Below are 57671 nucleotides of genomic sequence, written 5' to 3'. Positions count from 1 at the left end.
CATTTCAATTTGGTGACTTAAAACTGTTTCAAGAATCTATTAACACTATAAATAAAGATTTAGAACAGGATAAGAAAGCTCAAGTAACCTTCACACAAGAAAGCAATCCTTGGGGAGAATTACTTTTTAGCTTACTTCCATTTATACTATTAATAGGTGTATGGATTTTTATCATGCGTCGTATGTCTTCTGGAGGTGGTGGAGGTGCTGGTGGACAGATTTTTAATATTGGAAAATCTAAAGCTAAGCTATTTGACGAAAACTCTGAAGTTAAAACAACCTTTAAAGATGTTGCAGGATTAGAAGGTGCTAAAGAAGAAGTTCAAGAAATTGTAGACTTCCTTAAAAATCCTTCAAAATACACAAACTTAGGTGGTAAAATACCTAAAGGAGCCTTATTAGTAGGGCCTCCAGGAACAGGTAAAACGTTATTAGCTAAAGCAGTTGCAGGAGAAGCTAAAGTACCTTTCTTCTCATTATCTGGATCTGACTTTGTCGAAATGTTTGTTGGTGTTGGTGCTTCTAGAGTTAGAGACCTTTTTAAACAAGCTAAAGAAAAATCTCCAGCTATAATTTTTATTGACGAGATTGATGCTATTGGTAGAGCTAGAGGTAAAAACGCAATGTCTGGAAGTAACGACGAGCGAGAAAATACACTTAACCAACTATTAACAGAAATGGATGGTTTTGGTACAAATACAAATGTAATTGTACTAGCTGCAACCAACAGAGCAGATATTTTAGACAGCGCCTTAATGCGTGCTGGACGTTTTGATAGACAAATACATGTTGATTTGCCTAACCTAACAGAACGTAAAGCAATATTTGAAGTTCACCTTAAACCTCTTAAAAAAGCAGAAGGATTAGATATTGAATTTTTATCTAAACAAACACCAGGTTTTTCTGGGGCAGATATCGCTAATTTATGTAACGAAGCTGCTTTAATCGCTGCAAGAAAAGATAAAAAAGCAGTCGAAAAACAAGACTTTTTAGATGCAGTAGATCGTATTGTAGGTGGATTAGAAAAACGAAGTAATTTATTTTCTGTCGAAGAGAAAAAGACAATTGCTTATCACGAAGCTGGACACGCAACAGTTAGCTGGTTTTTAGAACATGCAGATCCATTAGTAAAAGTAACAATTGTACCTAGAGGTCGTAGTTTAGGTGCTGCATGGTACCTACCACAAGAAGCTTACATAACTAGAACTAGTAAGTTTTTAGACGAAATTTGTGTTACAATGGGTGGTCGTGCTGCCGAGAAAATAATATTTGATCAAATTTCTACAGGTGCTTTAAGTGACCTTGAAAACGTAACCAAAAAAGCTAAAGCTATGGTTATGATTTATGGATTGAACGAAAAAGTAGGTAACATCACGTTTTATGATCCTGCAGGAGAAAATGGCTTTGTAAAACCATACAGTGAAAAGACTGCAGAGTTAATAGATAACGAAATTAAAAATATTGTTGAAACGCAATTCCAAAGAGCTTTAACACTATTAGAATCTAAAAAAGATGTTCTTAAAAAATTAGCTGAAAGACTAATTGAAAGAGAAGTTATTTTCAAAGATGACCTTGAAGAAATCCTTGGTAAACGTCCATTTACCAACCATGATTCAAAACTTGTTATTGAAGAAAAGACTAGCACCAACGAAGAGGAATAGTCGCTAAATTATAAATAAGTATTAAAAATCTTAGATTATCTCGTTTGATAGTCTAAGATTTTTTATATTTGATATTCCCATTAATGTAATTCTGATTATAGCAAAGTGTAAATGAGCCTTTTTAGAAAATTATTTAGTTCTAAATCTCAAATAGAAAAGGAGGACCTTAAGTCCGACGACAGAGGCAAATATATGCCTAAAGAAGAGCTACCTATTGACGAAAGTTTTACAATAAACTTTAAAGAAAATGGTGGTAAATTTCTGTATTGTGACTCATTAGACGAAGTTTACGACAACTTAAACAACATAATATTAGAAAATAACTGGGAAGATCATTCTGCTTATTTTTATGATAATAACTTGAAAGATAAATTTAAATCTTCTCAACTTAAAACAAGTGATAACTTATCAGAATGTACTTATTTTATAACCACTTGTGAAAACCTAATAGCTAATGATGGCTCTTTATTAGTTAGCTCTAACCAGTTAGCTGAAAAAAAACTTAACGAATTTCCTAATAACGTTATAGTATTTGCAACTACTAGTCAAATAATATCAAATATAGGAGAAGGATTAAGAGAGATTAAACATAAAAACAGTAGAAAAATACCTACTAACATCACAACTATTAAACATTTTAAGTTGCAAGAGGAAAAAGACTTTTTATCTTACGGAAGCAGTACAAAAAACTTATATTTGCTGCTTTTAGAAGACCTTTAGTTTTATGAACGAAACCCTTACAAGAGCGCTATCAGGATTCTTATACGTAAGTTTACTTGTTGCATCATTATTAAACCAGCACGCTTTTATCGTGTTGTTTTTTGTGTTTGGGATAATTTGTTTAGTAGAGTTTTGTAAACTTATTCAACTTAAAAGTGTCGCACCTTATATAATATTCACAATTTTATATTTTGTTTTTGGCTATTGGCAATTAGTAATGAGGTCTGACAAAGGACTAGATGAGGCCACACAAATACTTCAGGTACTTACCATTTTTGTACAGTTAATTTTAATTAAAGATTTATTTTCCGAAAAGAAAATTCCGCTTTTTAGCTCAAAACGATTTATAATCACCACCTTTTATTTATCTAGTGGTTTTGTATTTTTATTATTAATAGCCAATCATAATGGATCGTTCACTCCAGAGTATATTTTAGGTTCATTTATCTTAGTTTGGATTAATGACACCTTTGCTTATTTAGTTGGTAAAAACTTTGGAAAGCAAAAATTATTTCCAAGTATTTCTCCTAAAAAAACAGTTGAAGGCTTTTTAGGTGGACTCTTCTTCGCTTCTATTGCCAGCTATTTTATTCATATATTTACAGAAACATTAACCTTTACCAATTGGTTAATATTAAGTATTATAATTAGTGTATTTGGCACACTTGGCGACTTGATAGAATCTAAGTTTAAACGTCAAGCAAACGTAAAGGACAGTGGTGTAATCATGCCAGGACATGGTGGTTTAATGGACCGTTTTGACAGTATGATTTTTGCAGCTCCTTTTATTTATTTATTTCTAAGAATTTTAAAATATGTTTCATAAAGAAGGCTTTAAAATAATTGCAATCACATTTCTAATAGTGGCAATTTTAGCAGTTGTTGTTGATAAATTTGTATCGTTACAATGGTTACAATACCTATTGTTTTTTACATTATTTGTCTTTCTATTTCTTATTCTACAATTTTTTAGAAACCCAAAAAGATTAACTGCTTTAAACGACAACACAGTAGTATCTCCTGTTGATGGTAAAGTTGTTGTTATTGAAGAGGTTTTTGAACCAGAATATTTTAAAGAAAAACGCTTACAAGTAAGTGTATTTATGTCACCTATTAACGTCCATGTAACACGTTATCCTATAGGTGGACAAGTAGCATATAGTAAATATCATCCAGGTAAATACTTGGTTGCTTGGCACCCAAAAGCTAGTACAGAAAATGAACGTACAACAGTAGTTGTTGAAAACCCTTCATATGGTAAAGTTTTATACAGACAAATTGCTGGTGCTTTAGCTAAACGTATTGTAAACTACGCTAAAGAAGGAGACGCTGCAACACAAGGTGAAGACTCAGGTTTTATTAAATTTGGTTCGAGAGTAGATTTATTTTTACCTTTGGACACTAACATTAAGGTTAACTTAAACCAAAAAGTAAAAGGAGGCGAAAGTATTATTGCCGAAATTTAAGAGTATGACTGCCGAAGAATTAAATAGAACTTTTGATGATGCTGTGGATCGCATTAATGCACATACAGAACCTTTTCCTGCAGATTTCTTGCTTCGATTGTATGCTTACTATAAGAAAGCCACAAACAACTACGAGCGACCAAGTAGTAAAAAACCTATAATTAACGCATTTAAGACCAATGCACTCTTTCAAATTAAGGATATTAGTCCTGACCAAGCTAAAGAAACTTACATAGAGTTGGTCAATAATTATTTTTTATACCGAAAATAAATAATTATGCCTTCGTTTCTAGAAAGCATATTACTACCTAGCTTTATATCTGGTATTCTATTTATAATAATTAGTTTTATTACTAGAATATATCCAGCCAAAAAGATTAATTGGTTTAATGGTTATCGATCAAAGCTTTCCATGAAAAATCAAGAGACTTGGGATTTTGCGCAGCAATACTCGTCTAAACAATTACTAATTTCTGGAATAACAATAACATTACTTAGCTGTATAGGTATACTAATACAGCTAAGTGAAATTGCACGCATTAGTATTAGCTTAATACTAATATTTAGTGCAGTTTTATTTATGTCGTTTAGGACAGAACGTGCTTTAAAAGCTAAATTCTATTAATTTTCTAGCACAAACTCTAACGGTTTACCTGTAGCTCCATTAGGGAAGCTAATACCAAGTAAAGCAGATATGGTTGGAGCAATATCTGGAATATTAGTATGCTGCATCGTACTCCCCTTTTTTATCCCTTTTCCAAAAAACAATAATGGTATATGCGTATCATAGTTTAAAGCAGATCCATGCGTAGATCCTGTTTTACTATAACTTATCACTGCTGGATCTAACACAAACAAAACATCTCCAGAACGCTTTTGGTTATAGCCATTTTGTAATAAACTCTCCACACCTCCAGAAAACTCTGTAGTTGTCATACTAGTTGCTGTATAAGCTTTATAGATATACGGATAATCAATTATGGTATTAACAATCTCTTGTTGCACACTAGCTAAATTTAAACCATAACTCTTAATAACCTCTCTGTCTAAAAAGACTTGGTTATTACTTATATTTTTAATTAAGTCTTCTGCTTTATAATTTAAAATTGTAGTTTCATATAAATTAGCTTTAAAAGCATCTGTATCAAAATATCCTGAAGGAATTTTTACTGATTCTAAGTAAGCTGGCACCTCAACAGCTCCATGATCAGAAGATAAAAATAAAGTGTAATTTCCTTCTCCTACTTTTGCATCAAGCGCTTCCAATAAGCGTTGTATATCTTTATCTAATCTAATATACGTGTCCTCTACCTCTTTACTATTAACACCAAAATTATGTCCTACGTAATCAGTACTAGAAAAACTAACGGTTAATACATCTGTAATAGTATCACTTCCTAACTGTTCTCCATCAATTGCTGCTATTGCAAAATCTGCAACAATACTGTTTCCGTAAGGTGTTGCTTTAATAATATCATAGCCTCTATTATCTTTACTTAACGCTTTTAAATCATAAGGAAATGTTGCTGTGTCTTTTCCTTTAAAACCACCTTCAAAAGTATTTAAATCACTTCCACTTTCTGTGTAAGTATTAATATCGTAAAGTGTATTCCATTCTTTTAAATAACTTTCAGCAGCAGCTGTATTGTTAAAATCTTGTACCCATTTAGGTAATGTGTTTAAATAAAAAGTACTAGATATAAAACGACCTTCGTCTGCTCCATGAAACCAATAAGCTGCATTTGCTGTATGTCCAGCTGGTAAAATTGCACCTCTATCTTTTACAGAAATTCCAATGGTTTTACCTCTCATTTGTGTAAACAATCTATTTTCGTCTGCAAAAGTTGTCGTCTTTAGTCTATGTGGCGACATTTGACCCGCTTTATTTAAAGTTCCAACAGATTGCACTAAAGTATCACCTGCGCAATACACATAACTATCAGAAACTTTATCGTACCAATTATTAGAAATTATTCCGTGAGTTTTAGGTGTGGCACCTGTAAAAATTGACGCATGACCAGGTCCTGTATACGTTGGCACATAATTAAAATGATTGTTTTTACAATTAAAACCATCATTAATTAGACGTTTAAATCCACCATCTCCATACTTATTATAAAATCTAGTTAAATAATCATAACGCATCTGGTCTACTACAATTCCAACCACTAACTTTGGTTGCGAATTAAGCTTAGTTGTATTTGTTGTTATTGTACTTTTTTGTGACTGACAACTAAAAAGAAAACAGATAATAAATACCGATAAAAAGGCTCTCATTGTGACAAATTTAATTTTGAAGTTCAAAAATACAGATTTTAAAACATCTAATTTAAAATTAAGGTCAAATACCTACTATAATTTTATATTTTAGCAGTAACAAATAACTAATGAATTACCTACACTATATTGGAACCTACTTTTTAATGGTTGTCGAAATGTTTCGAAAGCCTACAAAGTGGTCTGTAATGAAAAAATTAATCCTTAAAGATATTGACGATTTAATTATCGGCTCTTTAGGTATCGTTGCCTTTATATCATTTTTTGTTGGTGGTGTAGTGACTATACAAACCGCATTAAATATTGACAACCCATTAATCCCTAAAAACTTAGTTGGATTTGCAACAAGACAATCTATTATTTTAGAATTTGCACCAACTTTTATGTCCATTATTATGGCTGGTAAAGTAGGATCGTTTATAACATCTAGTATTGGTACAATGCGTGTTACAGAGCAAATTGACGCTTTAGAGGTTATGGGAATAAACAGTTTAAATTATTTGGTGTTTCCTAAGTTTATAGCGTTAACACTATATCCTTTTGTAATATCAATATCCATGTTTTTAGGAATAATGGGTGGATTAGCTGCTTGTGTTTATGGTGGTTATGCGACTATGCCTGATTATATTGAAGGTATACAACTTGACTTTAAGCCTTTTCATATGGCTTACGCATTTATAAAAACATTGTTATTTGCCTTTATTTTAGCCACAGTCCCTTCTTATCATGGTTACTACATGAAAGGTGGTGCTTTAGAAGTTGGTAAGGCTAGTACAACCTCTTTTGTTTGGACTAGTGTAATGATTATCCTTTTAAACTATATATTAACTCAACTCCTGCTAAGTCAATGATAGAAGTGAAAAATCTACACAAATCGTTTGGAGATGCGCATATTTTAAAAGGCGTTACTACCACTTTTGAAAAAGGAAAAACTAACCTAATTATTGGGCAAAGTGGTTCTGGTAAAACCGTATTTTTAAAGTGCCTTTTAGGTCTTTTTGATTACGAAGAAGGAAGCATTGCTTACGATGGTAAAATCTTTGCTAAATTAAGCGAAGACGAAAAACGTGATATTAGAGCAGACATAGGCATGGTGTTTCAAGGAAGTGCTTTGTTTGACTCGATGACTATTGCCGAAAATGTTATGTTTCCGCTTAAAATGTTTACTAAACAAAGTAAAAGCGAAATGGAAGATCGTGTTAACTTTGTATTAAACAGAGTTAATCTAGGAGATGCGCATAATAAAAAACCCAGTGAAGCGTCTGGAGGTATGCAAAAACGTGTAGCAATTGCACGAGCAATTGTGAACAAGCCAAAATATTTGTTTTGTGATGAACCAAACTCTGGTTTAGATCCAAAAACATCCATAGTTATTGATGATTTAATTAAAGAAATAACTGAGGAATATCAGATTACAACTGTAATTAACTCGCATGACATGAACTCTGTAATGCAAATTGGAGAGAAAATTGTTTTTCTTAAAAATGGTCTAAAAGAATGGGAAGGATCACGCTACGACATCTTTAAAACGGATAATGCAGCAGTAACTGACTTTGTTTATTCTTCTGAATTGTTTAAAAAAGTACGTCAAATGTACTTAGAAGAACGTAGTTAAAACTATTTTTTATCTACAAACAAATCTTTTAGTAAATCACCATAAACCAACTTAAAAGCAGTTAATTTGACTTTAATGTTTAGTCTTAATTGGACTGTTTAACAACCAATGTATCTAATTTTAGCTTAAGCTTTAACCAACGATACAGTTTGTCTTTTTCTTTATTTACAAGGTTATCATCTACTAAAGTATCATTCCATTTTACAGTAAATACAGCTAAGGTATCAATACTTTTAAAGTTAGAATTAATAACACTAGCGTAAGACATTGACTCTATATTTTCGTAGTTAATATTAACTTCTTTAGAAATTTCTTCAAAAGGAACATAACCACGTTCTAGCTTAGACAACTCTCTTACTTTGTCTTCTAAAAACGTTATTTTTTGTTGCTGACTCATTAAGTCTAATGAGTCTCTTGTACGTAACTCTTCCATATATTCTAAATTATTAATCTCCCTGTTTTTAGTTTGATTAATTAATAATTTTGAATTTTTTAAATACGTGTATTCTTGCAACCTGTTTTCTAAGAAATGCTTCATGTCGTCTGAAATCACATCTGTACCAAACGTTGTTAGCTCAATATTAGAGTCTCCATTAGGTGTATAATTAGGCGTTGCATATTTTTGAATGTAGCTTGCATTTGGTAACGACTTTAGCTCATTAGTAATAAAGTCTTTAGCATCTACTTTAAATTGACTTTCTCTTAACACACTTAAAAACGTGAACATAGCAGGAATCATTACTATAATAGCCACTAAAGATGCAATTCGGGCAGTACGTTTACGCTTAGCAGAATTTGCATATTTAAGCATTGGAAAACGTAAAATTTTAAGCACTAAAAACGTCGCTAAGGCTATAAAAATAGTGTTAATTGTAAACAAGTACATGGCTTGACCAAAGTAAGTCCAATTACCTTTTGCTAATCCATAACCAGCTGTACACAAAGGAGGCATTAATGCTGTTGCAATTGCTACTCCAAAAATCACAGAGGCTATTGTCCCACGTTTTGTACGAGCAATTATTAAAGCTAAACCTCCAAAAAAGGCAATTAGTACATCACGAATATCTGGTTGGACACGTCCTAATAGCTCTGAGGTATCTTCACTAAGCGGGAAAAATCTAAAAAACAAAAAGGCTGTTAATAAACTTAATATGATCATTATCGCTAAGTTGATAAGCGATCGTTTAAGCGTATCAATATCGTTAATAGCAATAGACAGTCCAACCCCTAAGATTGGTCCCATTAAAGGTGAAATTAACATGGCTCCAATAACAACAGCTGTACTATTAGCATTTAAACCTATAGAGGCTACAAATATTGAGCAAATTAAAATCCATGCAGTTGCGCCTTTAAAAGGTATATCTGCTTTAATAGCTTCGATAGTGGCATCTCTGTCAGTATCGTCTCTAAAATCAAGAAGCTCTTGAAGAAAGGTTTTTATGCTTTTAAATAAGCCTTCAGCATCCTTTTTTACTGCTTCTTTTTTTTGATTTACTGCTTCGTTTTGTTTCTCTTCATTAGAGAAATTAAATTTATTTTCTTTAGGCTCGTTGTTTTGCTCCATAGTTAAAACCTATCCGTAATGCTCTCCAAAATTGTCTTTTACTTTTTGAAGTACTTTTTTAATATCTTGTTCTTTTGACTTTGGAAAGATAAGTAAAACTTCGTCTTTATCCACAATTATATAATCATTCAATCCATCGACTACCACTACCTTATCCGCTTTGGTACGTATCATGTTTCCTGAGGCATCTTCCGTTAAGGTTTTAGCATTAACTACAGCATTATTGTCTTCGTCTTTATCTAATTTATCATACAAACTTCCCCAAGTACCTAAATCATTCCAATCAAATGTTGCTGGAATAACAAAGACGTTGGTTGATGATTCCATAATTGCATAATCTACAGAGATATTTTCTGCTTTTGGATAGTTATCTCTTATAAAATCATCTTCAAACTCGGTATTATACGTTGCCATTCCTGTATTAAACAAATCAAAAAGTTGTGGTTGATTTGTCTGAAAAGCTTTAATAACACTAGTTGCAGACCACATAAATATTCCTGCATTCCACAAAAAGTTTCCTTGTGCTAAAAACTGTTTTGCAGTCTCATAATTAGGTTTTTCTCTAAATTGAACAACCGTACTTATATTATCCTCTGATGCTTTACCACCCTCGATATACCCATAGCCTGTATTTGGAAATGTTGGTTTTATACCTAACGTCATTAAGGCATCGTTTTCTTGACAATACTCAAATGCTTGCTTGACATTAGTCGTAAAGGCTACTTCGTCTTCAATCCAATGGTCACTAGGTGCTACAATCATTATAGCATCAGGGTTTTCTTTTTGTATTTTTAAACTGGCATACAAAATACAAGGAGCAGTATTACGCATTGCTGGTTCTAACACAACTTGACGTTGTGTAACCTCTGGAAGCTGTTCTAAAACTAAATTGTTATATTTTTCGTTAGTTAAAATAAAAATATTCTCTTTAGGAATTAGTTTACTTAATCGACTAAACGTTTTTTGAATTAGTGTATCTCCTGTTCCGAGCATATCATGAAACTGCTTAGGAAACTCCTCTGTACTAACTGGCCAAAACCTAGAGCCTACTCCACCTGCCATTAATATTGCGTAATAATTTTTATTCTGCATGTCTTTATTATTCTATTAAGTTTTACTTAATTATTTAAAATTTCTACCTCAGCATTGGCATTAAACAGATACGTTTTACCTGTTTTTACCTCAACACACTCATGTCTAGTGCGTCTTTTTGCTCCCTTTTTAAACACACGACCATTGTGTATTTTAAAAGTCTGATGTAAAGGTACTTCAAATATAAAGCTTTTATTATTTGGAGCGTCCAATAGCTTTAAAGCTAAGGCGAGTTGCACGTCTGTATCGCTAGACGCTTTTGGATTTATAAAATGTTTTGCAACTACTGGTAAAATTGCTTCTGGAAACACTTGTGGATTAATAAATGGCAACATTAAGTGCTGGAAGGTACGCTTCCACTCTGCTCCATGTGGTTTGATATGTCTTCCAAATTTAGAAAATGCTTCTAAATGAGCAATCTCATGAATTAAGGTTATTAAAAATCGATATTTATTTAAACTGCCATTTACCGTTATTTGATGTTTCCCGTTAGGTAATCTACGGTAATCACCATGCCTTGTTTTTCTTTCTTTTTTTATCATCACTACTAAATGATCGTGCTCCAAAAGTTGTAAAACTCTAGAGACTGACGCTTCCGGAATGTAATGAGATATGGTTTTTTGCATGGCTACAAAAATAATAGTAAAATAATAGTATTAACTGAATTGATTAAAATAAATTTAGGTAGTATTTTATATTACAAATTAACATCCCCTTTTAACTAAAAACATTAATGTTTTGTATCTTTAGATATGAAACCATTATTTTTAATAGCAACCCTATTTATGTCAACAGTCACAGGATTAACAATTGATTTTGGAACAGAAAAAGCGGGAAAGGATTGGCGTATTGTTAACGATGGTGTCATGGGTGGATTATCTACATCCAAATCAATATTATTAGAAGATAGCATTATATTTAGTGGCGAAGTTAGTCTAGAAAACAATGGTGGATTTGCAAGTATGCGAACCTTAATTACAACAGGTGCGTTAAGTAAATGCAAAACAATGACTATGCGATTTAAAAGTAATAGTACAGATCGCACCTTTGGATTATCTCTTAAAAATAGTCAACAATACTACATACCTTATTACAAATATATCTTTACACCAAAAACTACAGATTGGGACACCATTACTGTAGACCTCACAGATTTTAAACATTACAGAATAAGTGAAATTATAGGTAATACAATGCAAAAAAAAGCTTTGGATGACGTCTTTAATATCGCATTAATTATTAGCGATAAAAAAGCTGGAAATTTTAATATTGAAATAGATTACATCAAGTTTGAATAAAACAATAGCCTTTTAATAATAGGTAATTAAGTTTTTAATTATTTTACAAAAAGAAACCGCTTCCAATTTCTTGAAAGCGATTTCCCATCATTAAACAACCTAAAAAAAATTACTTAGGCATCACTACTGCATCTATTGCGTGAATTACTCCATTTGAAGCTGCAACATCTGCCATAATAACTTTAGATGTGTTTCCTTTTTCGTCTGTTAAAATTACATTTTCACCATCTAGAGACGCTATTAGTATCCCTCCATTTACTGTGGTAACTTCAAATGTCCCATCATTAGACTTTATTGCTTCTACTACAGTATTTGCATCAAATTTTCCAGGAACAACATGATATGTAAGTATACCTACCAATGTTTCTTTTCTTTCTGGTGTTAACAAAGTTTCTACCGTACCTTCTGGCAATTTATTAAATGCATCATTGGTTGGAGCAAAAACTGTAAATGGCCCAGCACTATTTAAAGTTTCTACTAATCCAGCAGCTTTAACTGCTGCAACCAAGGTTGTAAAATTATCGTTACTTGCTGCAACACCTACGATGGTTGTGTTATCCTGAATTTTAGGTTTAGATGATTTATCATTTACTGCCATTTCTTTAACTTGTGTTTCAATATTTTTAGGAGCATCTTTACAAGCATTTAATCCAATTAGCCCTACTACAGTAAAAGCCATTAATACATTTTTAGTTTTCATAGTTTTGTTTTTATTATTTACCCAAAGATAAAACCAGACCCTAAATAAAACTATTATTTTTGTTTAAAGTTTAGTTAAATTTATTAAACAAAATGAATTCGGTCTAAAAAAAAACCGAAATTGAATATTCTAATTTCGGTTAATTATTGTTATTGTAATGGATTAAAAACCAAAGCCTAACGAGAACTGCCACACTCTGTTTTTTGGTGATCCATCATCGTAAATATCTCCAAGACCTAAATGGTAACGTACGCCTAAGCTAACATTAGCATCCGATTTAAATCCTACTCCAAAATTTACACCATAGTCAAAGCTATTAGGCTCAAACTCTTGTGATGTATCAAACAAATCAAAGTTAGCATCATAAGTTTCCTTGTGTGAAATAGCATATCCTATTTGTGGTCCAGCCTCCAAGTAAAACGTACTAACAGGATATAATTTTAAGGATAATGGCACATTAATATAATTAAGTTTTTGTGTAAACGTACCACCATTAGTTTCTATTTCATAACCTTGCTGCGAGTACATCACTTCAATTTGAATAGCTGCAAAATTGCTTAAATAGGATTCTCCATATAACCCTACATGAAAACCGCTTCTTTGACCAGTTTCTTCATTACCATCGTACTGTACTGATGCTAAATTATAACCGCCTTTTATTCCTCCATTAGACTTAGACTTTATATCGTCTTGTGCCTTTACTAAAAATAAAGCTCCCAAACTTAGTGCTAGTGTTAAACATAGTTTTTTCATAATTAATAATTTAAGTAAGTGTTAAGTTGTTTAAAAATTATTTTCCTCCATTAGCCTGAAGGTCAGCAATACATTGCGCATCCAATTGTGGTATAGATCCTCCAGAAATCATAGACATTACTCCATTACCACTTTCTGCTTTCCAATACATTAAGCAAGACTCAATATTACAATGCTTTGGATGCTCTAGATCTTCATGATTAGTTTGTAAAGGTGTACCTAAATTGGTTAATCCTAAAATATGTCCAAACTCATGTGTAATGACTGTAGATTCTAATATTGGTGTTGTATTTGTTATTGTGCCAGAAGTTAATTGTTGTATTGTTTCTTGATAAATCACAAATGATGTATTTCTATAAGCAGTACCTAAAACAACTCCTGAATCTGTATTATTAGCAGAAGATCCATCCGCAAAAAAAGCCCACACTGCTATTTGACTATCATTATTATATAATAACCTATTAGAGTCTTCTATAGCTACTATCTCCTGATTTGTATATGGTGTTAGACCAGGAGAATAGATTGCTCGTTTTTGTACCGTAATACCATTTGGCTTAAAGGTTCTGTTTTCCAAAAAAGAAACAAAATTAGATATTGCAGTTTGAGAAGGCTCAAATCCTTCGACATATACCACCTCAACAACTAGACTAGAAAAAGTAGTATCAGATAATAGATCATTGGCAGATGCACCAACACTCAACTTATTTGACTGTGTATTGTTTAATGGGTCATTTTGCGAATCGTCGCTACTACATGACATTAATACCAACAATATTATAATACCTAAATACTTCATCTTTTTAATTTTTTTTTCAATTTTACAAAACAGCTATCTTATTAAAGTAGCTGTTTTGCAAAAGGTTTACATCCATACGATGCACTAATTTATATTTGCGTTAACACTAATGTTAATGCTGCATTTGTCGTGCTTTGCAATGATATGGTCGTGTTGTTAAAACTTGTCACTGCCCAATTTTGATTTAATAAATTAAATGTAACGTTCCCTGTAAAGGTTAAATCTAAAAACACTTCTGTTTGAGAAGCTACCTGATAAGTCCCTTGTACATCTTGCACAGCAACATTAACTGTATTCTCTGCTACCACAGATAAGTCGTTTGCAAAATCTATGGTAAACTCAGCAAAATCTGATGCTGTATCTACACCTGCGTTTATAACAGACTGTACTTGAAACAATCCATCAACCAATATCGTCTCTAAAGCATCAGCATCTTCAGCTGCTTGCTCTTCAACTCCTTGTACATTTAAACAATCCGAAATTGCTGCTTGAAATTCTGCGTCGCTATTAAATGTTACTGCTTGATTACCACTAGCATCGACAGTAGCTGTAATTGGATAATTTATTGCAAATAATTGATCATCACCAAAGTCACTTATATACGCATATAACTGCTGTTCGGTTTCTAATACAACACTACCAGTTTGTTCTAAACTTAAACTATAGGTTAATAAGGTTATTGGAAAATCAATATCCACACAAGTAATTGCCTCGTCTCCTGCTGCTGTTAAAGTTTGACATACATCAATAAAACCGTCATATATTAATTGGTTTTCAACAACCACTTGGGTATAATTACTTAGGGTAATTGTTATTGGAAACTGAAGCTCCACAGTATCTTCATCTGTATTAAATTGTGCCAAAATATCAATCACTTGTTGATAATCTGCCTGATTAACAATAGTAACCTCTGTTCCGTTTACCGTTGCTGTGACTGGCAAAAGTATTGATGAGCATGAGTTACCATCTAAAAAATCATCAAACGATCCATCATACATTGAAGTACGCTCTAAATTACTAGCAGTTTGAGAATTTGAAGTATTAGTATTTGGATTATCTCCACTTTCATTATCAATTTCATCTTGACAAGATGTTAATGTCATTAATGAAGTTAAAAATAAGGCTGTAATAAATTTTAAGTTTTTCATAATTTTAAATGTTTGTAAAGTTAATTTTTCTTTTTGAATTGATATTATTTTCTTTTTGAAAGCTATTTTTTCGCCAATCTATTGGTAAGACAACTGGATTTTATTTTACCCTACCTTAAAATTTCAAATAAGTGATTAATTATATAAATTGAAGCGGTAAAGCTTGTTAACAAGATGATTATTAAAATTGTTTCAATGATGGTTATTAGTTTTTCGGTGTCCATGTTTACTATTTTATATTGTTCTGCCAATAAGACAACACAAAATATTTTTACCCTACTTTTACACAAAAATTATATTTAGCCTAACCTATTTAAAAGCTAAAATTGGTTTATGATTGAGAACACAAACAACCTCTGTGAGGAAAAAAACTTTAGTGATTTTTATGTCAAGCACTTACAATCTGCAAGTAATTTTGCATTTTATAAATGTGGTGATTCTGCAAAAAGCCTAGATTTGGTACAAGATGCATTTTCAAAAATTTGGGAGAATTGTGCTAAAATAAATTTTGATAAGGCTAAGACGTATTTATTTACATCCATTAACAATATGTTTTTAAACACCATAAAACATAATAAAGTGGTTATGGATTATGCTAAAGCTGCACCTTATTTAGATACAGACAATCAAAGTCCAGAATATTTATTAGAAGAAGAAGAATTTAAAACAAAACTGCAAAATGCAATTGCATTATTAACAGATGGACAGCGTGAAGTTTTTTTATTAAATAGAATTGAAGGCAAAAAGTATCGCGAGATTGCTACTTTATTAGACATTTCACAAAAAGCAGTCGAAAAACGCATGTCAATTGCATTAAAAACATTGAAGCAACACATACAGAATATTTAATCAAGTAGGGTAAACACAACATTAGTTGTCTTAATATTGAAGGACGTTTACAATGAAAAAAGAAAAAAACATATTACAATGGTTTAATAACGAGTTATCTAATCAAGAATTAGATGATTTAAAAAAAACCGAAGACTTTAAAACTTTAGAAAAAATAAAGCATTACAGCTCACAACTTGAAGCACCTAAAGTTGATGCACAACAAGCATTACAACAATTTAAACAAAGACAATTAACAAAAACTAAACCTAAGGTTATTGCTTTAAACTTTAAATTATTTTTAAAGATAGCAGCATTGTTAGTTGTTATGCTTGGAGGCTCTTACTTTGTGTTTTTTAATAATACAGATACGTTTAGCACACAGATAGCGGAAAACAAAACCATTACGCTACCTGACAACTCTCAAGTTATTTTAAATGCAAAATCTAAACTGTCTTACAACAAAAAAACGTGGGACAAGCAACGCAACTTAAAATTAGATGGTGAAGCCTATTTTAAAGTAGAAAAAGGTCAAAAATTTACAGTTAACACTACTGCTGGACTAGTGCAAGTATTAGGTACACAATTTAACGTTAAAGAACGTGACAATTATTTTGAAGTGGTTTGCTATGAAGGGTTAGTTAGTGTGACTTACAATAGTAAAACCGTAAAACTACCTAAAGGCAATGGGTTTAAGGTTAATAATGGATCTATTGAACTTATAACAAACAATACGACCACAAAACCTGATTGGATGCAAGCTGAAAGTAGCTTTACAAACATTGCTTTACAAGAGGTCATTGCAGAATTAGAGCGTCAATATAACGTCACCATAAAAGCAACAGCTGTAGATACAACCCAACTGTTTTCTGGTACTTTTACACACAATAATCTAAACACAGCTTTACAATCCATAACCATTCCTTTAAAAATTAGTTTTAAAATTGAAGGACAAACCGTTACATTTTATAATTATGGAGGTTAGACATTGGCTTGTTAGTTTGTATCTATTAATTGTATCTACTGGTTTTAGTCAAAACCAACAGATACCATTGGCTGACTATTTAACAACAATCGAAACCACTTTTAATGTCAAGTTTAGTTATGCTGTAAACGATGTGACTAATATTAATATAACACGACCTAGTGAAACTTTAGACTTAAAAAGTACATTAGACTATCTTAACGCTAATACACTTTTAAATTTTAAAACAATAGATAAGCGCTACATTACAGTTTCGGTGTTAGAAAAAACTATTTCTATTTGCGGAATTGTACTTTCTGATGAAACAAATCAAGGTCTTTTAGGTGCTTCAATTATTGTTAACAACACCTACTTAGGTACCAGTAGTGACAATAATGGTCAATTTAGTTTAAATGACATTCCGCTTCAAGCGACCATAACCATTTCGTATCTAGGATTTAAAGACCAAATTATTACTGCAAGAGCTTTTTTTGATAGTCAACAAGGCTGCAAACCCATTACGCTATTAGTAGATAACCAAATGTTAAGTGAGGTTTTAATTACCAAATATTTAACCACAGGATTACAAAAATTAATAGACGGAAACATCGTGTTAAACACAGAACAATTTGGAATTTTACCAGGTTTAATAGCTCCTGATATTTTACAATCCATTCAAGTACTTCCTGGTGTAGAAAGCGTTAATGAAAGTGTTGCCAATATAAATGTTAGAGGCGGAACCAATGATCAAAACCTAATCCTTTGGGATGGCATTAAAATGTACCATTCTGGACATTTTTTTGGGTTAATATCTGCTTATAATCCAAATTTAACCAACAAAGTTATTGTTACTAAAAACGGAACAAGTAGTCAATATAGCGATGGTGTATCTAGTACCATTAATATGTTTACTAAGGATAAAATTACAAACACTTTTTCTGGAGGAGCTGGTGTTAATTTAATTAGTACAGATGCCTTTTTAGAAATTCCGATATCCAAAAAATTAGCGCTACACATTTCTGGACGACGCTCTATTACAGATGCATTTAGCACACCAACATATGACAATTATTTTGAAAGAAGTTTTCAGGATAGCGACATTAATATTAATCCAAACTTAGACAATAGCACAACGCAATCCGATTTTGTGTTTTATGATTATACTGCAAAAGTCCTATTTGATTTAAACGACAAACATCAATTTAGAGCCAATATTATTGGCATCAATAATAATTTAGATTATACCGAAAGCATTACAGATAGCAACACTACGACGTCCACAAAAAGCAGTAATTTAACGCAAGATAATTTAGGTTATGGCGGAAACTGGAATGCACAATGGAATGATGCATTTAGCACTACTGTGTCAGGTAGTTACTCGCAATACAATGTAGATGCTTCGGATTTGCGCGTGCAAACCAATCAGCGTTTAACACAAGCTAATGAGGTCTCAGAAACTAGCTTACAACTTAAAACAGAATACAACTTTAACACTAACCTATCTTTTATTAATGGCTATCAGTTTAACGAGATTGGTATATTAAACCAAACCACAGTCACTGTTCCAGCCTACTCTAAAACAAAAAAAGACGTCTTATTAAACCATGCTTTTTTTACAGAAGTACAATATCATAAAAACAATACCTACTTAAGACTAGGTGCACGTGCCAATTACTTCCAAAAGTTTGACCAATTACTAATAGAACCTAGATTAAATGTGCGTCAAAAATTATCTAACCAATTTGCTATAAAATTGGAAGGCGAATTTAAAAATCAAACTGCCACGCAAATTGTAGATTTTCAGGATGATTTTTTAGGTGTAGAAAACAGACGTTGGATACTTGCAGACAACCAAAGCATACCAATTTCAAAAAGTAAACAAGCCTCTTTTGGTATAGATTATAAACAACGCAATTTGACTCTAGATTTGACTAGTTTTTATAAAGTAGTCCAAGGTATTACTGCCAGAAATCAAGGCTTTTATAATAACTTTCAATATTTAAACGCTATTGGAAATTACACCTCTAAAGGTGTCGAGTTTTTAGCTAATAAAACAGCAGACCGTTTTAGCACATGGTTAAGTTACACGTATAGCATTAACGACTATCAATTTGACAGTTTTACACCATCTGTATTCCCTAATAATGTGGATATTAGACACTCGGTTTCGTTAGGTTTTAATTATAACGTATTACAAAATTTACAACTCTCAGTAGGTAGTGTTTGGCATTCTGGTCAACCTTACACTAACCCACTTGCCAGTAACCCAACCGTCCAAATCAATAATAATTATTACGTTAATTACGACCAACCAAACAGTCAAAATGTGGATCCATTTTTTAGATTGGACGCGTCTATTAATTATGACTTTAATTTTACTAAGGACTCAAAACTTAGTTTTAGAGCTGGTGTAAAAAATGTAACCAATCACCATAATACCATAAATCGTTATTTTGAAGTCGATCCAGAAGACACCAATAACACCATCCAAATTGATAATAAATCCCTAGGATTAACACCAAACGCTAGTTTGCGTTACAGCTTTTAATAGCTTATCTTTCTTAACATTAAAGGTTTTTAAAAGATCCTTTTTAGATTCAAAATTGATAAGCAACGCCATTTTAAGATGAAACAAACTATTATAATACTTTTTCTAGTATTAGCAATAACCGCTTGCAAGGATAATACTAACCAACCACAATCACCAACCCAAACACCTGTTGACTACCAACAAATTATTACAACCCATTACCAATTATATAAACCAACCCAAAAAGCAAAAGCAGTACTAATCCTTTTTGGCGGTTTTCCGGAACAAGCAGAGAATATTAAAAAAGAATTTAAAATTCTGGAACTCGCTAAAAAAAACAACATTGCTGTCCTGCTATCTAACTACAATCAAAAATTATGGTTAGACACGCAAGACAAACAACAACTAGCCACACGATTACAAAACACCATTACTGCTAACCAATTACCAACAGACGCCATTTATATTGGTGGTTTTTCCAGTGGAGGCGTTGTAAGTTTGCTGCTAAGCGATTTTATAACAGCCTCAAAACAGTATAACATTAATCCAAAAGGTGTCTTTATTGTGGACTCACCTATTGACCTAGAAGCCTTGTACAAAGCGTCTCAAAAAAATCTAGCACGTCAATTTTCTGAGGTGTCCGTAGAAGAAAGCACATGGATACAAAACACATTAACTGAAGCTTTTGGACCACCTGAGACCAATCTGGTTAACTACCAAAACAATAGTGTGTACACCTACAGTAGCAACTACACAAAAAACCTACAACACTTAAAGGATACAAAAATACGACTGTACACAGAGCCTGACACACTATGGTGGAAAACCAACCGAAAGGCAGATTATGACCAAATGAATGCGTATTACATTAAAAAATTAGCCGAACAACTACAAGCACAACAGTTTAAAAACGTGCAATACATACCAACCAAAAATAAAGGTTACCGATCCAATGGAGACAGACATCCACATAGTTGGTCTATCATTGATGTGGAAGATTTGGTAACTTGGATTTTAAACGACTAAATATACGTAGTTGTACGTATAGATTTTCTTGAATATTTCAGCTAACTTCGTGTGCCTTTTAATGAAAAATATCAAACTGTTTTTTGTTGGAGAGAATTATTAATCTTTAGTTTTAAATAAAATGGATATAGTAAAAGACATGGCTATAGACTTCGTCGAAAACCAATATGAATATACAGATAGTCCTCACCAATTCATTGATAAGTTAAAATCTGAACTTTACAGATATAATAATGAATCGGATAAATTACACTTTATTTCGATAATTAGAAATTTTATCCAAAATGACCATGATAAGCATTATAAAGATTGTAAGAATAGAGAGAATTGTAATGAACTCAAAGATTACAATAAATCGTTATTTTTTATTGATGGTATTAGAACAGATTACGGAATAAAATTAAATAAAGATGATATTTTTTCAGAGAATGAAAAGAAAAACTACAATAATAAACTTGATCAAATTCTACACGATTTACAAGAAATGAAACAAGGTCAAGAAATAATATATAACGACTTATTAGAAGAAATTGAAGAATTAAAGAAATTATACTTTCTTGGTAAAAAGAATTGGAAACAATTACTAGCAGGAAAAACAGTTGAAATGGTAGCTGGTGGTATAGTGAGTGAAACAGTTTCAACACAACTTATAAGATTAACAGGAATAGTTACTGGGAACTTACTAAAATAAAAAATAATCCTGATGAAGTGTATTATTATTAATAAGTTCTTCTAATTTATAAAAACTTCAAAAGCATAACTATATCTTTTTATTAACCAAATTGAACAAGAAACACATTCAACACACCAAACCTCATAAAACAAAAAAACGCTTTCAAATAATTGAAAGCGTTTTTTTATATAATAAAGTATTAAGCTTACATGCGCTCTGGCACTGCAACACCTAATAAACTAAATGCATTTTTTATGGTATTTGCTACGGTTTTGGATAACTGTACTCTAAATACAATTTCATTTTGTGTATCTGCACCAAGTATAGATACGTTTTGATAAAAACTATTAAAGGCTTTTACCAAGTCGTAAGTATAATTAGCAATTAACGCAGGACTGTGGTTTGTTGCTGCTTGCTGTATTACCTCTGGAAACAATTGTAATTGCTTGATTAACTCGCGCTCCTTGTCGTCCAAAGTCACTTGGTCTGCACTTAGCGTGATAGCCTCTGTGATATTAGCCTTACGTAGTATAGATTGGATTCTAGCATACGTATATTGTATGAAAGGTCCTGTATTACCCTGAAAATCGATAGACTCTTTTGGATCAAATAAAATACGTTTTTTAGGATCTACTTTTAAAATGTAATATTTTAAAGCACCTAAACCAATGGTTTTATACAGGTCTGCTTTTTCTTGATCTGTATAACCGTCTAGCTTACCTAAATCTTCAGAGATGGTTTGTGCTGTGTCAGCCATTTCGACAATTAAATCGTCAGCATCTACAACTGTACCTTCTCTACTTTTCATTTTTCCAGAAGGTAAATCTACCATTCCGTAACTTAAATGAAACAGGTTTTTAGCCCAATCAAAGCCTAGTTTTTTAATAATTAAAAACAGGACTTGAAAGTGGTATTCTTGCTCATTACCAACAGTATAAACCATACCACCAACATCTGGATAATCCTTAACACGTTGGATAGCTGTCCCAATATCTTGGGTCATGTAAACTGCTGTTCCGTCAGAACGTAATACAATTTTTTCGTCTAATCCATCTGCTGTTAAATCGCACCAAACCGATCCATCTTCTTTTTTAAAGAATACGCCAGATTTTAAACCTTCGGCAACAAACTCTTTTCCTAAAAGGTAGGTTTGACTTTCATAATATAAGTTATCAAAATCTACACCTAGGTTTTTATACGTTTGGTCAAAACCTTTATAAACCCAACCGTTCATGGTTTGCCATAAAGCAACAACATCTTTATCTCCTGCTTCCCATTGTTGTAGCATTTGTTGTGCTGCAACTAAAATAGGTGCTTCTTTTTTAGCGTCGTCTTCGGTTTTACCTTCTGCTATTAACGCAGCAATTTCTTTTTTATATTCTTGGTCAAACTTAACGTAGTAGTTACCTACTAACTTATCGCCTTTTAAACCAGTAGATTCTGGTGTTTCACCATGACCAAAACGTTGCCAAGCTAACATACTTTTACAAATATGTATTCCTCTGTCGTTTATAATTTGTGTTTTGTATACTTTTTTTCCAGACGCCTTTAATATTTCGGCTACACTATATCCTAATAAGTTGTTTCGGATGTGACCAAGGTGTAATGGTTTGTTTGTATTTGGCGAAGAATACTCAACCATTACGGCTTTATTTTCTGCGGAAGCGTCAACAAAACCAAACGTCTCTTGATCCTTAATACTATTAAAATAGTTTATAAAATATGATGCCTGAATCTCTAGATTTAAAAAGCCTTTTACAACGTTAAACCCTTCTACTTCTGCGACATTGTCCACCAAATAATTACCAATAGCCTCACCTATTTGCACAGGATTACCTTTTACAACCCTTAACATAGGAAACACAACTACTGTAATATCTCCTGCAAATTCTTTACGTGTTGCTTGGAATTCTACAGTTTCTAAATCTGCGTTGTAAACGGATTTAAACGCTTGTTTAACGTGTTGCTCTAAGATGTTTTGAAGGCTCATTGATTATATTTTTGAAAGGGCAAATATAGCATTTATTGAGCATAAACTAAGGCTTTTTGTTATCCTTATTAGCTTGGACTATTGGATTAAAAAAGAAAAATACAACTTTAACATAATTGTTATTATATAAGCTAACTAAGTCTAAAAATAATAAAAATACCGTTAGTCTAATTTTTTGGCATTACCACTTAAAAATTATGATATCAGTATTTTAATAACCACTTTTAACCCTAGAAGAAAAATCCCTCCAATTTCTTCTGTAATCAAACTAACTATTAAGTCATTACCCTAATTACAGTTAGATTGCTTTTATGTGCAATTTATCTTACATTTGTTGTAATGCTATATATTTAAATGAAGCGACTGATTGTCCTTTTATGCCTACTTAATTTAGCTTTTGGCTTTTCGCAAGAAGAAGAGCTGGAAAGCTTGACTATTCAATTAGCTTATCAGGATCCTGATATCTCTAAAGTTGATACGTCAGTTAGTATTATTAAATTACTTTTTAAAACCGAAGATTACAGCAAAGCCTTAAAGTTTATTAAGCAAAGTGAAAAACTAGCTAAAGAATTAGATTATAAAAAAGGATTGGCTGAAATTACATACTACAAAGCTAAAATCCATTATCAAGAGGGACAAAACCAAATGGCTATTAGCGAATTTAAAAACGCTAAGACCTTATTTACCACTATTAAAGACACCATTACAGTTGCTAAAATAAATAGTAACCTTGGGTTTATAGAAATTGAAAATGGTAATTACAAAGCTGGTTTAAGCCATGCGTTATCTGCCATACAAGAATTAGAAAAGCGATCGCTTTTTGATGACTTATCTGCCAATTATGAAAGTCTTGCTAATGCCTACCAAAACGCCAATGTAATAGACAAAGCAATTACTTACTACATAAAAAAGATTGAAGTTGACAATAAAACTAATAACACTAAAGGGCTTATTGCTACTAATAAAAAACTTGGAGATATTTATACCTCTAAAAAAAATTACAACCAAGCTATTAGTTATTACGAAAGTGCTTTGGGCTATGCTGGTAATTATGACGAAACCTCTAGAGCAAACATTTTACCTTATTTAGGAAATGCCTATTTAATGGATAAGGATTATAAAACATCTGCAAGATATTTATTAGAATCCATTAACCTGAACAGACGTTTTGATAACCAAGAAGGCGTGTTGATTGCATTAAATAGTTTAGGCGAATTATACTTAAAACAAAACCGTTTAAATACTGCACAAGAGCAATTGTTGGAGGCTTCCAATTTAAGTCGCTTATTAAACAATGATGAGCAATTACTTAAAAACTACAGACTAATGACTACGTTGGACAGTATTAAAGGAGACTTTGATAATGCTTATGTCTGGCAAAGTCAGTATTATAATTTAAAAGAAAAAATAGATGCTGAGAAAAACAAAAAATCAGCAATTATCAATATTGAAACCATAGATACTACAACTACTGAGACGGATAATATTATTTTACCTGTTGCTACCAATGACACTGTTATTAGCAAGAAAAAATATGACAAATTTAAACTTATCTTTTATGCACTACTAGCTGCTTTTGCTGTTGTCCTAACCTTTTTTGTCCTGTTTTATTTAAAACGAAACAATAGATTAAAATATACTAGAGAGCTAGAGGCTAAAAACAAAAAAATAGAGCTGCAAAACGAAGCCATATTAGAACAAAGTAAGCATCTAGAAAACATAAACAAAGTAAAAGACAAGCTGTTTTCTATTGTATCTCACGATTTAAAAGACTCGTTAACCTCTACCAAAGGGTTTATTGACCTTTTAAAAGAAGGCCAGTTGACGCAAGACGAATTTCATAGTTTATTACCAGAATTAAGTGAAAACGCTAATAACGCATCACTACTACTATTTAATCTATTAAATTGGTCTAAGTCGCAAATGCAGTCTTTAGAGCCTAAACCAACCTTATTTGATATACAAGAAGTATTTGCAGAGAAGGTAAAACTTATGGATCAAAAATTTGATGCCAAAGGCGTTAAACTAATTGACAAAACGTTACGTGATTTTGTTTATGCAGATCGAAGCATGATAGAGATTGTAATACAAAACCTATTAGCTAATGCTGTTAAGTTTTGTAACAGAGGAGACCTTATTACTATTACCAATCAAATTAGTAATGGCAAGTCTATTATTAGTATTGAAGATACAGGTGTTGGTATTACTAAAGAAAACCAAAGCAAACTTTTTGGCAACAATACATTTACTACTAGAGGTACTAATAAAGAAAAAGGTACTGGATTGGGACTAACAATATGCAGAGAGTTAGTAGACTTAAACAATGGTAAAATTTGGGTAGAAAGCGAACTAAATATAGGGAGCACTTTTTATATAGAACTCCCTAAAAGTAGAATTGATAATTTAAGTGATACTAAAACTACACCTTTGGTAGAAACACCTCAGCCATCATACAGCGAGCGCTACCACCTCCACAAGTCTCAATAGTCTCTAAACTACTTGATAATATTGGACAATGTGCTTCAATTAATTGTATTTGTGTTGGTGTTAAACTGTCATGGGCAGCTTGACTCATCACTAAATAAAGTTTATCATCCTTACCTTTAACTTGCAACATATTACCAGCAAATTGGTGCATTTGTGCTTCAGTAATTTTAATAACTTTTTTATTGTTTTTCTCTAGATTACTCACCACATTTTTGCGTTCTTTTTTATCATCAATAGTGTCTAAACATATAACAGCAAATGTCTCTGCTAAACACATCATCACGTTAGTATGATAAATAGGCAAACGCTTACCATCAACCGTTTGATTAGCAGTAAAAACTACTGGTGTGTATTCAAAATCTTCGCAAAACTCTATAAATAAATCTTCGTCAGCTCTTGGTGATAATGCGCAATAAGCGATCTCGTTTACACGATCTAACAATAAGCTTCCTGTACCTTCTAAAAATAACCCTTCGTCCTCTGCAGATGTGTAATCTATAATATTATTAATTTTAAAACCTTCTTGTTCTAATCTTAAAAACACATCTTCGCGTCTTTCTCTTCTTCTATTCTCAGCAAACATAGGATACAAAGCAATGTCACCATTTTCATGAAAACTCACCCAGTTGTTTGGAAAAATAGAGTCTGGCGTATCTAAAGACGCCTTATCCTCTACAACAATTACATTTACACCTACTGCTCTAAGTTTATCGACATAAGCATCAAACTCGTCTTGAGCTTTTTTATTTATTTCGGCGTTTTTAAGATCTAAATCCTCCTGAAAATAGTTATTTACTGCTGTTTGTTCATTCATCCTGAAATTTACAGGACGAATCATCAATATTGTATTTGTTGTTTGATGCATAATAAAATTTTTACAAAAGTAAATTAATTTAAAAAGAAAAGCTTTTAAAAAATAAGTAAATTGAAATCTTAAAAATAACACTATGGAATTTGTACAACAGTATTTACAAAGTGAGCGCTTATTAGGATTAAGCGCAGGAATTGTAGGCTTATTATCTATTACAACAGGAGTTATATTTTACATTAATAAACCACAATTTAAAGCCTTTGCTATTACGATGATAATTATTGGATTGATAGAAGCTGGACTATTTATTACTGGTTATTTTTTAGTAAATAACCAAGCTAACGTTAATAAAAAGATAGCACAATTTGAAATAAAGAAAGAAATCTTTTTACAAACGGACAAGATCATGGTGAACAAAAACTTAAAAGCCTTTTTTATTCTTAAACTAATATATGGAATAACTTTTATAACGCTTGCAATTGTACTATCCAAAGTAAATGTTAAACCAATCTACTTTGGAATATTTACAGCGTTAATGATCCATTTAGCAGCAGCAATTGTAATTGATACCTTTGGAGAACGTTATACTAAAATCTATAAGACTAAAATTGAAACTACATTAAAATTATAATGACCTAAAAATTGGTTTTATAAAGGGATTCACCTATTACATAATCCCAAATCATAAGAATGTAATAAAAGCACAAAAACATCGATATCTAACACAAATCAATTAAAGACTATTAATAATTTAGATTAAATGTTAAAAACATACGATTAAATCATAAAAAAATTTGTTTTATAATCAAAAATATCTTTTCTTAGTGGTATAATAATAGCGTTCCCTTTACACCTAACTGATTAATAGCAACTATGAGATTTTCCCTTATTCTCTTGTTTGTGCTTACCCTAAGTACATTACAAGCTCAACAAAACAACGTTGAAATAGCAAATACTGCCGACTATCTACAAGTCACTAGATATAGATTACAACCTAAAGATTTAAATTTAGACCATGTTATTAACACTGATAAAGTCTATATAAAAGTATATTATAATGAAACCGCAAGTATAGTGGATGATTATAACTTTTTTAAACCTAAAAAAAACGAAATCTTATTTTTTTATGGAACTAATGCTGAGAACCAAGAATCAGAAATGTTTTTTAAAGTTCATGACAGCTTAAAAGATGTCTATAAAAAGAAAGATTTTAATCAATTAATGCAAGTCATTAAGGTTTTAGAATACAATGTCTTTTCTGAAGATAAGTTTTCAAGTGCTGAAGCCTATGCTGCATTAGAACGTGTGTAATACAAGTATTATATTTAAAAAAATGGCTGACTTTTAATTAAGTCAGCCATTTTTCTATGGAGTAGAATTAGAAACTTGTAATAGTTTTCCGTTGTATAATGTATGTCCTGTCAATGCAAAATCAGCCATATATTCAGCCATTTGTTTAGCTGTTGTTTGTGCTTGATAACCAGGAAACGCTTCTTCTAACATTTCTGTTTGTACAGCACCTAAGGCCAAAACATTAAATGATGGTCCAGTTTCTTTGAACTCCTCAGCCAATAGCTCAGTAAGTGTAATAACAGCACCTTTGCTAGAACTGTAAGCAGATAGTCCTGCAAACTTCATACTACCTTGTACGCCTCCCATTGAGCTTACAGTAACCACATGACTGTCCTTTTGCATGAATGGTAAAACCGTTCTTGTCATTTGAGCAACACCAAATACATTTGTTTTATAAACTTGTTCAAACTCTTGCATGGTAGTATCTGCAAAAGGTTTATTTAATAAAGCTCCTGCGTTATTAATTAAAACATCAACTTGTTTCCAATTATCAGCAATAAAGGATTCTACTTTTTTATAATCTTCAGTGTTACCTAAATCAAACGAGAAAGATGTGATATTATCAAAATGAAGGTTATTTACAGGTTGTGCATTTCTAGACAACGCTAAAACGTTATGACCTTGATTAGCAAAAATATGCACTAACTCAAAACCAATACCACGACTAGTTCCTGTTATAATAATATTTTTAATTTTCATTTAATGTAATTTCTTTTGTTGGTGTATTACTCATCTTTTCAATTCCTGGAATAATACTATTAATTAATTGTACCATATGGTTATAATCTAACTTATCTGCTTCATCATCTACATGGTGATAATAGTCGTAATTAGATAAATCACATGAAGAAATGGTATGACAAGGTAAGTTAAACGCTTTGTAAAAAGCATAATTATCTGACTGCCTAAATAAGTTATATTTTGCTGCAACCTCTGAGTATCCAACAACTTTAGTTCCAGAATAATCATTAATTTTTCGAGCTATATTAGACTTATCAAAACCTGTTACAAATGCAATGTAATCCCTATCTTTAAAAGGAACACCAATCATTTCTAGATTAATCATTGTATACATGTTAAAATTGTCTTGCTTTAATCGTTTAGCTAAATGATCTGAACCTAGCAATCCTTTTTCTTCCGCAGAAAAAGTTACAAAAAGCAAGCTTCTTTTATTAGTTTTTTTGGTTCCAAAATATTTTGCTAATGCTAAAACACCACTTGTACCTGCAGCATTATCATTTGCTCCATTAGCTATACTGTCATTTGCAACAGTTTTACTTTGACCTATATGATCATAATGCGCACCAATAACAATAAATTCATTTTTTAGAGTAGCGTCATTCCCTTCCAAATACCCAACAACATTATAAGCATCCAACTCGCCTACTTTAAAATTATCACGATAGGTATCAAAATAAGGTTTGATACCAAAATCTTTAAACTTTGACTCGACATAATTGGCTGCTTCACCAATACCTTCTGTTCCTGTATTTCTTCCTTTTAGGTCATCTGAGGCTAGAAAGGTGACAATGTCTTTAATCTCTTGACTAGTTACGGTATAGTCCTTTGGGTCTAATGTTGTTTCTACTTTTGTTTTACAAGCATTAACCATAATAGCTAATACGCATGCCAATATTATTTTTTTCATATCTTATTTGATTTGAGTTTAAAGATAAAAAAATCCCAAATCAAATATATTGAAATGGGATTTTATATAATTTAATTTTCTGCTAACGCAAAATCTTATACTAACATAGTTACTGGATTTTCAATATATCCTTTTAACGTTTGAAGGAATTGAGCTCCTGTTGCTCCATCTACTGTTCTGTGGTCACAAGCCAATGTTAACTTCATAGTATTTCCTGGTACAACTTGACCATTTTTTACTACTGGTTTTTGAACTATTGCTCCAACTGAAAGTATTGCAGAGTTAGGTTGATTAATGATAGATGTAAAACTCTCTATACCAAACATCCCTAAATTAGAAATAGTAAAAGTACTGCCTTCCATCTCGTCTAATGATAGTTTTTTATTTCTAGCACGTCCTGCAAAATCTTTAACTGCTGCACCAATTTGTGGTAAAGACTGCTCATTTGCAAACTTAACAACTGGCACCAATAATCCATCTTCTACAGCAACTGCTACACCAATATGAACGTGATTATTTAATCTCATTTTATCGTCAAACCATTGCGAGTTAACTTGTGGATGCTGACGTAAAGCTAAAGCACATGCTTTAACAATCATATCATTAAATGAAATTTTTACGTCTGGAATAGAATTATACTGAGCTCTAAACGCCATAGCATTATCCATATCAAACTCTACATTTAAGTAGTAATGTGGCGCAGAAAACTTAGATTTAGCTAAGTTTTTAGCAATAGCTTTACGCATTTGAGAATTTGGTTTTTCATCAAAATCTTCTTGTCCTGATGCTACAAATTTAGCAACTGGTGCAGATGATTGTGCTGCTGCAGCTGGTGTAAAGTTTTCGATATCACGTTTAACGATACGTCCATTTTCTCCAGACCCTTTTACAAGAGATAAAGTAATCCCTTTCTCTTCAGCCATTTTTTTAGCTAAAGGCGATACAAATATACGACCTGTAGACGTATTAGATGTTTCAACTTGAGCAGTTGTTGCTGGTTTATTATCTTGTTTAGCCTCTTGCTTAGGTGCATCCTTTTTAGGTGCCTCTTTTGGCTTATCGTCTGTTTTGGTATCGCTACCTACTACTTTAAAGTTTTTAGCTATACCAGAAACATCAGTACCTTCAGGTCCAATAATTGCTAATAATGCATCTACTTTTGCTGAGTCTCCTTCTTCTAATCCAATATACAATAATGTACCAGATTGGAATGATTCAAACTCCATTGTTGCTTTGTCAGTTTCGATTTCTGCAAGGATATCTCCTTCTTCCACTACATCGCCAACTTTTTTTAACCAAGTCGCTACAGTACCTTCTTCCATGGTATCACTTAACCTTGGCATGGTCACCACTGTAACACCTTCTGGAATAGCTTGTTCTTCTGAAGCAGCCTCCTCGTTATTAGAAGCTGTTTCTTCTGATTTATCTTCAGTAGCATCTTGAGTTGCTTCTTCTTGACTTCCATTTAGCAATCCAGAAATATCTTCTCCTTCTTCACCAATAATAGCTAAAAGTTGATCAACTTTAGTTGTTTCGCCTTCATGTACACCAATATGTAATAAGGTTCCTTCATGAAAAGATTCAAACTCCATCGTTGCCTTATCGGTTTCGATTTCAGCTAAAATATCTCCTTCTTCTATTTTATCTCCTACTTTTTTTAACCAAGCAGCGACAGTCCCTTCTTCCATGGTGTCACTTAAACGTGGCATGTTTATAATTTCTGCCATAGCTTATTTTATTTTGTGGTCTATAAATGGATAATCTTCTTGATCGTAAACAGCGTCGTACATCACATTTTTTTCAGGATATGGTGACTCTTCTGCAAATTTCTCGCACTCAGCAACTAGAGCCTTAACTCGCTTATCAATGACTTTGATATCTGCTTCAGTAGCATATTCGTTTTCAAGAATGATTTGTTTAACCTGAGTGATAGGGTCTAATTTTTTGTATTCTTCTACTTCGTCTTTAGTTCTGTAGTGTTGTGCATCAGACATAGAGTGACCTCTATAACGGTATGTTTTAACCTCTAAAAATGTTGGTCCATCGCCACGACGTGCACGTTGGATAGCTTCGTCAAATGCTTCTGCTACTTTTATAGGATTCATTCCGTCAACTGGACCACATGGCATTTCATAACCTAAACCTAATTTCCAGATATCAGTATGATTTGCTGTACGCTCTACAGATGTACCCATTGCATAACCATTGTTTTCGCAAACAAATACGACTGGTAACTTCCATAGCATTGCCAAGTTAAAAGACTCATGTAAAGATCCTTGTCTAGCTGCACCATCACCAAAACAACATATGGTTACACCATCAACACCATGATATTTATCTCCAAAAGCAATACCTGCTCCTAAAGGAATTTGTCCTCCAACAATACCATGTCCACCATAAAAACGGTGTTCTTTAGAAAATATATGCATAGAACCACCTAAACCTTGAGAGGTCCCAGTTGCTTTACCGTATAATTCTGCCATAACACGCTTAGGATCCACACCCATACCAATTGGCTGTACGTGGTTACGATAAGCTGTTATCATTTTATCTTTGGTTAAATCCATTGCATGTAAAGCTCCTGCTAATACAGCTTCTTGTCCATTGTACAAGTGAAGAAAACCTCTAACTTTTTGTTGAATGTAGACTGCTGCAAGCTTGTCTTCAAACTTTCTCCAAAATAGCATGTCTTCATACCATTTTATATACGTTTCTTTTGTTACTTTTTGCATTGGTGACGTTTGTATTTTTTTTAACGAATAACAAAAGTAACACTTTAGTTATTAATGAAAAAACTGAAAATAGTTATTTTGTTACGAAAACGATATAGTTACAGCGCTGATTTATCAAAAATAAGCGGAAGTAAGTTTGCTAATGAATTTGAACGCACTACTTTACCTGTTTCTCCCATAAAAAACAACTCGATTGGAATATCTTGCTTCACTTCATATTCTGCTATAGCTTGTCTGCAAGCTCCACAAGGAGGTATTGGCGTTAGTGTTGGATGTATTTGAGATCCTGCAATGATAGCCATTTTTACAAATTTTGCTTTTGGATATTTTGCACCTGCATAATAAATTGCTGTACGCTCTGCACATAATCCAGATGGATAGGAGGCATTTTCTTGATTACTTCCTGTTACAATTTCTCCGTTATCTAATAATATGGCTGCTCCTACACTAAACTTTGAGTAAGGTGCATAGGCATTGTTTCTAGCTTCTGAAGCTTTACTCATTAATGATTGCACATCTTCTGCGACGTCACTAATATTATCATATACCTGTAATGTTGTTTCAATTTTGACTTCCTTCATAATTTAAATATACGCAACTATTTTAGACAAAAAAACTATTGTTTTCACAATAGTTTTTAAGTTGTTTTATTTGTTTCTAATTAATACTCGTCATATGTTCCTGCACCTAAATTAAAGGTTAAAGAAAAACGTAGAGTACTTTCTAATGGGCTTTGAACTTGAGAAGCTGAAAATAAATATGATAAATCTACATTTATAACATTATATTTAAATCCTGCTCCTAATGCAAAAAATTTACGTGCACCTTTTGTTTCGTGCTCATTAAAATATCCTGCTCTAAATGCAAATGAGTCTTGATAAGTATACTCTGCTCCTAAGGCATAGGTAAATTCTTGTAATTCTTCTTTAAAACCTCCTGGAGCATCTCCAAATGATTGAAATACACCTGATAAAAATGGTACGTCTGGATCTTGACCAGAAACAATATAGGTTGGTTCATCTGCATCTTGCTCACCATCCTCATCCGTATCATCAAAACCTAAAAGTGGTGGTGTTGGCACTAATAATTTAGAAAACTCTGCTGTAACACCTACGGTATTGTATTGGTCTAATATAAAATCAAACCCTGCTCCTAATCTAAGATTAGTTGGTTGAAAATTATCTTGTCCAGCTTCATCATACTTAAATTTTGGTCCTAGATTTTGAATGGCAAATCCACCTCTCCAACGACCATTAAAATCGTTATAAGCTTCTTCTTCACTTTGATAATATCCAGAAATATCTACACCAAATGTGCTTGCAGCTTTAGTATCATTATCTCCAATGTTAAGTTTTAAATCTGATTGTAAATAACGCATAGCTACAGACATTCCAAATTGATCGCTTAATCTTAAGGCATAGGACACATCTACAGTAAACTCGTTTGGTCTTTGCACTAATGCTTCAGAAAACTCATCCTGAACAAACTCGATATCACCTAAAGAGAAGTACTTAAAACTAGCTGCAAAAGCACTATTATCGTTAAGTCTATTAAAGTATGTTACGTTACCTAAAAAGATGTCGTTTACTAATTTACTTAAATAAGGTGTGTAACTTATTGCCACACCAGATTTAGTTTCTGAAAAAACATATTTTGCTGAATTCCATTGCTGGGAGAATGCATCTGGAGAGGTTGCCACACCCATATCACCCATTGCTGCTGCTCTAGCATCTGGAGCAATTAATAAAAACGGTACTCCTGTAGTAATTACTCTTGTATCGTTTGGATTAGTAATTGTCGTTTGCGAAATACCTTTAAGGGATAAAAAGAAAGCTATCGCTATTAAAATTTTATTTTTCATGTATCAATTTTAGTTAACAAATATAATTTTTTATTAGAGGATTACAAGTTTCTCTATTTTTTCTACTGATTTATTGGTGCTTTTTGAATGTACTTTTAACTTATAAACATAAGTTCCTTTTCCTATTTTGTCTCCAAAATCGTCACGACCATCCCAAATAATGTCTCTAGAAGTAGATTTTACTGTTTTTCCACCAACTAAGGTTGTTTGACCGTTTAACGTTTTTACTAATTTACCTGATATAGTAAATATTTGAACAGAAATGTCTAGTACTTCAGAGCTGTTATGACTAAACCAAAACTCGGTATAATTTACAAATGGATTTGGATAGTTTAGTACGTTATTAATTACAAGGCTATCGTTTTCATTGTACACTACAAATTGAATTTCAGCTATAGCTGAATTATTGTAAACATCCCATGCTTTAAGTGTTAATGTATGTAAACCTGGTTCTAAATTTCTAAAAGGAAAGCTTAAAGACCCTCTAGTATAATCGTCAACATCTGTTAAGTAATAATCGTTTAACACATATGGATTAACCTCGTCACCATCTAATAAAGCAACTATATCATGTCCAATACCACTAGCTGTATTTATACCATTTTCATCTTGAAACTTAGCAATAAGTGTTGGTGATTCATTTGTTATTCCTCCAGACACAAAAGACTCATCATTCATAAATAACGTAATAACAGGTCCAATATTATCTTCTGCTGCATTAGGATTTATTCCACCAATTTTGACGGTTTCTATGCTAGCACCTGACTTATCATTTAAGGTATTGTCTTGCGTTGCGTAAAAACTAACTTTTCCGGTTCCGACTGGAATACCAATATCTTTAGGAACGATAAAATCAAACTCAAATTGACCATTAGTAATTGTTGCTTGACCTCTAAACACTATTGAACCTAATGTTGTGTAATTAAGCTTAATTAACTCAGTACTATTATATGTATTGTCATTTGCCAAAGTCTCTCTTTGGATTTCTTTATCAAAAATAGTAGTTGTTAAGATTCCGTTGTAATTAGTAAGCACATTACCATTTACATCTGTAACCTCTCCTGCTAATTTAGCATAACTTAACGCTTGAAGCACATCTGTTTCTTGTGTAATTGGCACATCATTAATTTTAGTTAGTCTAATGTTAGGATCTGGAAATGCTAATTTTAAAGCTGGATCACCAATACAAAAGGCTAAGTTTTTTTGAGAATTAGAAAAATTGGGATCGTTTTTAGCTAATCTTAATGCTTCTGCTACTGAAGGATATTCGTAATCACTATAGGTATCTAGTGTACTATATGAGAATAAATATTCTTTTAATATTTTATTAAAATCTTTTCCTACGGTTACAAAAATCTGTCTTGTAGTTGTTACCAATGCAATTGCTCCTGCAGATTTGTTCCAATAAATTAACTCGCCTGCTGTAACCCTTAACGGGTTATCAAATCTTGTAAACTCGCAAGTTACAGTCACAAATAAATTTAATTTACAGTCGTTATTTAAAGCTTCTGCGTCATTTTTTTGAAAAATACGCTCAAAAGCTAATCCGTCTTCTCCACCATGTCCAAAATAATTAACCATGATGGCTCCTTTTTCGATAGCATTTGTAATTGCTTCTGTAACTTCAGGATATCTGTCTCCTCCAGCAGATGCTTCTTGTTGGTAAGAGTCCGTATGGATTTTAGTTACATTTATAAAAGGTTTAAATTGGGCAACTTCATCTGCAATTTCGTCTGTTGTTTCTTGCAATGTTGCTTCCCAAGCCTCATCAACATCATCCGATATAACTACAAAGTTATTACGCCAACTTCCTAAAGCGCCTTTAGAATAATAGACTTCAATTTTATCTACCATTTCTTTAGCTCTTTGTGGTGTATCTGCCACTATCCTACCTACTGCAATGTCTAATTTATGAGAATTATTATAAGCGTCAATATTCCCTTCATTTGCATCTAAATAAGCGTAAAAGTCATCTGATATAAATGAGTTTGACAAATTAAAACTACTGTAAGCATTCCATGTTGGAAAGTTATACGTGTTATCAGATATTCTACCTTTATAATCAAATGAGGAATCCCCAAATATGCATAAATATTTTACGCGATTATTTGGTGTGCTTGCATTGTCGTAAACGTATTTAACAAAGTTCCTGATACCTGCTATATCTGGATTTCCGTTTGAAAACTCATTATAAATTTGATCTAACGTTACGACCTTTACATTTAGATTATTTTTATCTCGATTAATTTGAGCTAAACGTTGCGCCTGAGAATAATGAGAACTTGTAGTTAACATTAAATAATCAATGTCTTGAAAGCTGCCTTGATTATTTAAAAATATGGTCCCTTTTAAATTTTGATTATTTAATCTACTATTACCAGATAGATTAGGTTCAAAATAATCCTGAGAACTGACGGTTACAAACTTTTTTAAGCTACCCATTGGCGCATTAAAACTTATTGTGTTTGCTGCTGCCGAATTGCCTATTGTAGTTACATCATACAAATTAGTAACATCCCAAATTTCTTGTACTTGAGCGGTATTAGACACTACATAATTTGCTACTCCTGCACTTGTAGCGGTTTGATTATTTTTAAAAACAAATTGGTTTCCGCTAAAGGTTAATGACCTTGTTGCCTCAACAGACACGTAATCTAGATAAGATGTGGCACTAGGGTTACCTTGGTTATTAAAATCTAAAGTCACATTAACAGCACTATTTGCTACAGTTGTAGTCCCTTGGTAAGAACCTCCAGTAACATACACACCATCTACAGGACTTGTAGCATTCATGGATATACTACCTATTACATTACTATTAACACTTATAGCATAACTACTAGCACTTGATGATGTTGATACTGTGACAGCTTTTAAATTTATTGGTTGAGTAGTTACTAAATTGGGAAAATCAAAACTAAAGGTTTGTGTATTCTCTACTCCAAAACGCTCACCAAACCAACGTCTTCCAACAAAAATAATATTAGTCTCATCCACTTCATGAAATTTATAATCTTGAAACGTATCCACTGTTAAACTTGGCACTTCTGTTGGCTGTATAAAATTCTGAATCCTTTTACCTTGTCCAGCACTAATATTTAAGTAGTAAACTGCAGTATCTGTATAAGGGTTAATATTAGTATTAATATTATTATCTGATACATTTGCAGATGGACCTTCAGCATAAAACAACACATAATCACCATCATTAAAAACACCATCTTCCTCTCCAATGACTTTTATAGCATTTTCTGTAGGATCAAAAGGAAAATTTGCACTATTGGCAAAAGGCATCATCATACCTCCATTTCCATAAATTTTTAGATTTCTAGGGTCAAAACCAGAAACATTAATTCCCATTTGATTTAAAAATGATTTTGAAAGCTTATAAACGCCTGTTCTAGGAACTTCAAATCTAAACCACTCACCACTATTTAAAACAGAGTTAGTAATAACCTGAGAATTATTTGCTCTAAAATTACTTGTTGATGCATTAGCATACTTCATAGTAAATCCTGTTACTTTTTTATAACTATTACCTTCCTTTATAATAGGATTTAAAGTAAATACTGCATAATTTGTAGATCGTGCTGCTCCATTTTTTAAAGAAAACTGTAAAGTATTTGGTATAGTAGATAGATTAATATCTTTTAAATCTTCTTTAGCTATAGGCAAGTAGGAAACATTAGTTAACTGGATAGAGTTTTCATCAATAAAACCATTTACAACCCATTGCTCAATAAATTGTAAGCCATTAGACAAATCAAATGAGAAATTTTTGGAGGGTAAAAATGAAGGAATATTTAACGAATAACTATCTGTAGCATAGGTTTGTGTTTTATCCCATACTAAGTTAAACTTTTTTTCCTGTGAAAATATTGGCGTTAGGTAGAGTACTAGCAGTACTAATAATATCTTTTTCATTGCATTGATAACGTCTTATTTTAAATGATATTACTTAAATCTTAATAATTTCATAAAAACAAGTCAAAATTACGATAATAATTTTTAATATACTGCGTTATACAGTTCCAAAACATCGATTAAAAGCAAAATTAATATCGTTGTAACGTAAAAAAATAGGATGAAATGCATTTAATTTTTACTCAAAAATGACAAATTATGTTGTTTTGTTGGGTTTAATTATTATATTGCGACTCCAAAAAAACATTATTAGCTTACATAAACGCATGAATATGAAAAAAGTAATTGTATCAAGGTTGTTATTCGTTTTAGCGATTTCTTTAACCTTGGTTGGTTGTAAAAGATCTGGTAGTGGTAGTAATACCTCAAGAGCTACTGGATGGCAGATTAACTCTAAAGATGGTGGTTTTCAGTATAACACCAAATTTAAAGAACAAGAAACTGCTCCAGGATTAGTTTTTGTAGAAGGTGGAACTTTTACAATGGGTAGAGTCCAAGACGACGTTATGCACGATTGGAATAACACACCAAATCAACAGCACGTTCAATCTTTTTATATGGACGAAACTGAAGTAACTAATAAAATGTATTTAGAATATTTAGATTGGATTAAGAGAACTTATCCACCTGAAGAAGAAAATTTTAGAGCAATTTATAATGGTGTTTTACCTGACACGTTAGTTTGGAGAAACCGTTTAGGTTACAACGAAGTAATGACAGAAAACTACTTACGTCACCCAGGTTATGGTGAGTATCCTGTAGTTGGAGTAAGCTGGATTCAAGCTGTTGAGTTTGCTAATTGGAGAACAGATCGTGTTAATGAGTTATACCTTCAAAAAGATGGTTACTTAAAACAAGGAAGTCAATTAGAAGCTACTGCAGACGCTAACTTTAATACAGACACTTACATAAATGCACCAACACAAACATTTGGTGGTAATACAGATATTTTAGAAGGTGGTAAATTAAAACCTCAAACTAATGCAGCAGGTGACCCTGTAGGTATATATGCATCTAGAGAAACTGGTATAATTTCACCTAAATACAGACTACCAACAGAAACTGAATGGGAATATGCAGCGTTAGGTTTATCTGAAATTAGAAGTTACAATGTTTATAGAGGACGTAAAAAATATCCATGGGATGGACAGTACACACGTTCTGGAAGTCGTAAAATAAAAGGAGATCAATTAGCAAACTTTAAACAAGGTAAAGGTGATTACGGTGGAATTGCGGGATGGTCTGACGATGGTGCAGATATTACTGCTCAAGTTAAATCATATGCTCCAAACGATTACGGATTATATGACATGGCAGGAAACGTTGCAGAATGGGTTGCCGATGTATACAGACCAATAGTAGATGATGAGTTTAATGACTTTAACTACTACAGAGGTAACGTTTATACTAAAAATGCAATCAATGATGATGGTACAGTTAAAATTGTAACTACAGACGAAATTGTTTTTGATACACTTCCAAACGGAAAAGTAGTACCTAGAGATTTACCAGGAGAAATTGCTACACAACCAATTGATGAAGAAGAAACATATTTAAGAACTAACTTTGATAGAAGTGATAACCGTAACTTTAGAGATGGTGACACACAATCTTCAAGATACTATGCTGATAGATTTGGAGATGATGAAGGTGAAACTAATGAAGATGCTTCTACTCGTAAAATGTATAATGCACCTAAGCATAATATAGAAATGGATTCTTCTGGAAACATGATAAGAGAATACGACAAATCAAACAAACGTACCTCTTTAATAAATGATGAAGTAAGAGTATATAAAGGTGGATCTTGGAAAGATAGAGAGTACTGGTTAGATCCAGCACAAAGACGTTACTACCCACAAAATATGGCAACAGACTACATTGGGTTTAGATGTGCAATGTCTAGAGTTGGTTCTAAATCTAAAGGAACACGTAAGACTAAAAATTAAAAATTATTATTAGTAATATATTTAAAAGTCCTAACAATTGTTAGGACTTTTTTTATACATTTATTTCATGAAAATTGACGCAATACACCAGCTATTTTTAGATTGTACTTCTATTTGTACAGATACTAGAAAAGTAAAAAACAACTGTTTATTTTTCGCTTTAAGCGGAGAAAAATTTAATGGAAACAGTTTTGCAAATGAAGCCTTAACTAAAGGCGCTAAATATGCTATTATAGATGATGCTAAATTTAAAACATCACACAATACCATTTTAGTAGAAAATAGCCTTAAAACACTTCAAGAACTAGCGACGTATCATAGAGAGTATCTTGGATTAAAAATTATAGCCTTAACGGGAAGTAACGGAAAAACCACTACTAAGGAACTTATTAATGTTGTATTATCAAAAAAATACAATACAACTGCTACTGTTGGTAATTTAAACAATCATATTGGGGTTCCGTTAACACTATTATCAATGGATAAAAATACTGAAATTGGTATTGTTGAAATGGGAGCAAATCATAAAAAAGAAATTGCATTTTTGTGCAATATTGCCAAACCTGATTATGGATATATTACTAATTTTGGAAAAGCACATTTAGAAGGCTTTGGTGGTATAGAAGGTGTAATTAAAGGCAAAAGCGAAATGTATGATTATTTGATTAGTAATAACAAGCTAGTTTTTTATAATGCAGAAGACACTATACAAGAAGAAAAATTAAGAGATTACAATTCAAAAGTAGGTTTTAGCAATAACAACACAACTGATTACAATTACACGTTATTAGACACAAATCCCTTTGTTACTTTTAAAACAGAGGATATAGTGATTAAATCAAATTTAATTGGAGCCTATAATTTTACAAATTTATGCGCAGCTAGTACAATTGGTAGACACTTTGAGGTGACATTAAATCAAATACAAACAGCTGTAAAAGACTATACTCCTACAAATAATCGTTCACAAATAATAAATCAAGGTAGTAATTCTATTATTTTAGATGCCTATAATGCAAATCCGTCAAGTATGGATGTTGCGCTAAAAAACTTTAGTATACAAGACGCTAAAAACAAAATAGCCATTTTAGGTGACATGTTTGAACTAGGAGATTCTGCTCCAGAAGAACATCAAAATATTGTAAACCTATTATCCTTTTTGGATATTGATAAAGTGATTTTAGTTGGAGAAAATTTTTACACCACTAACTCGGAAAACAGCAATTTAGAAAAATATAAATCGTTTGAAGATTTTAAAAATAATTACAAAACAATTAAAGACAGTGCGTTATTAATAAAAGGCTCTAGAGGAATGGCTTTGGAACGCGTACTAGAATTATTATAAATAAAAAAATCCGAAACAAATGTTTCGGATTTTTTTGTGGGCGACAAGGGATTCGAACCCCTGACCCCTTGGGTGTAAACCAAGTGCTCTGAACCAACTGAGCTAGTCGCCCTAATAATAGGTTTGCAAATATATGTTAGATTTTGATTAAAAACAAAATTACATATCAAATAATAACATAAAAAAATCCAAAACTAAGTTCTGGATTTTTTTTGTGGGCGACAAGGGATTCGAACCCCTGACCCCTTGGGTGTAAACCAAGTGCTCTGAACCAACTGAGCTAGTCGCCCTATTTATTAGGTGTGCAAATATACATTAGTTTTTGACATCTCAAAACCTTTTATTCAAAAAAAAACAACATTTTTTTAATTTAAAAATTAACTCATTAATATATAGTCATTAACAGAATATCTTTTTACAAAAATTTTAATATTTTTGAAGATAAATAAGCTCCAAATTTGAAATACATCTCTTTAATCGATCAGTTAGGTATTACTATTGACACAATTAATACCTTAGATAACGCTAAAATAATTAGGCTACAAAAGCAATTAAAAGCAAATGCTGTATTAAATAATACAGATAATTTAGGTGAATTAGCTTTACTAATAGATCAACTTAAAGATGAAAACATTAGAAAATTTCATGTTTTTATTGAACAACACAACTGGTTAAAACAAATTATTAGCGGTAACTACACCAATATACCTCAAAGCAATATTGAGCTAAATGAAAATAGCTTAGACGATTTTAATGAATTAAAACATTTTTTAACACCTTACTTTAGGGAACATCTAAAACCCTTTTTAACTGAAACTTTAAATAAAGGCAAGTATATTTTACTTTTTAATGTTGTTAAAAATTATAAAATATATAGCGAAGAAGTTGAACAAATTATAATCAATTTTTTTAGTGCCAAATTAAATTTTGCTACAGTTTATATTCAGAATAACCGATTAGAATTATCTCATGCTCCTGTAGGATACATTACAAATAGAAACTTTATAAAATGTTTGAGTCAGTATCCAAATTCGTTTACAGAGGAGGTTAATGACTTAAACTCAGCAATTATTGACACCTATAATTCTAAACGAAAAAACACGAATGATACCGACTTTATTTTTGCAGCTAAAACGATGGTTGCTTTTGGAGAATTAGAGGTGTCTAGTTATATGCTAAAGGATATATTAATTGGTAATGCAGAAATTGCTAAACCTTATGCCTATAAAACATCTAGTAAATCCAAATCAGGAACTACAGTTGGCATTTGGAGCATTATTGTTTTTATACTAATTGTAATCCGACTTGCTTCACTTGGTATTAGCAGTTCTACAAGTTATGATAGACATAATAGCATTGACAATCAACAATTATTTGAAGCTGTTAGAAAAATTAAACAGCGTCAAGACTATCAAAAAAAGACAGCATTACCATTAAAAGAAAACTTAGCAACTGAGGAAATACCTGAAACATTATCAAATAATAAAACTATAATTAGCAATGAGAAGATAACATTGCCTGATGGTGATAGTAAGCACAAAGCAAAAGATCATACTAGATTTATTTATTCTTTAAAATTAAAAACTAACAGAGAAGAAATAGAAATTGACAATAGTATACCTACTAAATTAAATGAATTTACAAATCCATATCCTAAAACCTTTAATAAGATTGAAGCTTATGCTTATGGTGTAGCAAATAATACTGAATACAGCTTGGTTAAAAATAACAGTAATAAAGATTTGATAGTCTTTAAACTACAACAAGGGATTGATCAATCGATTTATATACCAAAAGACGAAAAAATTTACATCAATTTAAAACCTGAAGATTCATTACTTTTTTATACAGGAAATGATTTTATAGTAGATAAGTTTTCACATTTTAAAATTGATGCTGAGTTATCTAAACTTTATGTCGTCAAAACTATTGGTCCAAAATTAAATAATGAAATTAACGTACTTCCTTATAAGTTAAGTATTTACGAAAAAAGTATAATTAATTCTGATATTAAATTAAAAGACACCAGTAAATTAGATGTAATACACAGCAAGAACATTAATTTAAATGGTATTAATATTGATAAAATTTACACTAATTGGTACAAGAAAAAATACAACTAACGCAGCCCTGTTTTGCTATCGTCTTTAAATAGTTTTTGTTTATCCTTTTCTATATCTGGAAGCAATGCGTAAAGCGCATAAACAATATGTTTAAGCGATGTATAGTCATTACGCTCTAATACTTGGTCTCCTTCTTTAATTAACTTGTCTGCCTTTTTTTTATCTGTAAAACCTGAACTGTATTTCAATCCTATATAATAACCAATAAAGTTTTCATCACTAGACTGAATTATTGAATTATATAAAATATCAAGTTCTTTAATTTTAGCTTTTATTAAGTATTTATCTCCAGAGTTTATAACCTCTTTTTCATTAGCTATAACTTTAAGATATTTAGGTCTGTATTTTTCGTTTTCGTCTTTATTAACTTCCCACTCTATTGCTTCTTTTGATTGATTATATTCTTCAATTTCTAGAGCTATAATTTTGTTTCTTGTTAATGTATCAAAAGCCTGAATTAGTTTCCTTTTTTTATCGTCTAATTGATATTTTTGATCGGACACATCATTATCATCAAGCAACGTTGTTTCAATTTGCACTTCAATTAATCCAACTCGTAATTGTTCTAAGGTATTAGAATACTCAAAATTTTCATCTTCAACTTGCTCTCTTATCAAATGTTCTACCTCAGACAATACTGCATTTATTTCCATATTAATCTTACTAATACTTATGGCACGTTCTGATTGGCTAAACACATTTTTAAATTCTTGATCGCAAGCTTGTAAATAAACATTTATTTTTAAGTCTCTTGACTCGGTAATTTCCAATTCAATTTCAATATCTGTCCCTTTAATTAAATCGTCCTCTAGATCTTTACCAGAAAACTCTATATAACCAATGCTTAGTCCAGAGCTTGGCAAACCCTTAGATTGGCCTTCAACAATATTGATAATTAAGTTAGCATCAGAATTTTTGAGGATAGTTTTAGAGGCTGTTTTGTATATTTTTTTCTTTAACGGTAAAATACTTCCTTTTCTAAATATTTGTTCCAAACGTGTAGTTGATGCATCAATATCGTCTATTTCCATGCATATATCAATAGGTAATGGTTGTCCTAAAACATTGTAACTACCTTGATTAATAGCCACAGTATTAATAGTTTTTACAACATTTAAATCCTGATTTAAAATCTGAATTTTAAATCGGTTTAATTGTCCTTTTAATAATGGTACAAACTCTGAAAATCCATTATTTACAATAGTCTTTATCCCAGAATCATATCCACCATCTACCCTTGTGATTCTATAATTTAAATTAGAGTCTGAAACTTTACAGGTAATTAACTCTTCTAAATCTCTGGTGTTTTGCTCATAAAAAATCTGAGTCTCCACAGTATCAACTTCCACATCCTGTATAACTACGTCTTCAACTTTTATATTAGTTGGTTTAGATCCAGCAAAATAAGCTGCACCATCAACCACTGCAGATGTTGGATCAATACTAGAGTCAACAAGTATTCCTGTTTCTTCCTTAATACGTTGTTTTATTAATGGCACATAAGTACTACCTCCTATTAATATTAAACGTTCTATTTGAGCATTCAAAAGTTGATTCTGAGAAATCACTTTTTTAATAAACGTTATTGTTTGCTCTACTTTAGGTGAAATTACAGTTTCAAATTCTGCTCTAGTAATAATTATCTGCTCAAATATATTTTCATTATTAATATCTAAATCTAACTCGATTTCTGTTTCTGGATAAACAGACAATTCTTTTTTAGCTTCTTCTGCTTTTTTTAGTAACTCAAAATACAATCCTTTGTATTGACCTGACTTAGTTTTTATATCTTTAAATAAATTGGTAACATTAGCTTTAGCTTCTATTTTAGGAACTATAATTTTTTCGACAATAAGATTATCAAAATCTGCACCACCCAAAAAATTATCACCTTCATTGTCAATAACCTTTAATTCTCTGTCATTGACTTCAACTAAAGCTACATCAAATGTACCTCCTCCAAAATCATAAACTATCCAATTTTTAGACGATTGAATGTCTAAATTGGATTGATTTGCAAATGCTAAACACGCAGCAATAGGTTCTTGTAGTAAAACGACTTCTTTAAATCCTGCTAAGTATCCAGCTTTTTTGGTTGCATTGGATTGGATTGTGTCAAAAGATGCAGGAATTGTGATTACTGCAGTTTGTAGTTGGTCTGTATCTGACACAAAGTTTTTTAGTTCCTTTATTATTAAAGAGGACAACTCGATTGGACTAACCTCTTTATTAATAGAAGGTATAAAATAAGTTTCTTGTGTACCCATTTTACGTTTAAAAAGCATGCAAACATTTTCGGCATCTTTTTCTAAATAATCTAGAGCTTTATCGCCAATAATGGTACGATTTCCTCTAAAGGCAACACAAGAAGGCAACGTCTGTTTTAAACCCAATGGGTTATTATATATCTTAACAGCTCCATTGTTATAATTAGCAATTAAACTGTTTGTGGTACCTAAATCTATAGCAAAATTAATAGTCTTCATTGGTGCTTATTCTACAATTACAATTCCCTTTTGTACTAAAGTATTTTGGTCATTTGTCTTTTTATAGACTATAGGTTTAAGTACTTTAACAATTTTCATTTGTTCATTAAAATCTCCTGTAATATTAGCTTCGACATCAGTCATTTCGTTACGATAGGTTTGACCAATGGGATTAATAACATGATATCCTAAAGATTCAAGTTCATGATTAATTCTATCAATATTTCTATTAAAAAGCGTCAAATTTTCTTTATTGCTTTTAAGTTGAATAGAAAATACTTGATTAATAATTTCTAACATTTTAAGAGGAATTAGATGAATGTGTAAGATACAATTTATATGAAATTAAACCACTTCGGCAACAACAAAAGTGCTTCCACCAATATAAATAACATCATCAACCGAAGCTGCTTTAAGTGCCATTTTATAAGCCTCATTAACGGAAGCATATGGTTTACCAACAAAACCATTATCAGTAAAAAGTGTATATAAACTATTTTGATCTAAACCCCTTGGCACATCTGGTTTGCAAAAGTAGTAGGTTGCATTTTTAGGTAATAAAGGCAATATGGAAACTACATCTTTATCATTTACAACACCAAAAACAATATGTAGTTGTTGGAAATTTTCTTGAAGTAATTGCTGCATTGCTATAGTTAAACCTTCTTTATTATGTGCTGTATCGCAAATTACTTTAGGGTTTGATGACAAAGTCTGCCAACGACCTTTTAAATCTGTGTTTTTAACAGTATTAAGTAATCCTGTTATTATGTTTTGGTCAGTAATTACAAATCCTTTTTGCTGTAATTGCTTTATGGTTTGTAAAACGCCTTTAATATTTTTAGATTGATAACTCCCTTTTAGGTCAGTAGCTAAAGCTTCATTTTCAATTTGATCTGCAAAATGTATTGCACTTTTATTTTTTTCAGCGAAAGCGGTAAAAACAGACTGAGTCTCTGGTTGGGTTTCACTGATAACAACCGGAATATTAGGTTTAATTATTCCTGCTTTTTCTGACGCAATTAATGGTAAGGTGTTACCTAAAAATTGAACGTGGTCAAAACCTATATTAGTAATTAAAGACACTTCTGGTGTTATGATGTTTGTCGAATCTAAACGACCACCTAATCCAACCTCTATAACAGCTATATCTACTTTTTGTTTGGCAAAATAGTCAAATGCCATACCAACTGTCATTTCAAAAAAAGACAATTTATTAGCATCTAAAAACGTTTTGTTTCGTTTTATAAAACCAATGACAAAAGGTTTACTAACCGTTTTACCATTAATTTTAATACGCTCTCTAAAGTCTTTTAAATGCGGAGAAGTATATAATCCTACTTTATAACCTGCTTCTTGCAAAACAGATGCCAACATGTGACTACTACTGCCTTTACCATTGGTACCTGCAACATGAATAGATTTAAATTTATGCTGTGGGTTTTTAAGATGCTTAGCTAAATTTATAGTATTAGTCAAGTCTTTTTTAAAAGCGGATTGACCTTGCTTTTGATACATTGGAAGCTGAGAGAACATCCAATTTACGGTCTCTAAATAAGTCATACCTATTTATTGTCCTAGTTTAAAGTTGATACTAACATAACCAATTTGACGCTCTGGAGCTTTAGGGTCTGCTTTCCATTTGTGGGATTCTGCAATTTTTTTAGCAGGAATCAATAAACACTCAGCGGTATTTTTTGTTCCTTTTACTCCTGGCTCAGCTTTTACTACTTTACCAGAACGATCCACTTCAATTCTAACAACGACTAAACCAGCCTCATTACAATCTTGTTTAAAAATTTGATTAGTAGGACGACCTCTTCCGTTTAATCCATAACCAACACCATCGCCATTTCCGTTACCTTGACCTGATCCACCAAAATTACTAGGTCCATAAGCGTTACCTGTACCAGGTCCATTTCCTGGTCCATTACCAGGACCATCATTATTGGAGTCTGAAGGATTTTCAGAATTACTTATACCGTTAATTAAAGCATCATTAGCTTTTCTAATATCATCTTGTCTCTTTTTTTCAGCTGCATCAGCTGCTGCTTTTGCTGCCTTAGCTGCTTTTTCTTGTGCTAATTTATCTGCTTTAGCTTTGGCTATTGCATCACTTTCTTTTTTAGCCTGTTCTTGCTGTTTTTTAATTAAAACCGCTTCTTCATCGTCTTGGGTTAAAACGTTTTCTTTTGAAGTTGCTGCTGCAGCCTCTTGTTGTTGTTCTACCTCAGGCTTTGTTTCTTCAGGTTTAGTTTCGGTTGGAGCTGTTGCTTGGGCAGGTGCACCTCCACCACCACCTGACGATCCTCCAAAATTAATAGCTACTCCAAACTCTTCTGGTGGATCCATATAATTTTGACCAACCACAAAAAGTAGCAATACCAATATCAGCGTAATTAATGCTGTGATTTTTGCCGAATTGCGTTCGTGTTTGGTTTGAAGGTACTTCATTATTATTGTGCTTTTACTGCCAAAGTGGATTTAATCTTGTTTCGGTTTGCTATATCCATAATATAAACAACGTGTTGCATCTCTACACTTTCATCTGATCTGATTGTAATAGTCGGAGACTCTACATTACCAACTTTAGCCAAAACTTCTGCCTCTAATTGGTCTTTAGAAACCTGTTTCATATCTACATAATAATTGACGTTTTTGTCAACACTTACAGATACATTTTTAGTTTGTGTAGTCTTACTAGTAGATTTTGGTAATAATAAGTCTATAGCTTCTGCGGACACTAACGTTGATGCAATCATAAAAAAGATAAGCAACAGAAAAACAATGTCAGTCATAGACGACATGTTAAATTCTGGTGTAACTTTATTTCTTCCTCTTAATCGCATATTAGCTAGGTTCGTTTAATAAATCTAAAAATTCAAGTGAGTTTGCCTCCATTTGATAGACCACTTTATCTGTTTTTACAACTAAGTGGTTATATGCAACGTAAGCTACAATACCAACAATTAGACCACCAACAGTGGTGGTCATTGCTGTATAAAGTCCGTCTGCTAACGTTTTAATATCTATTGATCCTCCTGAGTTTGCAATTTCAAAGATTGATAAAATCATTCCAATTACTGTTCCAAGAAAACCAATCATTGGTGCTGCTCCAGATATGGTAGCTAACACACTAACGTTTTTTTCTAAGCTATAAATCTCTAAACGACCTGCGTTTTCTATAGCTGTATTAATATCCTCTAAAGGTTTTCCTATTCTAGAAATCCCTTTACTAATTAATCTAGACACTGGAGAGTCTACAGTACTACATAAGTTTTGAGCAGATTCTATCTTACCATTACTAACATAGTCTTTAATTTGATTCATGAAATTTGAATCTACTTTGGAAGCTTCTTTTATAGATAATATTCTTTCAAAATAAATATATAATGTCAATATCAACATTAACATCAATAAACTAATAATTACAATTCCAGCTGTACCTCCTGTTGTAATCAGTTCTATTATTGATAAAGTTTTCTCAACTGGTTCTCCTTCTACTAATGGATCTACCGCTTGAGCAGTGTCTTGAATTAATTTGCTTAGCATATTATAAAATTAGATACGTGTATAACGTTAGATTTTTGTTTTGAGTATATATTAAAATAAAGTTCTGGTCCAGAAAAACACTAATGTTCCTGCTAAAAATCCTGCTAAAGCCAACCAAGAGATTTTTTTGAAATACCAGAAAAAGTCAATTTTCTCCATTCCCATTGCAACAACTCCTGCTGCAGATCCAATGATTAACATACTTCCTCCTGTACCTGCAGAATAAGCAATAAAGTGCCAAAGCTCGTTATCAATAGGTTGAGAAAACATACCTAAACTAGCTGCTACTAATGGTACGTTATCAATAACTGCAGATCCAATACCTAATAAAATAATTACTAAATCCGAAACACCTTCATGATGTAACTCTGTTCCCATCATTGGCATACTATCTTGTAAAGTAGATGCAAATCCAAATAAAATACCTAATGATTCTAAAGCTGCTACAGCCATTAAAATTCCTAAGAAAAATAAGATACTTGGTAACTCAATTTTTGATAATGAATGATGTACAGGACTATGGTGTGCGTGTGCATCACTTTCTTCTGAATCATGGTTAGATAAACTAAATTTAGCAGAACTATAAATTTCTGCAAAAATTGCTACCACACCTAAAGCTAACATCATACCAACATAAGGAGGTAAATGCGTTACTGTTTTGAATATTGGAACAAATACAATTGCACCTAAACCTAGGTATAACATTGTACCACTAAATCTGCTTTTTGGCTTCTCTTCTACTGCTTCTTCTACCTCTAAATCACCTTTAAAAGCTGGTAAAAAAGAAGCTATAAAAGTAGGTACTAACATACACATTAAAGATGGTAATAGTAAGTATCCTACTAAATGTCCTGTGGTAACTTTTTTACCAATCCATAACATTGTAGTTGTAACATCTCCAATTGGTGACCATGCACCACCTGCATTAGCAGCAATAATAATTAAACCTGCAAACCAAATACGAACATTTCTGTCATTAACAATTTTTTGTAAGATAGAAATCAATACAATAGTTGCAGTTAAGTTATCTATTATTGCAGAAAGTATAAATGCTAAGAAGGCAAAAATCCATAATATTTTGGTTTTCTTTTTTGTTTTGATAAAGCTTTTAATAGTAGAAAATCCATCAAAATAATCAATAATCTCTACGATTGTCATAGCTCCTAAAAGGAATACTAAAATTTCTGCTGTTTTACCTAAATGGTGAAGCAATGTTTCTTCCATTAAGTGCATCTTGTTTTCATGACCTAATGAAGCATAACCTTCTACCAGACCATGATTTGCAGAATCAAACCACTGTGTAAAAGAGTCTAATCCTAATGAAATCAACGCCCAACTTATAGCCATCATGACTAAAGCAGGTATTAATTTATCAATCTTTATATTATGCTCTAATGTTATAGCTAAATAGCCTATAACAAATACTAAAATTATTACGGTTTCCATATTATACTAATTGTTTTAATGCTATTTCAAAAGCAGTTTTACTAATTTCTTTTTTAGAAGCGTTTTTTGCGTGCACATTTTTGATTGCTTTTTTAATAATATCAGATGTATCATTAAAAATAGCTTCATCAGTCATTTGCACTTTACGCTCCATAAAGTAAGCAAATACACGTGCCATACCACAATTAGAAATAAAATCTGGTATTAAACTTACACGTTCATCTGTTTGTTCCATGATAGATCCAAAGAAAATTTCTTTATCAGCAAACGGTACATTTGCACCACAAGATATAACCTCTAATCCTGTGTTAATCATTTGATCAATTTGATCTTGTGTAATTAATCTTGATGCAGCACATGGTGCAAAAATCTCTGTTTCTAAAGACCAAATGCGCTCATTCATTTCAGCAAAAGGAATCATGTTGTCTGTTGCTAATGTATTTCCGTTTTTAGTTAAGAAAAAGTCTTTAATTTCTTCAAAAGAAAAACCTTCTTCATTAATTACTCCACCAGAAATATCTATAATTCCAACAATTTTAGCTCCCATTTGTGCTAAGTAAAAAGCTGCTGCAGATCCAACGTTTCCAAAACCTTGTACGACTGCACGTTTACCCTTCACACTTCCGCCATAAATGTCATAATAATGTCTGACAGCTTCTGCCACACCATAACCTGTAATCATGTCTGCTACAGTATATTTTTTTGAAACATCTGGTGAGAAGTTTGTGTTTTCTAAAACCTTGATTACACCTTGGCGTAATTGACCAATACGGTTAATTTTATCTGCTTCTGTTGGTTTGAAGTGTCCGTTAAATACACCTTCTTGTGGATGCCAAACACCTGAATCTTCCGTTATTGGAATTACTTCATGGATTTCGTCTACGTTTAAATCTCCTCCTGTACCATAATAACTTTTTAATAAAGGTGATACTGCTTTATACCAACGCTCTAAAACGCCACGTTTTCTTGGATCTTTAGGATCAAAGTTTATTCCTGATTTTGCACCACCAATTGCTGGTCCAGATACTGTAAACTTCACCTCCATTGTTTTGGCAAGGGACAAAACCTCGTTCATATCCAATCCTTTTCTCATTCTGGTACCACCACCTGCAGCTCCACCTCTTAAGGAGTTTATAACTGTCCAGCCTTCTGCTTCTGTTTCAGAATCTTTCCAATTAAATACTATTTCTGGTTCTTTATTTTCGTAAATTTTTAATAAGTCTTTCATTTTTGATTTTTGGTTTCAACTTTAATATTTTTCTCTCTGGATTAACATTTAAAGTAGCTAAAGTTGATTCATCTTACGAAGTGTTAGATTAATTAATTTAACAAATATAAAAAAACAAAAAATGGCTTTTAATAGTCTAGTCATTTTATTATAATAAATTATTGTTAATAATTTCAAGCTTGAGTTTTAGTTTAATCAACCTAGTAAATTTTAAATCTTAAATCCATATATTTTTCCAGAACTATGGTCCTTAGACGCTCCAGTTACAGATTTTAAACAATTATTTTCTCCACGAAGTCTTAAAACACCTAAAAAACCAAATATTAACGCTTCTTTAAATTCGATTATATTTTTTGAAGGTATTATTATTTGATTATATGTTAATTTAGTTATTTCTTCTATTAAAAAATCATTAAAAACACCTCCTCCTGTTGCTAAGACTAATGTATTTTGTTTTTGATTAATAACTTTAGCTATTTGAAATGCTATATGCTTAACAAAGGTGTGTAACACATCTTTTATTGGTAGATTAAAACTATCAATTAAAGGAAAAATATTAGTCTTAACCCACTCTAACCCTAAAGATTTTGGCGCTTTTTGATTATAAAAAGCTAAGTGGTTTAGACTATTAAATAGTTGGTCATGATAATTTCCTTTTCTAGCAAGTATGCCTTTATCATCAAAATCAAATCCTAAAACGCCTACATATTTATTAAGTACAATATTTACAGGACAAATATCAAAAGCTATTCTGCAATTATTTTCCTCAGAAGAAATATTAGCAAATCCTCCTAAATTTAAACACCAATTAAATTCTGGGAACAACAATTGGTCACCAATCGGAACTAATGGTGCACCTTGACCACCTAATTCAACATCTTGAATTCTAAAATCGCACACTACAGTATGTTGGATTAAATCTGATAATTGTGATAAATTACCGATTTGAAATGTATACCCTAACTCTGGTCTGTGTAGTGCAGTATGACCATGAGAGCAAACTGCATCAATATTACTAATGTTATTAGTTTTTATAAAATTGTTGATAACAGCAGCCAAAAAGGCAGTATACTCAGCATCTATTTGGTTTAACTCTGACGAACTTAAATTTATTAAATTTTTAAGCTTATTTAGCCAAGTTTTAGGGTAAGCTATTGTCTGAGCTTTTTCAATTTTAAAGCTCCAATTAGTTGTTTTTTTAAATGAAATTAAAGCAAGGTCAATACCATCCAAAGACGTTCCTGACATCACGCCAATCACTGTATAATTGTCTTTTATCATATAATGTAAAAATAACTATATCGATTGAAAAAATGCCAATAAAAACTTATCTTTGCATACAAATTTTATTAAATCAACAATCTTATATAAATTATGGATTTTAGCCTAACTGAAGAACATATCATGATTCGCGATGCTGCTCGCGATTTTGCACAAACAGAATTATTACCAGGAGTTATTGAACGTGATAACGCTCAAACGTTTCCAGATGAACTAGTCCGTAAAATGGGAGCACTTGGTTTTATGGGAATTATGGTAGATCCAAAATATGGAGGAAGTGGTATGGATGCTATTTCTTACGTATTAATTATGGAAGAATTATCTAAAATTGATGCTTCTGCTTCTGTGATGGTATCTGTAAACAACTCTTTAGTTTGTTATGGTCTTGAAGCTTATGGTAGTGAAGCGCAAAAGCAAAAGTATTTAACAAAACTTGCAACAGGAGAATCAATAGGTGCTTTTTGTTTAAGCGAGCCAGAAGCTGGTAGTGATGCTACATCTCAAAAAACAACTGCTATTGATAAAGGAGATCATTATGTTATTAATGGTACTAAAAACTGGATAACAAATGGTGGTCGTAGTGATGTGTATTTAGTAATTGCACAAACGGATAGAGATAAAGGACATAAAGGTATTAATGCTTTTATAGTTGAAAAAGGAACACCTGGTTTTGATATTGGTCCAAAAGAAGATAAATTAGGGATTAGAGGAAGTGATACGCATACTTTACAATTTAACGACGTTAAAGTACCAAAAGAAAACCGTATTGGTGAAGACGGATTTGGGTTTAAGTTTGCAATGAAAACTTTATCTGGTGGTCGTATTGGTATTGCTGCTCAAGCATTAGGTATTGCTGCAGGTGCTTATGAGTTAGCTTTAAAATATAGTAAAGAGCGTAAGGCTTTTGGTACAGAAATTTGTAACCACCAAGCTATCGCGTTTAAATTAGCTGATATGTATACTGAAATTGAAGCTGCAAGAATGTTAGTAATGAAAGCTGCTTGGGATAAAGACCAAGGTAATAATTACGACATGTCAAGTGCTATGGCTAAATTATATGCTAGTAAAGTAGCAATGGAACAAACGGTTGAAGCTGTACAAATACATGGTGGAAATGGATTTGTTAAAGAATACCATGTAGAACGAATGATGCGTGATGCTAAAATAACACAGATTTATGAAGGTACATCTGAAATACAAAAAATAGTTATTTCAAGAGGTGTAATCAAAGGTTAATCCCTTAATACATAAACATAAAAAGGCTTTAAAATTAAATTTTAAAGCCTTTTTTTATTTGTTAGACATATTATCTAAAACTAATCTAATTTCTCCATAGCTATACTTATCTGCTAATTGAGATTTTAAATCTGATAGATTTTCAAAGGTGTGCTTTGGAATAAGATCTTTTAATTCATTATAATGCTTTTCAGATATTAACTCTGTTATTTTAATTTCACCTGTAGCAATAAAACTAGCAAGATGGCCAAAAATAGTATTCACATTCAAGTCTCTTTCAAAAGCAATTTGTTCTACTGATTTACCAGATTTAAATAAGGTTAAAGAAGTTTGTTTTGTATCTCCTTTCTTTTTTCTAGTTGTCTCTAAATCTAAAACATTACTCACATTTGCAACTTCTATATCGTTTTCATCACAATAATTACGTATGACGTTTAGTATTTCATCACCATACTTAGCAACACGAGTTTTACCAAAACCATTAATATTTAATAATTCTTTACTATTAGTTGGAAGGGTTTCACACATTTCATACAACGACTTTTGTGTAAAAATTTGGAAATGAATTAAATCCTCTCTTTCAGCTATTGTATTTCTTAATTCCCTTAATAATTCAAATAATTCAACATTCGTGGTACCGTCTATTACTGCCTTTCTTGGTGTTTTTGGTTTTTCTTTTGTCAGAAATACAGATTTAGCTCTTAATTCTAAAAATAATTTAACAGAAAAACCATGATTTAAGTTAGAAAAATACAACTGTTTAACACCTAAAAATTCCTCAAAACTATCTAATTGTTTATTAAAATCGGAATCAAGTGTTTTATTATCGGTACTAAAATTAAAACTTTTATAAACTTCAATTAAATTAACTTCTAGCTGTTGTTTGTAATACGCTACTGCTTTCTTAAATCTAGTCTGAATTTCGTCATTATTCTCAGGAGTAGCTGTCCCTTCTGAAAGTTCTAATAACTCCGCTTTAAAAGCATTTGCAACTTTCAATAATGAAACAACACAATCTTTTATGCAAGTTAAAGGAGTCTCAATATTACCTTGAAAACTACCTGTATTTTTATAATAAATATCTAACAATCTGTTAATTGGGTATAAAAATTGATAAAAATCAAAAATTTCAGAAATTAAACTTAATTGAAAATGCCTTTTAGATTGTTCAAGTATACTCTCGTCTGGTTGATTATTCTCTGTTTGAATATTAAAATTGATTACATTAGTGTCACTTATAATCTGACTAGAATTAATCTTGCTTTTCAAAATTATTCCTTCTAAAGATTTACATCTACTTAAAGCTACATAAGTCTGTCCATGGGCAAATGCACCTTCTGAATCTATTATGGCCTTTTCAAAAGTTAAACCTTGACTTTTATGGATAGTAATTGACCAAGCCAGTCGCAATGGTATTTGTGTAAAAGAACCGATATTATTTTCAGAAATTGCATTAGTATCCTTATCTACAGTATAATTAATATTTTCCCAAACCTCTGGTTTAGTAATTATATTAAAGTCATCATCTGGGCATTTAACAACAACTTCATCTTTATCTAACAATATGACTTTGCCAATCTTCCCATTAAAATAGCGCTTGTCTGCAGAGCTATCATTTTTAATAAACATTACCTGAGACCCAACTTTAAGTACTAAAGATTCCTTGTTGGGAAATGAAAACTCTGGAAACTTGCCCTCTACTTTAGCTTTATAAATTTTAGATTTCCCTGGTAACTTTTCCAACTTAACCTTATTAGTATATTCTGCTTTATTATTATGTGTGGTTAAAGAAATATATCCCTCATCTTCTTTTGGCTCAAAATCTGGTTGATATCTTTTGTTTAACTCATTTGCTGACTCCTGAGAAAGATTGTTTGTCCTAATTTCATTTAAAATATTAATAAATAAAGGATTATCCTGTCTATAGATATGTTTTAACTCAACGGATATTGGATTACATTGTTGATAGGCATAACTGCTAAAAAAAAATGCATTATTATAAAATGGTTTAAGTATTTGCCATTCATTATCTTTTAAAACAGGAGATAACTGCTGTAAATCACCGATCATTAACACTTGAACTCCTCCAAAAACTAAATTTCTATTTCTATAACTCCGTAGAGTTTTATCAATACCATCAAGTACATCAGCTCTTACCATACTAATTTCATCAATAATTAATAAGTCTAATGATTTAATAATATTGATTTTAGTTTTACCAAATTTCCTATTAAATCCTCCACTTGATTTTAAATCTTCATTGGGTAATATAGGTCCAAAAGGTAATTGAAAAAAGGAATGAATAGTAACACCTTTAGCATTAATGGCAGCTACACCTGTTGGAGCAACTATAACAATTCTTTTTAATGAGTTTTGCTTTAATTTATGAAGAAACGTAGTCTTACCTGTCCCAGCCTTACCTGTTAGGAAAATATTTCTATTAGTGTTATTAACAAAATTATTAGCTAAATCTAATTCCTTATTCACGTTCATGGCATTATCAAATCTAATGTATCAATATATATAAATACTAACAAAATCGAAAGTAATCTGTATTAATAAAAAATGGATATTATATTTATAAAATAAACAAAACTAATATTTACTCAAAAAAGTTATAATAATGAATTGAAAAGAATAACTACATATTATTTTAAATATCCATTACATAAACTTAAACATAATAAAGCTTTTAATAATTACTACATGATATAGTGGTCTATTGACAATACAGATTAAACCAATATTCTATTTTAACTTATTACTTTAGTATAGTTATAACTCCCCTTTTTCTGTTTCAAATACCTTACATTATAATTTCTGTTAAGGCAGCCTATTAATTTTGTTTTTTATCTTCTGGACTCTACCCTTCTAATTTCTATCAATTTCATTTTAAGGCACAAAAAAACCCTTCATAAATAAATATGAAGGGTTCTCTAAAAAGGCGACGACCTACTCTCCCACAATGCAGTACCATCGGCGCAAATGGGCTTAACTTCTCTGTTCGGAATGGTAAGAGGTGAGCCCCATCGCTATAATCACCTTAAATCTTTCGGTGTATGTAGTATTAACTACTTTACCGTATATAATAACATATTGAAAAAATGA

Annotated in this window: 48 protein-coding genes, 2 tRNA genes and 1 rRNA gene (1 of these 51 running past the window's edge); 21 read left to right on the top strand and 30 right to left on the bottom strand. The window is 31.7% G+C overall.

The window, feature by feature from the left end; genetic code table 11:
• From ftsH to M890_RS0112325, 6 genes are all read left to right on the top strand, one after another.
• A protein-coding gene (ftsH, locus tag M890_RS0112350) for an ATP-dependent zinc metalloprotease FtsH (RefSeq protein ID WP_028283833.1) crosses the window boundary here: on the top strand, positions 1 to 1661 show its 3' portion. Its footprint begins 304 nt before the window's first position; 1661 of the gene's 1965 nt are visible here — the last part of the coding sequence; the start codon falls outside the window, past its left edge; it ends in the stop codon at positions 1659 to 1661.
• 111 nt (positions 1662 to 1772) lie between these two features.
• Positions 1773 to 2381, top strand: coding sequence for an LUD domain-containing protein (locus tag M890_RS0112345; RefSeq protein ID WP_028283832.1), 609 nt, complete (start codon positions 1773 to 1775; stop codon positions 2379 to 2381).
• Positions 2382 to 2385: 4 nt separating this feature from the next.
• Positions 2386 to 3207: a phosphatidate cytidylyltransferase gene (locus M890_RS0112340; RefSeq protein WP_028283831.1), complete on the top strand. Its 822-nt coding sequence runs from the start codon at positions 2386 to 2388 to the stop codon at positions 3205 to 3207.
• A complete protein-coding gene (locus tag M890_RS0112335) occupies positions 3197 to 3847 on the top strand; it encodes a phosphatidylserine decarboxylase family protein (protein ID WP_028283830.1) in 651 nt (216 codons plus the stop codon). The genes M890_RS0112340 and M890_RS0112335 overlap by 11 nt, the downstream gene beginning before the upstream one ends.
• 4 nt (positions 3848 to 3851) lie before the next feature.
• Complete coding sequence (locus tag M890_RS0112330; RefSeq protein ID WP_028283829.1) at positions 3852 to 4118, top strand: acyl-CoA-binding protein; 267 nt, start codon at positions 3852 to 3854, stop codon at positions 4116 to 4118.
• A 6-nt stretch (positions 4119 to 4124) separates the two neighbouring features.
• Complete coding sequence (locus M890_RS0112325; protein ID WP_028283828.1) at positions 4125 to 4472, top strand: SdpI family protein; 348 nt, start codon at positions 4125 to 4127, stop codon at positions 4470 to 4472.
• Here M890_RS0112325 and pafA read toward each other — a convergent pair.
• Positions 4469 to 6124 (bottom strand): alkaline phosphatase PafA, encoded by a 1656-nt coding sequence (gene pafA / locus M890_RS0112320; RefSeq protein ID WP_028283827.1) that lies wholly within the window; start codon positions 6122 to 6124, stop codon positions 4469 to 4471. The genes M890_RS0112325 and pafA overlap by 4 nt on opposite strands.
• 110 nt (positions 6125 to 6234) lie before the next feature.
• Between pafA and M890_RS0112315 the strand changes: the two genes are divergently transcribed.
• Positions 6235 to 6975, top strand: a complete 741-nt coding sequence (locus M890_RS0112315; protein WP_028283826.1) for an MlaE family ABC transporter permease — start codon at positions 6235 to 6237, stop codon at positions 6973 to 6975.
• Positions 6972 to 7739 carry an ABC transporter ATP-binding protein gene (locus tag M890_RS0112310; protein WP_028283825.1) on the top strand — a complete coding sequence of 256 codons (768 nt, stop codon included), beginning with the start codon at positions 6972 to 6974 and terminating at the stop codon, positions 7737 to 7739. Before M890_RS0112315 ends, M890_RS0112310 begins: the two co-directional genes overlap by 4 nt.
• 85 nt (positions 7740 to 7824) lie before the next feature.
• On the opposite strand, the gene M890_RS0112305 is transcribed toward M890_RS0112310, so the two are convergent.
• The 3 genes from M890_RS0112305 to M890_RS0112295 are packed head-to-tail and all read right to left on the bottom strand — an operon-like array spanning position 7825 to position 11021.
• Entirely contained in the window at positions 7825 to 9303 is a 1479-nt protein-coding gene (locus M890_RS0112305; protein ID WP_028283824.1) for a DUF389 domain-containing protein, read from the bottom strand.
• Between the two features lie 9 nt (positions 9304 to 9312).
• Positions 9313 to 10395: a mannose-1-phosphate guanylyltransferase gene (locus M890_RS0112300; RefSeq protein WP_028283823.1), complete on the bottom strand. Its 1083-nt coding sequence runs from the start codon at positions 10393 to 10395 to the stop codon at positions 9313 to 9315.
• A 26-nt stretch (positions 10396 to 10421) separates the two neighbouring features.
• Positions 10422 to 11021, bottom strand: a complete 600-nt coding sequence (locus tag M890_RS0112295; protein ID WP_028283822.1) for a SprT-like domain-containing protein — start codon at positions 11019 to 11021, stop codon at positions 10422 to 10424.
• Between the two features lie 126 nt (positions 11022 to 11147).
• Between M890_RS0112295 and M890_RS16140 the strand changes: the two genes are divergently transcribed.
• Entirely contained in the window at positions 11148 to 11693 is a 546-nt protein-coding gene (locus M890_RS16140) for a CIA30 family protein (protein WP_051437525.1), read from the top strand.
• Between the two features lie 109 nt (positions 11694 to 11802).
• Here M890_RS16140 and M890_RS0112285 read toward each other — a convergent pair whose 3' ends face one another.
• The 4 genes from M890_RS0112285 to M890_RS0112270 all read right to left on the bottom strand — a co-directional run bounded on the left by M890_RS0112285 (position 11803) and on the right by M890_RS0112270 (position 15090).
• The gene (locus M890_RS0112285; protein WP_028283821.1) at positions 11803 to 12393 is read right to left on the bottom strand and encodes a fasciclin domain-containing protein; all 591 of its coding nucleotides are present in this window, start codon (positions 12391 to 12393) and stop codon (positions 11803 to 11805) included.
• A 162-nt stretch (positions 12394 to 12555) separates the two neighbouring features.
• A complete protein-coding gene (locus tag M890_RS0112280) occupies positions 12556 to 13146 on the bottom strand; it encodes a porin family protein (protein WP_028283820.1) in 591 nt (196 codons plus the stop codon).
• 37 nt (positions 13147 to 13183) lie between these two features.
• Positions 13184 to 13942, bottom strand: a complete 759-nt coding sequence (locus tag M890_RS0112275) for a hypothetical protein (protein ID WP_036597555.1) — start codon at positions 13940 to 13942, stop codon at positions 13184 to 13186.
• 89 nt (positions 13943 to 14031) lie between these two features.
• On the bottom strand, positions 14032 to 15090 hold the full coding sequence (locus M890_RS0112270) for a hypothetical protein (RefSeq protein ID WP_028283818.1): 1059 nt from the start codon (positions 15088 to 15090) through the stop codon (positions 14032 to 14034).
• Between the two features lie 333 nt (positions 15091 to 15423).
• Here M890_RS0112270 and M890_RS0112265 point away from each other — a divergent pair, with 333 nt between their 5' ends.
• The 5 genes from M890_RS0112265 to M890_RS0112245 all read left to right on the top strand — a co-directional run bounded on the left by M890_RS0112265 (position 15424) and on the right by M890_RS0112245 (position 21129).
• Positions 15424 to 15939, top strand: a complete 516-nt coding sequence (locus M890_RS0112265; RefSeq protein ID WP_028283817.1) for an RNA polymerase sigma factor — start codon at positions 15424 to 15426, stop codon at positions 15937 to 15939.
• Positions 15940 to 15991: 52 nt separating this feature from the next.
• On the top strand, positions 15992 to 16903 hold the full coding sequence (locus M890_RS0112260) for a FecR family protein (protein ID WP_028283816.1): 912 nt from the start codon (positions 15992 to 15994) through the stop codon (positions 16901 to 16903).
• Entirely contained in the window at positions 16863 to 19430 is a 2568-nt protein-coding gene (locus tag M890_RS0112255) for a TonB-dependent receptor plug domain-containing protein (RefSeq protein WP_316929351.1), read from the top strand. Before M890_RS0112260 ends, M890_RS0112255 begins: the two co-directional genes overlap by 41 nt.
• 78 nt (positions 19431 to 19508) lie before the next feature.
• The gene (locus tag M890_RS16135) at positions 19509 to 20438 is read left to right on the top strand and encodes a hypothetical protein (RefSeq protein WP_051437524.1); all 930 of its coding nucleotides are present in this window, start codon (positions 19509 to 19511) and stop codon (positions 20436 to 20438) included.
• 139 nt (positions 20439 to 20577) lie between these two features.
• A complete protein-coding gene (locus tag M890_RS0112245) occupies positions 20578 to 21129 on the top strand; it encodes a hypothetical protein (RefSeq protein WP_157243288.1) in 552 nt (183 codons plus the stop codon).
• 187 nt (positions 21130 to 21316) lie between these two features.
• On the opposite strand, the gene argS is transcribed toward M890_RS0112245, so the two are convergent.
• A complete protein-coding gene (gene argS / locus M890_RS0112240) occupies positions 21317 to 23101 on the bottom strand; it encodes an arginine--tRNA ligase (protein WP_028283813.1) in 1785 nt (594 codons plus the stop codon).
• Positions 23102 to 23455: 354 nt separating this feature from the next.
• Between argS and M890_RS16130 the strand changes: the two genes are divergently transcribed.
• The gene (locus M890_RS16130) at positions 23456 to 25588 is read left to right on the top strand and encodes a tetratricopeptide repeat-containing sensor histidine kinase (protein WP_084553673.1); all 2133 of its coding nucleotides are present in this window, start codon (positions 23456 to 23458) and stop codon (positions 25586 to 25588) included.
• On the opposite strand, the gene ctlX is transcribed toward M890_RS16130, so the two are convergent.
• A complete protein-coding gene (gene ctlX, locus M890_RS0112230) occupies positions 25521 to 26453 on the bottom strand; it encodes a citrulline utilization hydrolase CtlX (RefSeq protein WP_028283812.1) in 933 nt (310 codons plus the stop codon). The genes M890_RS16130 and ctlX overlap by 68 nt on opposite strands.
• An 82-nt stretch (positions 26454 to 26535) precedes the next feature.
• Between ctlX and M890_RS0112225 the strand changes: the two genes are divergently transcribed.
• Together M890_RS0112225 and M890_RS0112220 are read left to right on the top strand one after the other, a co-directional pair.
• Complete coding sequence (locus M890_RS0112225) at positions 26536 to 27030, top strand: hypothetical protein (RefSeq protein ID WP_028283811.1); 495 nt, start codon at positions 26536 to 26538, stop codon at positions 27028 to 27030.
• Between the two features lie 242 nt (positions 27031 to 27272).
• Entirely contained in the window at positions 27273 to 27710 is a 438-nt protein-coding gene (locus tag M890_RS0112220; RefSeq protein ID WP_143404048.1) for a hypothetical protein, read from the top strand.
• A 54-nt stretch (positions 27711 to 27764) separates the two neighbouring features.
• On the opposite strand, the gene M890_RS0112215 is transcribed toward M890_RS0112220, so the two are convergent.
• From M890_RS0112215 to porU, 7 genes are all read right to left on the bottom strand, one after another.
• Entirely contained in the window at positions 27765 to 28451 is a 687-nt protein-coding gene (locus M890_RS0112215; RefSeq protein WP_036597552.1) for an SDR family NAD(P)-dependent oxidoreductase, read from the bottom strand.
• Complete coding sequence (locus tag M890_RS0112210; protein WP_028283808.1) at positions 28441 to 29400, bottom strand: M28 family peptidase; 960 nt, start codon at positions 29398 to 29400, stop codon at positions 28441 to 28443. Before M890_RS0112210 ends, M890_RS0112215 begins: the two co-directional genes overlap by 11 nt.
• A gap of 95 nt (positions 29401 to 29495) precedes the next feature.
• Positions 29496 to 31127, bottom strand: coding sequence for a pyruvate dehydrogenase complex dihydrolipoamide acetyltransferase (locus M890_RS0112205; RefSeq protein ID WP_028283807.1), 1632 nt, complete (start codon positions 31125 to 31127; stop codon positions 29496 to 29498).
• Positions 31128 to 31130: 3 nt separating this feature from the next.
• A complete protein-coding gene (gene pdhA / locus M890_RS0112200) occupies positions 31131 to 32132 on the bottom strand; it encodes a pyruvate dehydrogenase (acetyl-transferring) E1 component subunit alpha (protein WP_028283806.1) in 1002 nt (333 codons plus the stop codon).
• Positions 32133 to 32230: 98 nt separating this feature from the next.
• Positions 32231 to 32713, bottom strand: coding sequence for a cytidine deaminase (cdd, locus tag M890_RS0112195; protein WP_028283805.1), 483 nt, complete (start codon positions 32711 to 32713; stop codon positions 32231 to 32233).
• Positions 32714 to 32793: 80 nt separating this feature from the next.
• Complete coding sequence (porV, locus tag M890_RS0112190; protein ID WP_028283804.1) at positions 32794 to 33993, bottom strand: type IX secretion system outer membrane channel protein PorV; 1200 nt, start codon at positions 33991 to 33993, stop codon at positions 32794 to 32796.
• 33 nt (positions 33994 to 34026) lie between these two features.
• Positions 34027 to 37917 carry a type IX secretion system sortase PorU gene (gene porU, locus M890_RS0112185; protein ID WP_028283803.1) on the bottom strand — a complete coding sequence of 1297 codons (3891 nt, stop codon included), beginning with the start codon at positions 37915 to 37917 and terminating at the stop codon, positions 34027 to 34029.
• Positions 37918 to 38183: 266 nt separating this feature from the next.
• Between porU and gldJ the strand changes: the two genes are divergently transcribed.
• Together gldJ and M890_RS0112175 are read left to right on the top strand one after the other, a co-directional pair.
• Positions 38184 to 39866, top strand: coding sequence for a gliding motility lipoprotein GldJ (gene gldJ / locus M890_RS0112180; protein ID WP_028283802.1), 1683 nt, complete (start codon positions 38184 to 38186; stop codon positions 39864 to 39866).
• A gap of 67 nt (positions 39867 to 39933) precedes the next feature.
• On the top strand, positions 39934 to 41211 hold the full coding sequence (locus tag M890_RS0112175) for a UDP-N-acetylmuramoyl-tripeptide--D-alanyl-D-alanine ligase (RefSeq protein ID WP_028283801.1): 1278 nt from the start codon (positions 39934 to 39936) through the stop codon (positions 41209 to 41211).
• A 37-nt stretch (positions 41212 to 41248) separates the two neighbouring features.
• Here M890_RS0112175 and M890_RS0112170 read toward each other — a convergent pair.
• Together M890_RS0112170 and M890_RS0112165 are read right to left on the bottom strand one after the other, a co-directional pair.
• Positions 41249 to 41323: transfer RNA gene (locus tag M890_RS0112170), tRNA-Val, on the bottom strand.
• Positions 41324 to 41426: 103 nt separating this feature from the next.
• Positions 41427 to 41501, bottom strand: a tRNA-Val gene (locus M890_RS0112165).
• A gap of 168 nt (positions 41502 to 41669) precedes the next feature.
• On the opposite strand from M890_RS0112165, the gene M890_RS0112160 reads away from it, so the two are divergent.
• Complete coding sequence (locus M890_RS0112160) at positions 41670 to 43334, top strand: hypothetical protein (protein WP_028283800.1); 1665 nt, start codon at positions 41670 to 41672, stop codon at positions 43332 to 43334.
• On the opposite strand, the gene M890_RS0112155 is transcribed toward M890_RS0112160, so the two are convergent.
• The 9 genes from M890_RS0112155 to M890_RS0112115 form a co-directional block, all read right to left on the bottom strand.
• Positions 43331 to 45820, bottom strand: a complete 2490-nt coding sequence (locus M890_RS0112155) for an Hsp70 family protein (RefSeq protein WP_028283799.1) — start codon at positions 45818 to 45820, stop codon at positions 43331 to 43333. The two genes, M890_RS0112160 and M890_RS0112155, sit on opposite strands and share 4 nt — an antisense overlap.
• A 6-nt stretch (positions 45821 to 45826) precedes the next feature.
• On the bottom strand, positions 45827 to 46120 hold the full coding sequence (locus tag M890_RS0112150; RefSeq protein ID WP_028283798.1) for a hypothetical protein: 294 nt from the start codon (positions 46118 to 46120) through the stop codon (positions 45827 to 45829).
• A gap of 45 nt (positions 46121 to 46165) precedes the next feature.
• A complete protein-coding gene (locus M890_RS0112145) occupies positions 46166 to 47383 on the bottom strand; it encodes a bifunctional folylpolyglutamate synthase/dihydrofolate synthase (protein ID WP_028283797.1) in 1218 nt (405 codons plus the stop codon).
• A 6-nt stretch (positions 47384 to 47389) separates the two neighbouring features.
• Complete coding sequence (locus M890_RS0112140) at positions 47390 to 48274, bottom strand: hypothetical protein (RefSeq protein WP_028283796.1); 885 nt, start codon at positions 48272 to 48274, stop codon at positions 47390 to 47392.
• 2 nt (positions 48275 to 48276) lie between these two features.
• The gene (locus M890_RS0112135) at positions 48277 to 48669 is read right to left on the bottom strand and encodes an ExbD/TolR family protein (RefSeq protein ID WP_028283795.1); all 393 of its coding nucleotides are present in this window, start codon (positions 48667 to 48669) and stop codon (positions 48277 to 48279) included.
• A 1-nt stretch (position 48670) separates the two neighbouring features.
• On the bottom strand, positions 48671 to 49372 hold the full coding sequence (locus M890_RS0112130; RefSeq protein ID WP_028283794.1) for a MotA/TolQ/ExbB proton channel family protein: 702 nt from the start codon (positions 49370 to 49372) through the stop codon (positions 48671 to 48673).
• A gap of 51 nt (positions 49373 to 49423) precedes the next feature.
• Positions 49424 to 50818, bottom strand: coding sequence for a sodium:proton antiporter NhaD (gene nhaD / locus M890_RS0112125; RefSeq protein WP_028283793.1), 1395 nt, complete (start codon positions 50816 to 50818; stop codon positions 49424 to 49426).
• Position 50819: 1 nt separating this feature from the next.
• Positions 50820 to 52046 carry a Glu/Leu/Phe/Val dehydrogenase dimerization domain-containing protein gene (locus M890_RS0112120; RefSeq protein WP_028283792.1) on the bottom strand — a complete coding sequence of 409 codons (1227 nt, stop codon included), beginning with the start codon at positions 52044 to 52046 and terminating at the stop codon, positions 50820 to 50822.
• Positions 52047 to 52256: 210 nt separating this feature from the next.
• On the bottom strand, positions 52257 to 53327 hold the full coding sequence (locus tag M890_RS0112115) for an anhydro-N-acetylmuramic acid kinase (protein ID WP_028283791.1): 1071 nt from the start codon (positions 53325 to 53327) through the stop codon (positions 52257 to 52259).
• Between the two features lie 93 nt (positions 53328 to 53420).
• On the opposite strand from M890_RS0112115, the gene M890_RS0112110 reads away from it, so the two are divergent.
• Entirely contained in the window at positions 53421 to 54563 is a 1143-nt protein-coding gene (locus M890_RS0112110; protein ID WP_028283790.1) for an acyl-CoA dehydrogenase, read from the top strand.
• Between the two features lie 54 nt (positions 54564 to 54617).
• Here M890_RS0112110 and M890_RS0112105 read toward each other — a convergent pair whose 3' ends face one another.
• Positions 54618 to 57056 carry a helix-turn-helix domain-containing protein gene (locus M890_RS0112105; protein WP_028283789.1) on the bottom strand — a complete coding sequence of 813 codons (2439 nt, stop codon included), beginning with the start codon at positions 57054 to 57056 and terminating at the stop codon, positions 54618 to 54620.
• A 446-nt stretch (positions 57057 to 57502) separates the two neighbouring features.
• A 5S ribosomal RNA gene (gene rrf, locus M890_RS0112100) occupies positions 57503 to 57609 on the bottom strand.
• Between the last annotated feature and the right edge of the window lie 62 nt (positions 57610 to 57671).

Source organism: Olleya marilimosa CAM030, assembly GCF_000518485.1.
Lineage (GTDB): Bacteria > Bacteroidota > Bacteroidia > Flavobacteriales > Flavobacteriaceae > Olleya > Olleya marilimosa.
Note: the sequence above shows the minus strand (reverse complement) of the source record. Positions and strands in the feature narration are given on the sequence as shown.

Excerpts from the sequence above, each read along its gene's own strand:
- M890_RS0112345 (WP_028283832.1), top strand. The coding sequence starts at position 1,773 with ATGAGCCTTTTTAGAAAATTATTTAGTTCTAAATCTCAAATAGAAAAG.
- M890_RS0112340 (WP_028283831.1), top strand. The coding sequence starts at position 2,386 with ATGAACGAAACCCTTACAAGAGCGCTATCAGGATTCTTATACGTAAGT.
- M890_RS0112335 (WP_028283830.1), top strand. The coding sequence starts at position 3,197 with ATGTTTCATAAAGAAGGCTTTAAAATAATTGCAATCACATTTCTAATA.
- M890_RS0112330 (WP_028283829.1), top strand. The coding sequence starts at position 3,852 with ATGACTGCCGAAGAATTAAATAGAACTTTTGATGATGCTGTGGATCGC.
- M890_RS0112325 (WP_028283828.1), top strand. The coding sequence starts at position 4,125 with ATGCCTTCGTTTCTAGAAAGCATATTACTACCTAGCTTTATATCTGGT.
- pafA (WP_028283827.1), bottom strand. The coding sequence starts at position 6,124 with ATGAGAGCCTTTTTATCGGTATTTATTATCTGTTTTCTTTTTAGTTGT.
- M890_RS0112315 (WP_028283826.1), top strand. The coding sequence starts at position 6,235 with ATGAATTACCTACACTATATTGGAACCTACTTTTTAATGGTTGTCGAA.
- M890_RS0112310 (WP_028283825.1), top strand. The coding sequence starts at position 6,972 with ATGATAGAAGTGAAAAATCTACACAAATCGTTTGGAGATGCGCATATT.
- M890_RS0112305 (WP_028283824.1), bottom strand. The coding sequence starts at position 9,303 with ATGGAGCAAAACAACGAGCCTAAAGAAAATAAATTTAATTTCTCTAAT.
- M890_RS0112300 (WP_028283823.1), bottom strand. The coding sequence starts at position 10,395 with ATGCAGAATAAAAATTATTACGCAATATTAATGGCAGGTGGAGTAGGC.
- M890_RS0112295 (WP_028283822.1), bottom strand. The coding sequence starts at position 11,021 with ATGCAAAAAACCATATCTCATTACATTCCGGAAGCGTCAGTCTCTAGA.
- M890_RS16140 (WP_051437525.1), top strand. The coding sequence starts at position 11,148 with ATGAAACCATTATTTTTAATAGCAACCCTATTTATGTCAACAGTCACA.
- M890_RS0112285 (WP_028283821.1), bottom strand. The coding sequence starts at position 12,393 with ATGAAAACTAAAAATGTATTAATGGCTTTTACTGTAGTAGGGCTAATT.
- M890_RS0112280 (WP_028283820.1), bottom strand. The coding sequence starts at position 13,146 with ATGAAAAAACTATGTTTAACACTAGCACTAAGTTTGGGAGCTTTATTT.
- M890_RS0112275 (WP_036597555.1), bottom strand. The coding sequence starts at position 13,942 with ATGAAGTATTTAGGTATTATAATATTGTTGGTATTAATGTCATGTAGT.
- M890_RS0112270 (WP_028283818.1), bottom strand. The coding sequence starts at position 15,090 with ATGAAAAACTTAAAATTTATTACAGCCTTATTTTTAACTTCATTAATG.
- M890_RS0112265 (WP_028283817.1), top strand. The coding sequence starts at position 15,424 with ATGATTGAGAACACAAACAACCTCTGTGAGGAAAAAAACTTTAGTGAT.
- M890_RS0112260 (WP_028283816.1), top strand. The coding sequence starts at position 15,992 with ATGAAAAAAGAAAAAAACATATTACAATGGTTTAATAACGAGTTATCT.
- M890_RS16135 (WP_051437524.1), top strand. The coding sequence starts at position 19,509 with ATGAAACAAACTATTATAATACTTTTTCTAGTATTAGCAATAACCGCT.
- M890_RS0112245 (WP_157243288.1), top strand. The coding sequence starts at position 20,578 with ATGGCTATAGACTTCGTCGAAAACCAATATGAATATACAGATAGTCCT.
- argS (WP_028283813.1), bottom strand. The coding sequence starts at position 23,101 with ATGAGCCTTCAAAACATCTTAGAGCAACACGTTAAACAAGCGTTTAAA.
- M890_RS16130 (WP_084553673.1), top strand. The coding sequence starts at position 23,456 with ATGAAGCGACTGATTGTCCTTTTATGCCTACTTAATTTAGCTTTTGGC.
- ctlX (WP_028283812.1), bottom strand. The coding sequence starts at position 26,453 with ATGCATCAAACAACAAATACAATATTGATGATTCGTCCTGTAAATTTC.
- M890_RS0112225 (WP_028283811.1), top strand. The coding sequence starts at position 26,536 with ATGGAATTTGTACAACAGTATTTACAAAGTGAGCGCTTATTAGGATTA.
- M890_RS0112220 (WP_143404048.1), top strand. The coding sequence starts at position 27,273 with ATGAGATTTTCCCTTATTCTCTTGTTTGTGCTTACCCTAAGTACATTA.
- M890_RS0112215 (WP_036597552.1), bottom strand. The coding sequence starts at position 28,451 with ATGAAAATTAAAAATATTATTATAACAGGAACTAGTCGTGGTATTGGT.
- M890_RS0112210 (WP_028283808.1), bottom strand. The coding sequence starts at position 29,400 with ATGAAAAAAATAATATTGGCATGCGTATTAGCTATTATGGTTAATGCT.
- M890_RS0112205 (WP_028283807.1), bottom strand. The coding sequence starts at position 31,127 with ATGGCAGAAATTATAAACATGCCACGTTTAAGTGACACCATGGAAGAA.
- pdhA (WP_028283806.1), bottom strand. The coding sequence starts at position 32,132 with ATGCAAAAAGTAACAAAAGAAACGTATATAAAATGGTATGAAGACATG.
- cdd (WP_028283805.1), bottom strand. The coding sequence starts at position 32,713 with ATGAAGGAAGTCAAAATTGAAACAACATTACAGGTATATGATAATATT.
- porV (WP_028283804.1), bottom strand. The coding sequence starts at position 33,993 with ATGAAAAATAAAATTTTAATAGCGATAGCTTTCTTTTTATCCCTTAAA.
- porU (WP_028283803.1), bottom strand. The coding sequence starts at position 37,917 with ATGAAAAAGATATTATTAGTACTGCTAGTACTCTACCTAACGCCAATA.
- gldJ (WP_028283802.1), top strand. The coding sequence starts at position 38,184 with ATGAATATGAAAAAAGTAATTGTATCAAGGTTGTTATTCGTTTTAGCG.
- M890_RS0112175 (WP_028283801.1), top strand. The coding sequence starts at position 39,934 with ATGAAAATTGACGCAATACACCAGCTATTTTTAGATTGTACTTCTATT.
- M890_RS0112155 (WP_028283799.1), bottom strand. The coding sequence starts at position 45,820 with ATGAAGACTATTAATTTTGCTATAGATTTAGGTACCACAAACAGTTTA.
- M890_RS0112150 (WP_028283798.1), bottom strand. The coding sequence starts at position 46,120 with ATGTTAGAAATTATTAATCAAGTATTTTCTATTCAACTTAAAAGCAAT.
- M890_RS0112145 (WP_028283797.1), bottom strand. The coding sequence starts at position 47,383 with ATGACTTATTTAGAGACCGTAAATTGGATGTTCTCTCAGCTTCCAATG.
- M890_RS0112140 (WP_028283796.1), bottom strand. The coding sequence starts at position 48,274 with ATGAAGTACCTTCAAACCAAACACGAACGCAATTCGGCAAAAATCACA.
- M890_RS0112135 (WP_028283795.1), bottom strand. The coding sequence starts at position 48,669 with ATGCGATTAAGAGGAAGAAATAAAGTTACACCAGAATTTAACATGTCG.
- M890_RS0112130 (WP_028283794.1), bottom strand. The coding sequence starts at position 49,372 with ATGCTAAGCAAATTAATTCAAGACACTGCTCAAGCGGTAGATCCATTA.
- nhaD (WP_028283793.1), bottom strand. The coding sequence starts at position 50,818 with ATGGAAACCGTAATAATTTTAGTATTTGTTATAGGCTATTTAGCTATA.
- M890_RS0112120 (WP_028283792.1), bottom strand. The coding sequence starts at position 52,046 with ATGAAAGACTTATTAAAAATTTACGAAAATAAAGAACCAGAAATAGTA.
- M890_RS0112115 (WP_028283791.1), bottom strand. The coding sequence starts at position 53,327 with ATGATAAAAGACAATTATACAGTGATTGGCGTGATGTCAGGAACGTCT.
- M890_RS0112110 (WP_028283790.1), top strand. The coding sequence starts at position 53,421 with ATGGATTTTAGCCTAACTGAAGAACATATCATGATTCGCGATGCTGCT.
- M890_RS0112105 (WP_028283789.1), bottom strand. The coding sequence starts at position 57,056 with ATGAACGTGAATAAGGAATTAGATTTAGCTAATAATTTTGTTAATAAC.